Source organism: Nocardia sp. NPDC003693, from assembly GCF_053981095.1.
Genome location: NZ_JBSFNO010000043.1, coordinates 1 through 56,560, shown reverse-complemented (window position 1 = coordinate 56,560; position 56,560 = coordinate 1). Strand labels below are relative to the sequence as shown.

Sequence of the window (56,560 nt, the reverse complement as noted above, 5' to 3'; positions counted from 1 at the left end):
CTGCTCGGCCAGCAGGGTGACCGACGGATGGCGGGCGAAGTCGGCGGGGTCGAGCCCACTGCGGCCACTCGCTATCAGGTTGTAGGTCAGCACGATTCGGAATCCGTCCGTGACCGGCAGCACCTCGTGCTCGCAGTCGCTGTAGAACGCGGTGAAACACATCTGCTCCGGCGAACCCGCGTCGACCACCCGCGTCCCCTGCTGCTCGATCACCAGCTCGCCGCCGGTGAACGCCGACGGCAGCGTCACCACCAGGGTGCCGATCATGCCGGCGGCCTTCTCCGAATCCTGGTGGCGCTGAAAGAACTGACCGGCCTCATAGACGAGCATCGAATGGAGTTCGGCGGACAACTCGCATTCCGGCGCCAGACCCAGTTCCGTCCGCACCCTGTCCAGCACGGGCCCGAGCGTCCCGTGCCACCGGGTTTCGTCCACGGTGATTCGCTCCCGTGGAATCTCCCACGTGTGCCGCACACTCGCGTCCAGCAGCGTCTGCTCGCGCAACCCGTAGCGCGCCGGCCGCGCGATCTCACACAGCCGCCGCGCCTGCTCCGACGGCACCGGCATCGAGAGCCGGCCCATCCCCTCCACCTCGATCACGAGATCCTCCCCCGAACCGCTGTGCCGCGCGGCGAATGACCCCGCCGTCGGCGCGGCGGCCATGAGCTCCCCGATCGCCCGCAATGCGCTGTCCGACATGCCATCTCCCTCGTTCGTCGACGTTCCCGGGCATCTTGCCCGCGCTCACCGACAACCCCATGCCGCGGCGATGCGAACCGTACTGCTGATCAGGGCCACCGACTCCCCGCTCGGCGGGGCGGCCGTCGTCGCGGGCGCCCCGATCCTCGCCGCGCTCGCCCGGATACGCCGCTGACCGGCGCGCATCGAAGCGGCCGGTCAGCGGGGTGCGGGCGGGGACGGTCGGCGGTCAGGCGTCGCGGCCGGCGAAGTCGAAGGAGCCGCCGTCTATGCCCCAGGAGATCACGCGGTCGGGGTGGATCCGGATGATCGCGCGTTCCTGGTGGGGGAAGGGCGGCTCCTGATCGTCGAGGGCCTCGGCGGTGCCGCGGACCTCGATGCCGCGAATCACGTAGGGCTCCCAGGACACCTGCTGGTCGATGACGAACGAAACCCGGCTGCCCGCTTCGACATTGCGGTACTTGCGGCTGGGGCGCATCCGCATCCCGCCGATGTCGATGGTGCCGTCGGCGTTGACCCGGTAGCCGGTCGGATTGTTCTGCACGGTGCCGTCGGGGGCGACCGTGGCCAAGCGGCCGATGCCGGCCTCGGCGAGGAACTGCTGCTCGTTGCTGGTGAAGGTCATGACGGTTACTCCTTGGTGCGCGGGGTGGCGGATCGAAAACAGAAGGGGCGGTAAGTGATCGGCGTGCGGGATCAGAGCAGGATCAGGGTGGCGCAGAGGCCGGCGACGGCCAGGAACTGCAGGGAGACGCGGTACTTCAACATGCTGTCCCAACGGTCCTGCAGCGCACGGGCATCGGCGGGGATGACACCGCTGAGCGCGGCGGCGGTCTGCCGGGCGTTGATCGGCTTGGCGACCCGGACGTAGATGGTGAGCCAGAGCGCCAGCGCGGCCACCGCGATGCCGGCCGCGATCGCCGCCCCCGGCTGTCCGGCCGCGATGGCGATCACCAGGGTGAGGACCGCGGCGATCACGCCGCCGGCCCCGACGATCGGCATGCGCCGATCCCCGTAGTAGTGCCCCCAGCCGGCGCTCAGGGTGACGGTCGCGTCGTCGAGCTTGCGGTAGACGGCCCGGGTGATCACGGCCCCGCACACGTCGGTGCCGTAGACGACGGCATTGGCGAGAACGGCGGCGACGGCGACCAGTTGTCCGGTGACGATGAGCATTTCGAATTCCTTCTCCCGATTCCTAGCGTCGCTAGGTGTTGAAGCAACGGTAGCATTGGGTTGCTAGCTTGTCTAGCGTCGCTAGGAGATCGATGCCGACCACCCCCGCGGCAGGGGATGGACCTGCCGCTATCGTCGAAACGACCATCGGAGGTACCGAGGCGTCGGGGCGCGCGGAATGGAAATCGGATGACCGAAGCGAGTTCGACCATGCAGTCCGCGGCGGGCACCCGGCTCAATCGCAAGGGGCGCGAGACCCGCCAGCGCCTGCTCGACATCGCCATCGACTGCCTGGCGCAGGGTGGCGGCGAACCGCTGTCGGCGAATCGGGTCGCCCGGGCAGCCGGGGTCAGCTGGGGGACGCTCAAGCACCAGTTCGGCGACATCGACGGACTCTGGGCCGCCGTGCTCGCCGAACTGACCGATCGCACCGGCGCGAACAGTCCCGAGACCTGGCCCCGGGCAACGGGTTCGGTGCGCGAGCGGGTGTGGGAGATGGTCGACGCGATGTGGGCCATCCTCGATACCCCCGGCGGCCGGGCGGTCGAGGCGCTGCGCGGCGGGCTGCCGACCGGCGCCCGCGAGCGCGCCGAGACGTTTCCGCTGACCGTCGCCGCCCTGGCCGACTACGAGAACGCCTGGCTGCGCGCCTTCGAATACTTCCTCGCGGACCTGCCCCTGGACCCCGCCCGGGTGCATCGGGTGCAGGCGCTGATCCCCATGGCCATGCGCGGCATCAATAACGAACGCGAGCTGTCCTCGGCCGCCGAACTGACCGAAGCCCGGCACTGCCTGGTCGACGGGATGGCCTTCTACCTGGGGTGACGCCCATTCTTTGAGAACCCTCGTTGACAATTGCGAAGGGGAGGTCCACTGTTACCCCCAGCTTTCGCGATCCCGTCAGGAGTGATCCATGTCTCCGTCTTCCGATGAACAGGGCATGCGCCTGCAGCGCAGCAGCCGCGACACCGCGGCCCTGATTCCCAGCCTCACCGCCTGGCTGGCGACGCAACTACCCGAGGATTCCGGCCCCGTGCTCACCCTCGGCTCCGGCATCGACAGCAACGGTATGTCGGCGGAGACGCTGACCCTCACGCTCGAATGGCGCGCCGGCGGTGCGACCCGGACGGCGGAGTTGATCGCGCGAATCGCGCCCGCCCCCGGCGACTTTCCCGTCTACGAGCACTACGACCTGCCCGGCCAGGCCGAAGTCATGCGCATCGTCGCCACCGCGACCGACGTCCGGGTGCCGCGGGTGCGCTTCGTCGAGCCGACCGGCACCGTGCTCGGTTCGCCGTTCCTGCTGATGGATCGCGTCGAGGGCTCGGTGCCGCCGGATGTCATGCCGTACACCTTCGGGGGCAACTGGCTCTTCGACGCCGATCCCGAACAGCGGCGGCGGGTGCAGGAGAGCACCGTCGAAACTCTGGTGAAATTGCACGCGATCCCGGACGCGGCAACGACTTTCGCGTTCCTGGACCCGCCGTACGCCGGCGACCACGTGCTCGAGCGCATCCTGAACCGCGCCCGCGCGTGGTACGAGTTCTCCGTGCGCGACACCGGCCCCGCGCCGCTGGTGGAGCGAATCCTGAAGTGGCTCGGGGAGAATCTGCCCGCCCCCGGCTCCTACGAGACCGTGCTGTCCTGGGGCGACGCGCGACTCGGCAACTGCATGTACCGCGACTTCGAACCCGTCGCGGTCCTGGACTGGGAGATGGCGACCATCGGCCCCCGCGAACTCGACGTCGCCTGGATCACCTTCGGGCACCGCGTCTTCCACGGCATCGCCGTCAACTTCGGGTTCCCGGGCATGCCGGACTTCCTGCGCGAGGACGAGGTGCGCGCGAGCTACGCGCGCCACGCGGGCGTCGAACTCGCCGACCTCACCTGGTACACGATGTTCGCCGCCCTGAACTATGCCGTGGTCTTCCTGCGCGCCGGCGGGCGGCAGATCCACTTCGGCGAGATGGAACGCCCCGCCGATATCGAGGTGCTGCTGCACCACCGCGCCATCGTCGAAGCGCTGCTCGCCGAACTCGGCGCCTGACTCGCACCCTGTCCGACAACTACCGGGGAAGAACCACTCTCGTGAGCGATCAACTGAACGAACTGGCCTACTACTGCATCACCCGCCATCCCGCCGACGCCCGGGTCCTGCTGCCCGAGGCGCGCGACGCGGAACGACTCGGCCTGGGGTCGTGCATGATCGGCGAGCGGATGACCGTCAAGGACTCCGCCGTGCTGTCCGGCGGCCTGGCCGGGTGCACCACCGACCTCGGCATCGCCGCGGCCGCCACCAACCACCACACCCGGCATCCGATGGTGACCGCGACCATGGGCTCGACCATGCAGGCCATGACCGAGGGCCGGTACGCCATGGCCTTCGGGCGCGGTATGGCCGCGAACTGGAAGGCGATCGGCCTGCCCGCGGTCACCGAGGCCGCCCTGCGCGACTTCGTGGGCATCCTGCGCAGGCTCTGGAACGGCGAGACGATCCTGAACCACGACGGTCCGGCCGGGGCGTGGCCCGTGCTCTACCACCAGAACGGGCTCGACGAGGCGCCGCCGATCGGCTTCGTCGCGGTCGGCCCCAAGACCCTCGAACTCGCCGGGGAGATAGGCGATTTCGTCGTCCTGCACACCTTCTTCTCCGACGAGGCCACCGCGAAGTCCGTCGCGGCCGTGCGGCGCGGCGCCGAACGCGCGGGCAAGGATCCGGACAGCGTCCGCATCTGGTCCTGCCTGGCGACCGCGAGCGACGCCCTCACCCCGGAGGATCAGCTGCGCCGGCGGACCGGCCGGCTGGTCACCTACCTGCAGGCGTACGCCGACATCTTGATCAGCGCCAACGGCTGGGATCCGCAGGTGTGGGCGCGAATTCGCGCCACCCGGCTGTTCCAGGACGCCGCGGCCGCGGGGCCCATCGACGCCTCCGCCTCGGTCGACGTGCTGGAACAGTTCGACGCCCTGATCCCCGACGAATGGCTGGCCTCGGCCGCCTACGGCACCCCGGAACAATGCGTGCGCAAGATCTCCCGGGAATACGACCTCGGCTGCCACTCGGTGATCATGCACGGCGCGAGCCCGCACGAGCTGGCCTCGGTCGTCGACGCGTACCGGGCCGATCGGCCCACCCTGCGGCGGGCCGTCGCGGCGAATCCGGGAAAGTTCGCGTGAGCGCACGACTCTCGCGGGGCCGGAGCGGCGCGGGATCCCGGCCCTTGACCTCGACCGTACTCGAGGTTCTACGGTCGTATCCATGATCGCAACGTTCTCGCCCGCCCAGCTCGACTACCTCGCCGGTCAGCGGCTCGGCCGCCTCGCCACCGTGCGCCCGGACGGGCAGCCGCAGAACAACCCGGTGGGATTCCGGTACAACGACGCCCTCGGCACCATCGACATCGCGGGATACAACATGGGCGCGTCCCAGAAGTTCCGCAATCTCGCCAAGGAGGAACGGGTGTCGTTCGTGGTGGACGACGTGCCGTCGGTGAATCCGTGGACGGTGCGGTGCCTCGAGATCCGGGGCGTGGCACAGGCGCTGCGGGATGTGGACACCTACATCGGCGGGACGAACCGCGAACTCATTCGCATCACCCCCGAGCGGGTCATCGCCTTCGGCATCGAGTAGCCGCGCGTGGGCCCGGGCTTCCCCGATGAGCGCCGAACGACACCGCGCCCCTTGCGAATCCGATTCGCAAGGGGCGCGGGCGGTTGTGCGGCACGGCTTCTCGCCGCGCGGGATCAGTCGTTCGCGTGCAGGGCCGCGTTCAGCTCGACGCCGGTGCCCTTCTTGGCCACCACCTCGACCGCGCCGGAGACCGAATTGCGGCGGAACAGCAGATTGGACTTGCCGCTCAGCTCGGCGGCCTTGATGACCGCGCCGTCCGGCAGGGTGACCTTGGTGCCCGCGGTGACGTACAGGCCGGCCTCGACCACGCAGTCGTCGCCGAGCGAGATGCCCAGACCGGAGTTCGCGCCGAGCAAGCAGCGCTCGCCGAGCGAGATGACCTGCTTGCCGCCGCCGGACAGGGTGCCCATGATGGACGCGCCGCCGCCGACGTCGGAGCCGTCGCCGACCACGACACCGGCCGAGATACGGCCCTCCACCATCGAATTGCCGAGGGTTCCGGCGTTGAAGTTCACGAAGCCCTCGTGCATGACCGTGGTGCCCGAGGCCAGGTGTGCGCCGAGGCGGACCCGATCGGCGTCGGCGATGCGCACGCCCGAGGGGACCACGTAGTCCACCAGGCGCGGGAACTTGTCCACGCTGTACACGGTGACCGGGCCGCGAGCGCGCAGCTTCAGGCGGGTCAGCTCCAGCTCCTCGAGCGAGCACGGGCCGTGGTTGGTCCAGGCCACGTTCGCGAGCAGGCCGAAGATGCCGTCCAGGCTCAGCCCGTGCGGGCGGACCAGGCGGTGCGAGAGCAGGTGCAGGCGCAGGAACGCGTCGTGCGTGTCGACGGGCGCGGCGTCGAGATCGGCGATGGTGGTGCGCACCACCACGACCTCGACCCGGCGGGCCTCGTCGGGACCGACGACATCGGCGAACTTGGCGTACTCGACATCGGAGGCATCCAGGCGGACCGAACCGGTCTCGGCGAATTCGCCCAACTCCGGGTACGGGTACCAGGTGTCGAGTACCGTGCCGTTGACGGTGATGGTGGCGAGGCCGACTGCTTGTGCTCCCTGAGTGCTCACGGCTGTTCAGGTTACCGGCCGGCATTTCGCTTGTCCGACCCTCCTCCGCTGCGCGGACACCGAAACAGTGAGACAAAACAGACACAGTCCTTTTGTGCCAGGGCCGTGGCGATGAAGAGAACGGGCGATAACGCTCGCTTAGGGTGGGCGGGTGACCATCGATCTCAGCGCTGACCCCATCGCCCTGACCGCCGCTCTGGTGGATATCCCGAGCGTGTCCAAGGACGAGGCGCTCATCGCCGACATCGTCGAGAAGGCCCTGCGCGAACAGACCACCGGGTTCGAGATCCTGCGGCACGGCAACACCGTCCTCGCGCGCACACGGCGCGGGCTGCCGACGCGGGTCATCCTCGCCGGGCACCTGGACACCGTGCCCATCGCCGACAACGTGCCCAGTCGCTTCGAACTCGGCCCGGGCGGACAGCGCCTGCTGTACGGCTGCGGCACGGTCGACATGAAATCCGGCGACGCGGTCTTCCTGCACCTGGCGGCCACCGTCGCCGAGCCGGTGCACGACCTGACGCTGATCTTCTACGACGCCGAGGAGATCGCCGCCGAGTTCAACGGGCTCGGCAGGATCGAACGCGAACTGCCCGAATGGCTCGAGGGCGACCTCGCCATTCTCGGCGAACCCTCCGGCGGCTGGATCGAAGCCGGCTGCCAGGGCACCCTGCGGGTCCGGCTCACCACCTCCGGCGTGCGCGCGCACACCGCGCGAGCCTGGCTGGGCGACAACGCCATTCACCGCCTCGCGCCGATCCTGGAACGGCTCTCCACCTACACCGCGCGCGAAGTGGAGATCGACGGCTGCGTCTACCGCGAGGGCCTGTCCGCGGTGCGCGTCTCCGGCGGCGTCGCGGGCAACGTGGTGCCCGACGTGGCCGAGGTCGACGTCAACTTCCGGTTCGCGCCGGACCGCACCCTGGACCAGGCCACCGAGCACGTCCGCGAGGTCTTCGCGGGCCTGGACCTGGACTTCGAGCGCACCGACGGCGCCCCCGGCGCCCTGCCCGGCCTGGCCGCGCCCGCCGCCAAGGACCTCATCGACATCGTGCACGCGCACGGCAGCGGCGGCGTGCGCGCCAAGTACGGCTGGACCGACGTCTCGCGCTTCGCCGCCCGCGGGATGCCCGCGGTCAACTTCGGGCCCGGCGACCCGAACCTCGCGCACAAGCGCGACGAGCACCTGCCGGTCGAGCAGATCACCCAGGTCGCGTCCATGCTGCGCAGCTACCTGCTGGGCGAGCAGGACTGACCGGGACCCGGGGCGCGTGCGGGCGCGCGTGCGGCGGATCTGCGAACGCGCGGTCGTATCGGCGTGTCGTAGACCCCCGGGAGTGCCGTGCGCATCCGCGCCGTGACCCGTCCGGATAACCTTGGCCGCATGTCTGCTGAGGGTGCCAAGACGCCGCGGTATCGCGGGCCGATAATGCTGCGACGTGACCGGAAGAAGGGCATCGGGACCACCGATCAGCATTTGCTGGACGAGCGGGGACCGTGCGACTGGGTGCACACCGACCCGTGGCGCGTGCTGCGCATCCAGGCCGAATTCGTCGAGGGCTTCGGCGCGCTGGCGGAGGTGCCGCGCGCGGTCTCGGTCTTCGGATCCGCGCGCACCCCGGCCGATTCCGCGGAGTACCAGGCGGGCGTCGCCATCGGCGGTGCGCTGGCGCGCGCCGGGTTCGCGGTGATCACCGGCGGCGGGCCGGGCGCGATGGAGGCGGCCAACCGCGGCGCGTCGGAGGCCGGCGGTTACTCGATCGGACTCGGCATCGAGCTGCCGTTCGAGCAGGGCCTCAACGAATGGGTCGATCTCGGCATCAACTTCCGGTACTTCTTCGCGCGCAAGACCATGTTCGTGAAGTACTCGCAGGCCTTCGTCTGCCTGCCCGGCGGTTTCGGCACCCTCGACGAGCTCTTCGAAGCGCTCACCCTGGTGCAGACCCGCAAGGTCAACCAGTTCCCGATCATCCTGTTCGGCACCAAATACTGGGCGGGACTGGTGGATTGGCTGCGGGACTCGCTGCTCGGCTCGGCCAAGATCGCCCCCGGTGACATGCGCCTGCTGCACGTCACCGACAGCGTGGACGAGGTGGTGGCCATCGTGACCGCGGCCGCGCGCGAGCGCGCCGAACTCGACGCCGAGGGGGAGGAGGCCGACGATGAGTTCGAACGCTGAGTCCGGCGCCGAGTCGACCGCGTCGTCCTACGCCGTCTGCGTCTACTGCTCGGCCAGCGTCACCGATGCCGCCGCGCTCGAGCTGGCGCGCGCGGTGGGCGCCGAAATCGGCCGCCGCGGCTGGCAATTGGTCTCCGGCGGCGGACACGTCTCGATGATGGGCGCGGTCGCCACCGCCGCCCGCGCGGCCGGCGCGCGCACGATCGGGGTCATTCCCAAGCGCCTGGTGCACCGGGAGATGGCCGACGTGGAATCGGACGAGCTGATCGTCACCGACACCATGCGCGAGCGCAAACAGGTGATGGACGAACGCGCCGACGCCTTCCTCACCCTGCCCGGCGGCATCGGCACCCTCGAGGAGCTCTTCGAGACCTGGACCGGCGGCTACCTCGGCATGCACGACAAACCGGTCGTGGTGCTGGACCCGGACGGTCACTACGCCGGATTGTTCGCCTGGATGGAAGAACTGCGCACCCGGGGGTTCGCCGGGGACGAGGCGATCAACCGCGTCACCGTCACCGCGGATTTCGATCTGGCCTTCACCGCGCTCGAACCCTGAGCTCCGGGCGCGTGGCTGCCGGCGGACCACGGGTCGGCCGGTGTGCCAACGGTTCTCGCGGCACCCGCCACCGCCGTCTCGGCCGGGTGCTCACGTCGCCGGTGGCGGTCGTGCCTCGGACCGCTCACGCGGACCGGGCCGGTTGACCGATCGCGCCAGACCGCCGCGTTCTCGCGCGGGTGGTGCCGTGCGCCCTCGACAACTACTTACCCATCGGTAGGGTGGGCGCGGAGGTGTGTCGCGGCGCACACCGACCGAGTTGCGCGGGTGAAGGAGCGGGCCACGTGAGTACCGATGTCCGATCGACGGTGGGGCTGCTGGAACTGGCACGGCGGTTGCCGGGCATGGCGTTCGAGGCGCCCGGGATGCTGCGCACCGCGCGGCACATGCTGGTGAACTCGGCGTCCGAGGCGTCCATCGGATTGTTCTTCCAGCGGGCCGCGGCCAAACATCCGGAGCGGCCGTTCCTGCGCTTCGAGGGCCGCGAATACCTGTGGGGCGAAGCCAATGCCGAGGTGAACCGGTACGCCGCCGTGCTCGCCGCCCGGGGCGTGCGCCGGGGCGACGTGGTCGGCGTGCTCATGACGAACCGGCCCGAGACGCTGTTCACCACGCTGGCCGTCGTGAAACTCGGCGCCACGGCGGGACTGCTCAATCACAATCAGCGAGATCACGTGCTGCAGCACAGTTTCGGGCTGCTGAACTCGGTACTCGATGTGGTGGGTGAGGAGTGCGCCGAGGCGCTGGACAGTTTGGCCGAACCGCGGCCCGGGGTGCTGTGGTCGAACGAGCTGGCCGCTGCCGCGCACACCGCCGACGATCGCGATCCCGCTGTGTGCGAACGGATCACGGCGGGCGAGCGGGCCTACCTGATCTTCACCTCCGGCACCACCGGCCTGCCCAAGGCCAGCGTCATGACCCACCTGCGCTGGACCAAGGGCATGGCCGGACTCGGCGGCTTCGGCGTCCGGCTGCGCGGGGACGACGCGCTCTACTGCTGCCTGCCGCTCTATCACAACAACGCGCTCACCGTCGCGCTGTCCGCGGTCGTCGCGGGCGGCTCGACTTTCGCTCTGGGACGCAAGTTCTCGGCCTCGCGCTTCTGGGACGAGGTCGTCGACACCCGCTCCACCGCGGTGATCTACATCGGTGAACTGTGCCGGTACCTGCTCAACCAGCCCGCCCGCAGCGTCGATCGCGCGCATCGGGTCCGGCTCGCGGTCGGCAACGGACTGCGCCCGGAGATCTGGGACGAATTCCGGAAACGGTTCGGCATCAAGCGAATCGTGGAGTTCTACGGCGCGAGCGAGGGCAACGTCGCCTTCATCAACGCCTTCGGCATCGACAAGACCGCGGGCTTCACCCCGCTGCCCTTCGCCATCGTGGAATACGACGAGGCGACCGGAAAAGCGTTGCGCGGCACCGACGGAAAGCTGCGGCGCGTACGCGCGGGCGGCGTCGGGCTGCTGCTGGCCAAGGTCACCGACCGGTCCCCGTTCGACGGCTACACCGACGGCGCCGCCACCGAATCCAAGCTGGTGCGTGACGGATTCGCCACGGGGGACTGCTGGTTCGACACCGGCGACCTGGTCCGCGATCAGCGCTGGGGCCACATCGCGTTCGTGGACCGGCTCGGCGACACCTTCCGCTGGAAGGGTGAGAACGTGGCCACCACGCAGGTCGAGGGCGGCTTCACCGGCATCGAGGCCATCACCCAGGCCGTGGTGTACGGCGTGGACGTCCCCGGTGCGGACGGCAAGGCCGGCATGGCGGCGGTGACCCTCGCCGAGGGCGCGACCCTGGACGGCCGGGCCGTGGCCGCGGCGCTCTACGACCGCCTCCCCGCCTACGCCGTCCCGCTGTTCCTGCGCGTGGTGCCCGAACTCGAGCAGACCTCCACGTTCAAGAGTCGCAAGGTCGAACTGCGCAAACAGGGTTACGCGCCCGACGGCGACAGCACCCTGTACGTCCTGGCCGGCCGGTCCGACGGCTATGTCCCGGCGTACGAGGACTACGCCGCCGAGGTGGCCGCGGGGCGCGCGCCGGGCAACTGAGCGCGCCGGGCGGGCGGACCCGGCCCGCGGCCGGTGGAGTCGAGCAGAGCCAGACAAATCAGGCGGCACAGGGGTCGGTACATTGGAGGCCATGTGTGCGCCGTTGCCGACATTGTGCGGGAAGCCGGTGGCGACGGATCGGGCGCTGGTGATGGCGATCGTGAACCGGACGCCGGACTCGTTCTATGACCGGGGCGCGACGTTCACCGACGAGGCCGCCATGGGCGCCGTCGAGCGCGCGGTCACCGAGGGCGCGGACCTCGTCGACATCGGCGGGGTCAAGGCCGGGCCGGGCAGCACCGTCGACGCCGCCGAGGAAGCGCGGCGCGTCGTGCCGTTCGTCGCCGCCATCCGCGAGCGCTATCCCGACCTGCTGATCAGCGTCGACACCTGGCGCGCCGAGGTCGCCCGCGCGGCCGTCGCCGAGGGCGCGAACCTGATCAACGACACCTGGTCGGGGGCGGATCCGGACCTGGTCGGCGTCGCCGCCGAACTCGGCGTGGGGATCGTGTGCAGCCACACCGGCGGCGCGATCCCGCGCACCCGCCCGCACCGGGTGCGGTACGCCGACGTGGTGGCCGAGGTCACCGAGACCGTGGTCGCCGCGGCGGAGAACGCGGTGGCGGCGGGGGTTGCCAAGGACTCGATCCTCATCGACCCGACCCATGATTTCGGCAAGAACACCTATCACGGGCTCGAATTGTTGCGGGCCGTGGACGTTCTTGTGAATACCGGGTGGCCGGTCTTGATGGCGCTGAGCAATAAGGATTTCATCGGAGAGACTCTTGGTGTCGGCTTGTCCGAGCGATTGGAGGGCACATTGGCAGCGACCGCATGGTCCGCCGCGGCGGGCGCCCGCGTCTTCCGAGTGCACGAGGTCGGGGCAACCCGGCGGGTCGTGGACATGATCGCCGCGATCCAGGGCAACCGCCCGCCCGCGAGAACGCTGCGGGGACTCGCGTGAGCGGGGCGAAGCGGGACACCGCACACCACGCGCACACCACCGCCGAGGCGCAGCACGCGATGCCCGCGCCGCCGGCGCCGGCCGACTGGGCGGCCGGCAACACCTGGGACCAGCCCGGCTGGACCGTCGACGAACTCGTGGCCGCCAAGGGCGACCGCACGGTCTCGGTGGTGCTGCCCGCGCTGAACGAGGAAGAGACGGTCGCCGCCGTGGTGGCCAGCATTCGGCCCCTGCTCGGCACGCTCGTGGACGAACTCGTGGTTCTGGACTCCGGCTCCACCGACGCCACCGCCGAACGCGCAGCGGCCGCCGGAGCCCGCGTCGTCACCCGCGAGCAGGCCGTCCCCGAACTCGATCCCGTCCCGGGCAAGGGCGAGGTGCTCTGGCGCTCGCTCGCGGTGACGACCGGCGACCTGATCGCCTTCGTCGACTCGGACCTGATCGACCCGGATCCGATGTTCGTGCCCAAACTGCTCGGGCCGCTGCTCACCGTCGACGGCATGCACCTGGTCAAGGCGTACTACCGCCGCCCGCTGCGCCAGGGCACGAGCATCGACGACAACGGCGGCGGGCGCGTCACCGAACTGGTGGCCAGGCCGCTGCTCGCGGCGCTGCGCCCCGCGCTCTCGAATGTGCTGCAGCCCTTGGGCGGTGAGTACGCGGGCACCCGCGAACTGCTCACCGCGGTGCCGTTCGCGCCCGGCTACGGCGTGGAGATCGGACTGCTGCTGGACACCCACGACCTGCTCGGGCTCGCGGCCATCGGACAGGTGAATCTCGGTGTGCGCCAGCACCGCAACCGCCCGCTGTCCGAACTCGGCGTGATGAGCCGGCAGATCCTGGGCACCGTGCTGGGCCGGGCGGGAGTCTCGGACTCGGGCGCCGCGCTCACCCAGTTCCCGCTCGTGGACGGCGAATTCACCGCGCGGGCCACCGAGGTCTCCCTCGCGGATCGCCCGCCGATGAACACCCTGCGCCCGGAGTCGGCCGCGGCCTGACCACTCAGCGATCGTGGCGGTAGATCGGGGTCAGGAGATCGGCCTCGATCGGCTCGCCCGTCGAGCGGTCGTAGCGCACGCCGACCACGGCCGAGAACGGGTGGGTGGCGGCGCGTTCGTGGAGGGTGGCCAGGCGCGTGGCCAGCAGGCGGATCGCGCCCAGGGAGGCGGGCGGATGCAGGCCGTCTATCACCAGGACGGTGCCCTTGCCGTCGGGGCGGGGCAGGCGGGCCAGATAGGCGATGTCGTACGGTTCGGTGCCGCCGGGGCGGTACACGCGGCGGGCCGCGCGATCCTCGATGCCGCGGCGGATGCGCCCGGCGCGGGCCACGGTGCGGCGCAGGCGCGGGTCGGCGGCCACCAGGTAACGCAGGCTCGGCGACAACTCCGGCCCGCCGAGCACGATCAGGCCGTCACGATCCAGATCCAGGGGTCTGCCGGGTAGGAAGCGCTGCACCGCGGCGGTGAACCCCAGCTCGCGTAGTAGCTCGACCAGGCGGTGCGGGGCGGCCGCGTCGGGCGCCCCGACCAGGGCGAGCGAGCGGGTGTTGCTGCGCACGTCCGGGGTGAGGATGGTGAGCGGCCCGTGCCCGAAGAACAGACCTTCCGGTACCGGCCCCTGGGTGCTGACCTGATGGATGCGGGCGCGGGAAAGTCCGGCGGCCGCACCGATTCTGGCGAACGTCCAACCCTCGGCGTGTAGTTCGCGGATCACGGCGCGGCGTATGCGCGTCAACTCGTTTATCTGCTGCTGCGCGGCCGCGACTCCGTCGGTGGCGGCTTTGAGTCGCTCGACCTTGTCTTCGATCGCGAACACCCGTGCCACCTCGTCGGCTGACATGTGCGCAGTCTAGATACCTGAACAGCCAACGGTGTCTAGTCCGGTTGACGCCGGAGATCTCAGGTGGCGTCCGGATCGAGGGGCGGACGTTCGTTGCGTTCGAGCGGTTTCTGCTGCTTCGGCATGCCGTACTCGCCGAAACCGCTGCTCGGAGCGCTGGACGGTTTCTCGAAGGACGGCGGCTCGAACGCTTTGGTCAAGAATGAATCATCGCCGTCGAGAAGATGTTTCGTGACCATCGACCGTGGATTCATACCGCGCAGTTCGTTGAGCTGCTCGAGCGGCTTGCGGATCTCGTCGAACTCCGGACCGAGCTCCTGCTTCAACTGCGCGGTCGCGCCGGTGGCGTAATCGCGCACCTGCCGCAGCGACTTCGTGGTCCAGCGCACGGCCCCGGGCAGTCGCTCCGGGCCGAGAATCACGAGTGCGGCGACGAGCAACACGAGCATCTCGCCCCAGCTGACATTGCTGAACACGGGTTCAGGCTACCTGTGCCCGAATGCGCGCGCCCCGCCGCCGCACGTGCGCTGAACCACTTCGCGCATCAGTCCGATTCCAGGGTGACCGGAACATCGACCTCGCGCCCGTCACGGATCAGGCGCACGTTCACCGTCTGCCCGATCTCGTGCGACTGCACGGCCACGGTCAGCTCCTCCGGACCGGTCACATCGCGGTCGCCGACCTTGACGATGACGTCGCCCTCGACGATGCCCGCCTTGGCCGCGGGACCGCCGGCCTGCACGTCGGCCACGGCCGCACCGCTCATCACGTCATTGGCGACGATCTTGGTCTTGGCGCTCACGCCCAGCCGCGGATGATTCACCTTGCCGGTCTGGATGAGCGCCTGCGAGATGCGCTTCACCTGATCCACGGGGATCGCGAAACCCAGGCCGACCGAACCGCCGCTCTCGGACTTGATGGCGGTATTGATGCCGATCAACCGGCCCTGCATGTCCACCAGCGCGCCACCGGAGTTGCCGTGGTTGATGGCCGCGTCGGTCTGCACCGCATCGAGGGTGGCGTTCGTGTCGGTGCCCTCACCGCCGACCTTCACCGGCCGATGCAGCGCCGACACGATGCCCGAGGTGACCGTCTTCTCCAGGCCCAGCGGCGAACCCAGCGCCAGCACGTCGTCACCGACCTGCACGTCCGCGGAATTGCCGAGCTGAATCACCGACAGGTTCTTCACGTCGACCTTGAGCACCGCCAGATCGGACTTGGTGTCGCGACCCACGATCGAGGTCGGCACGCGGGTGCCGTCGGAGAACACCACCTGCAGCTGTGCCTTGCCGCTCTTGTCGTTGGCGGCCAGGGACACGACGTGGTTGTTGGTGACGATGTAGCCCTCGCCGCTGATCACGACGCCCGAGCCCGAGGAACCGCTGTCGCCGACCCAGGCGCGCACGGTCACCACCGACGGCATGACCGCGTCGACGACCTTGGTGATCTGCCCGTGCGGCTCGTCATTGCCGGGCGCGGACTGCAATTCGACCTTGCGCGAGGTCAGCGCCGAGGTGGAGTCGGAGGTGAACGCGCCGATCGCGCCGCCCGCCAGACCGATCACCAGGGCGATGGCGGCCAGCGTCGCCAGCGCGCGGCCCGACGCCTGCCCGCCGAACAGCACATCGCGGGCGCTGAGCCTGCTGCCCGGCGGCAGCGGCTCCGGCCGCGGGGTGGCCACGGCAGGGGAGCCGAGCCGGGCGGCGGACGCGGGATCGCGCCACGGATTCGCCGGCGCGGCGGGCGCGGCGCTGTCCCGGTTCGCCTCCGGATCGCGCTGCAGCAGTTCATCAGAACCCGCCGGGCGGCCGAAGGCCTCGGCCAGCACCGCGTCCGGCGGGCGGTTGGTCACCTGCGGGCCGTCCGTGGCGGCCCCGGCCACCGCGGCGGCGGCCGAGCGCGGCGCGAAGGACCCGTTCTGCCCGCTCGGGCGGCGGAAGGCGTGTGCGGTGTGATTGTCGACGTGCGGCCGATAGACCGGCCGCGGCCCCAGGACCGGTGCGTCCGACGGCCTCAGGTTCCCCCGATCGGCCGCCGAATCCGAAGCCTGCGCAGATCGCGACAGGTTGTCCGCCGCGGGCCCCTCACCCGGAACCGGGCCCGTGTTCTTCGATTCGGTGGTCACCCGATGAACTCTACTTGCGCCACCAGCTTGTCCACCGTCTGCTGTCGAACGAATCTTGGCGCAGCCCGAAGGAACTCGCGCCGGGAGCGAGCATATTGCGGTCCGTGATCGGCGGGTGTTCCGCGCCGGGCAGTTCGGACAAAGGGATCCGGCTCAGAGTGTCGTGCAACCGCAGGGGCGCGGAGATCTGCGTCGACTGCTGCAGGGCGCTGCGCGCCTGCTGCTGTGACTCGACCTCGACGGCGCATTCCCGGCACACGGAAAGATGATGAGCGGCACGCAGATACGCGTTCATCCGCAGTTCGCCGTCCACATAGGCGGCGATGGCCTCCGTAGCCAGATGCTCGGTGGGGGCGAAACGAGGTGGACGACGCGGAGTTCTGTCCGGCCCACTCATAAGCTGCACACCTTTCGGAAAGGACCACCTGCGCTGCACGCGAAAAGCCGGCGCGCGAGGTGCTGGAACCGCGCCTTACCCGACCTTCTCGGTGGCGGCGTTCCGCCGCTCCACCCCATTATGCTCGAGGTGCTCGCGCAGTGCCTGACGTCCTCGGTGGATGCGGCTGCGCACGGTACCCAGTTTGACGCCGAGCGTCGCGCCGATCTCCTCGTAGGACAGGCCTTCGATGTCACAGAGCACGACCGCCGCGCGGAATTCCGGCGCCAGCGAGTCGAGCGCCGCCTGGAGGTCGGGATCGAGATTGGCGTCGTGGTAGAGCTGCTCGGGACCCGGGCCCTCGGAGGGGACGCGGTCGTAGTCCTCGGGCAGCGCTTCCATGCGGATGCGGTTGCGTCTGCGCACCATGTCCAGGAACAGGTTCGTGGTGATGCGGTGCAGCCAGCCCTCGAAGGTGCCGGGCTGGTAGTTGGACAGCGACCGGAAGACGCGGATGAACGTCTCCTGGGTCAGGTCCTCGGCGTCCTGTGGGTCACCGGTGAGGCGATAGGCCAGCCGGTACACGCGGTCGGCGTGTTCCCGGACCAGTTCGTCCCAGGTCGGCATCTTGTGGCGATCACCGGTGGCGTCGAAAGCGGCCGTTCCGGACAGCAGTGCGATATCGGGCTCGCCGTCCTGCGGCAGCTCGGTCTTCGGCTCGAAGGATTGCGGGAGCAGTCCGGCGGAGTCACGCGCCTCGTCGACCATGTGGATGGGAGTACCTCCTACTCGGGACCGGGGCTTCGTCCCCTGTGCAACCGACCTGGTGGGTCACGTTGTTCCCGGGGCCGGGCCGCCGGTCGCTGGCCTGGCGTAGGCAATACTCTTGCCGGTCCTGATGTGGCAGCCGTATGCGCAGGCTGAGGGACACCTGAGAAAAATCGCCACACCGGCCGGTCACCGCCACGCGATACCGCCCCCGCGCCGTTAGCCTCATACCCGTGAGTCAGACTCCGGCGGCATCGAACCTGCAGCGCAACCTCGCCTACGTGGAGGAATCCGTCGCAGAGGACGAGATTCTCGTGTCCGCGCGCGAACGCGCCCTCGAACTGGGGGCCGCGCCCGTGCCCCCGTCGGTGGGGGCACTGCTCAGCATGTACGCACAGCTGCTCGGCGCGCGCGCCGTCGTCGAGGTCGGCACCGGCGCCGGCGTCAGCGGGCTGTGGCTGCTGGACGGCATGCGCGAGGACGGCACGCTCACCACCATCGACTCCGAACCCGAACACCAGCGCGCCGCGCGCGAGGCGTTCAAATCCGCGGACATCACCCCGGCGCGCACGCGGCTGATCAACGGCCGCGCGCTGGATGTGCTGCCGCGCCTGGCCGACGGGGCCTACGACCTGGTGTTCATCGACGCGGCGCCGCTGGAGCATCCGCAGTACGTGGACCAGGCGGTGCGATTACTCCGCGAGGGCGGGGCGATCCTGCTGCACAACGCGCTGCTCGGCGGGCGCGTGCCCGATCCGGCGCAGCGCGATCCGCAGACCCAGGCGGTGCGGGCGGCCACGCGGGCCATCGCGGAGGATCCGCTGCTGACGAGCGTGCTGATTCCGGTGGGGGACGGTCTGCTCTGCGCGTCGCGCGGGTAAGGCTGCTGCGCGTCGTGCGGGTAAGGCTGCTGCGCGTCGCGCGGGTAGTGCCGGTGTAGCCCGGCGCGGGTAGCGCTGCTGAGCTGGGATTTCGTAAATTTGCGAACTTTGCGGGGTAGAGGTCTTGCCACGCGATTGAACACGTGTTTAATCTATTGAACGTGCGTTCAGTCGATGATTTGAGCACCCGGGCCCGGATTCGCGATGCCGCGATCACCGTGTTCGGGGAAGAGGGGTTCGGGGTGGGGGTCCGCGCCATCGCCGCCGCGGCCGGTGTCTCACCCGGGCTGGTGAATCATCACTTCGGGTCCAAGGACGGACTGCGGGAGGCGTGCGACGACCGGGTGCGCGAGGTGATCCGGGCGGCCAAGCTCGAATCGCTCGAGCGGCCCTCGCCCAACGGGCTGCTCGCGCAGATGGCCGAGATCGAGGATTTCGCACCGTATCTGGCGTATCTGCTGCGCAGTTTGCAGGCGGGCGGATCGCTCATGACGGTGTTCTTCGACCACATGGTCGAGGACATCCAGGGCTACCTCGCGGCGGGCATCGCGGCCGGAACACTCCGCGCGCCAAGGGATCTGCCCGCGATGGCCAAGTATTTCGCCATCACCAACGGCGGCGGGATCATCATGTTCCTGCAGCTGTACGCCGCCACCCACGAGGGCCCCGTCGACTATCGGAAAGCCCTGCGCGAGTACGCGGATCAGATGATGCTCCCCGCGCTGGAAATCCTCACCAACGGTCTGCTGACCGACTCGATGATGCTGGACACGCTGACCCAGCAGCACGACAACCCATAAATCGTTTTCCGCCTAGGAGATTCGATGAACAGTCCCGCACAACCGGCCATCACCGTCCGGGACCTGCACAAGCACTTCGGACGGGTACACGCCCTGGACGGCCTCGACCTCGAGGTCGAAACCGGTGAGGTGCACGGCTTCCTGGGACCCAACGGGGCCGGGAAATCCACCACCATTCGCGTGCTGCTCGGCATCCTCGCCCGCACCTCCGGCACCGCCGAGGTGCTCGGGCGCGACCCCTGGACCGACGCGGTCGCCCTGCATCGCGACATCGCCTATGTGCCCGGGGATGTCACGCTCTGGCCCTCGCTCTCGGGCGGGGAGACCATCGACCTGCTCGCCCGCATGCGCGGCGGGCTGGATCAGGCGCGGCGCGCCGAACTGATCGAGCGGTTCGAACTCGATCCGAAGAAGAAGGCGCGCACCTACTCCAAGGGCAATCGGCAGAAGGTGGCGCTGGTCTCGGCGTTCTCCTCGCACGCGAAACTGCTGCTGCTGGACGAACCCACCTCCGGGCTGGACCCGCTGATGGAACAGACCTTCCGCGAATGCGTGCGGGAGGCGTCCGAGCGCGGCTGCACGGTGCTGCTGTCCAGCCACATCCTGTCCGAGGTCGAGGCGCTGTGCCGGCGGGTCACCATCATCCGGGCCGGCAAGACCGTCGAATCCGGCACCCTCGCGCAGCTGCGCCACCTGAGCCGGACCTCCATCACGGCCGAGATGACCGGGGACCCGGGCGATCTCGGCCGCCTGCCCGGCGTCGCCGACGTCACGGTCGAGGATCACACGGTGCACCTGCAGGTCGACAGCGAGCACCTGGGCGAAGTGATCCGCGTGCTCGGCGACGCCGGGGTGCGGAGCCTGGTCAGCCAGCCGCCGACGCTGGAAGAGCTGTTCCTGCGCCACTATTCGCTGAACGGCGACGAAGGCGGCACCGCCGCCGGTAACGGGCACGCCGCCCACGATGGGCCGGTCGAGACCGCCGCTGCCACGAAGCAGGTGGCGAAATGACCGCCGCGGTGCGTACTTGCCGGGCAGCGGTCGCGGTGCGCGGTGCTGCCGATTCCCGCGCGGCCATCGCTCGGAGTGGAAAGCGGGTGGCGAAATGACCGCCGCGATAACCCATCCCGGCCATCATCGGGCCGAAACCGCTTCTCGCGCAGGTAAATTCACCGGAACCGGGCAGCTGCTGCGGCTGTACCTGCGCCGGGACCGGGTCGTGCTGCCGCTGTGGGTGCTGCTGCTGTCGCTGCCGCTGGGCAGCGTGTACATCGACAGCATCTCCTCGGTGTATCCGAGCGAGCAGGATCGCGCCGGATTCGCGGACTCCATTCTCGCCAGTCCCGCCCAATTGGCCATGTACGGGCCGATTTACAACACGAGCCTGGGTGCGGTCGGGGTGTGGAAGGCGGGGATGTTCTACAGCCTCATCGCCATCGCCACGATCCTCACCGTCATCCGGCACACCCGCGCGGAGGAGGAGACCGGGCGCGGGGAACTGGTCGCCGCGACCAGGGTCGGGCGGTTCGCCGGGCTCACCGCGACGCTCGTGATCGCCTACGGCGGAGCGCTGGCGACCGGGCTCATCGGGTTCGCGAGCCTGGCGGGCAGCGACCTGCGCGGCACCGACGGCGACCTGGCCGGATCGCTGGCCTTCGGGCTGGCGCTGGCCGGTTCGGGCGCGGTCTTCGCGGCGGTGGCCGCGGTCTGCGCGCAGCTGACCACCGGTGCGCGACTCGCGCGCGGGATCGCCCTCGGCATTCTCGGTGCGACCTTCACCCTGCGCGGCATCGGGGACGCGCAGGCCGGGGACGGGCCCGCCGGGCCGCTCACCTGGCTCGCCCCGCAGGGCTGGTCGCTGCAGGTGCGGCCGTTCGCCGGCGACCACTTCGCGGTGCTCGGGCTGCACGTGGCCGCCGTGCTGATCCTGACCGGGATCGCGTATCAGCTACTGCGGCACCGGGATCTGGGTGCGGGACTGATCGCCGAACGGCCCGGCGCGGCCGCGGCCGGCCCCGGCCTGAGCGGTCCGTTCGGACTGGCCTGGCGGCTGCAGCGCGGCACGCTCGTGGCCTGGACCGCAGGACTCGGCCTGTACGGGCTGATCATCGGCAGCGTGGTGCACGGCATCGGCGACGAACTGGGCAGCAGCCAGGCGATTCGCGACCTGATCACCCGCATGGGCGGTTCGGACTCGCTGGAGAATTCGATGATCACCTACGCCTTCACCATGATCGGCGTGGCGGCCGCGGCGTACTCGATCTCGGCGGCGCTGCGCCTGCACAGCGAGGAGAGCAGCCAGCACACCGAGACCCTGCTGACCGGCGCGGTGTCCCGAACCCGCTGGGCCGCATCGCATCTGCTGTTCGCGCTCGGCGGCCCCGCGGTCGCGCTGCTGGTGGCCGGGCTGCTCGGCGGCCTGGTCTACGGTCGCGCGGCCGGTGACATCGGCGCGAAACTCCCCGGCGTCCTGGCCGCGGCCCTGATCCAGCTGCCCGCCGTCTGGATCTTCGCCGCGATCACCGTGGCCCTGTTCGGCCTGGCCCCGCGCTGGACCCCCGTCGCCTGGGGCGTGCTGACCGCCGCCGTCGCGGTCTTCCTGCTCGGCGCGATTTCCGGTGCCCCCCAATGGCTCCGGGACCTGGAACCCTTCGAGCACCTCCCGAAGGTCCCCGGCGCGCCTTTCACTCTCGCCCCGGTCCTGATCCTGCTGGCGGTCGTGGCGGTGCTGATCACGGTGGGCCTGCTCGCCTTCCGCCGCCGCGACCTGCGCTGACCCGCGCCGGTCACGGTTCCGCTCGATGCGCACTCGGCCCCGGCCGGGTGCGCATCGCCGTATCGGGGTGATCCGGCGCTTCGCCCACGGTGCCTCTCATGTATCCGGATCCGCCTAAGACGTTGTGGCCGAGTTTATCCCGGCAGCGTGCCCATTCCACATGTGTGACGGATGGAGGGCCTACAGGCCTACTCGTCCTGGTACGCGCGAGTGACGCTGACCGCTGGCATGACCGGTGGGTGCGGTATCCGGATGCAGATCTGTCGAGGCGGATACCCGAGAGTGGCCCGGATCTCAACACACACCGCGCTTCTCAGAACGGCCGCGCCCACCACCTGTCGTGCGAGGAGGCGGTCGAAGTCGTGACGGCACAGTGTCGTTCGCGGGCGGCGCACAGGGAGTGGCGGCGGATCGGGCAGTGGGCGGGCAGGGGGCGGGGGTGGATTAGTTCGGCGAAATGGTGGTAGATGAAAGGGGAACCGATTAGGAGGTGGGGGATGTACGAGGGACTGATACTCGGCGCGCATCTGCCGTCCGGATGGCTGTGGCCCGCGCTGATCTTGTTCGGGCTGATCCTGTTTGCGGCACTGGTGGTGTTGCTGCTGGTCAGCGGGGCGCGCTTCGACGACATGTCACACGTGGTGCCGGCGACGCCGGGGCCCTGTGAGCCCTTCTGCTACACGCGCTGACGCCCGCCGGGGGCGGTGGATCGCGGAAAGGGTTACCGCGCCTCGGCCGGGGCTACTCCATGAACAGGTTCGACGAATGAGGTTTCTCATGGGGCAACGGGTTCCGGCCGTGGTGGGGTTGTACCTCCGCGTGTCCGGGCAGTGGCGGCGGATCGCCGAGTTCCGGCTGGCCGCCGACGGGCGCGCCACCTTCCGGGCGGTGGATCCGATCGAGGGGCTGGTGGCGCGGGTCTGGTACCACCAGGGCGTGGACGTTCCGGGCGAGGATCGCCGGGTGCTGCCGGAGGACGGGGCCGAGTTCCTGCGAGCGCTGCTGCAGCCGTTCGGTTTCCGGGACTACCGCTTCCGCGACGACAGTCCGGCGTCGGCCACGCACGCGGGAGCCTCCACCGGCCGGGGCGAGCACGGGCTCGGTCGTACCGGGCGGGCGGCCACCGGGACCGGCGGCGCGGTGCTCTGTCACCGGCACGCCGCGGTTCGCGGCAAAGGCGGCGACAAGTCGAGGGCGGCAGCGGATTCCGACTGCGCGCAGTGCGCGGAGACCGAGCCCGTCGTGCCGCGTGCCCCGGAGCCCGGGCGTCCCGCCGCCTGGCGGGCGCTCGACGCGGATACCCTGCGCTTCTGATCAGGCGAGGGAATCCGCCGAATCCGCGGCGCTACAGGCTGTTCGCCAGCAGCGCGTACTGCGCCGCCGCCATGCGGTGCACCTCGTCCGCCGTCTGCGCGTTCACCACGCCCACGTACCGCTTGTAGATCACGTAGCACCGGAACGCCGCCGTGCCGGACTTGCGATGCACGCACTTGGTGTCCGGCACGTTCTCCGGGCCCGGCCCGGTCGACCCCGACTCGCCCAGACTGCTGATCAGCCCGGCCACCAGATCCGCGCCCGACTTGGAATCGCGGGTGCGGAACAGATAGTTGTCGTCGACACCCGCCATGGCGTCCATACCGGTGTCGGCGACCAGCCGGGACCGCAGCGCCTGATCCCCGGCCGGATGAACGAGCATGGCGGGACCGAAGACCGCGAACGTGTCCGGATCCGGGCTGCGGCCGTCGCGATCGGTGGTCAGCACGCGCGCCAGCAGCCGCTCCGGATCGACCGGCAGCGTGTCGATCTGGTCGGCGGGCGTGGCGGCGAATGCGTCCACCGCGGGCACCTCCGCGTCCAGCGTCTTCTTCAGCCAGGACAGTAGATCGGCCTGATCGGCGCTCGGGCGGGAGATGAACACCGAGATGACGAATTCCTTGCGCGGCATGGTCATACCGATGTTGGCGACGCCGGGCCGCCAGTGCGACATGGCGTCGGGATAGTCCGGCAGGGTGAGTTTGCGGTTCTGGTCGAGGGCGACGTTGAAGTCCGCGTCCGAGAGCTCGCGCGCGGCCAGTTTCGCGCTGTCTCCGCTCGGGAACCGCAGCAGCCGGATCGTGACCGTGGTGCTCTTGGGATCCGGCGCGTTGGAACCGGCGGGATCGGGCAGATCCGAACTGCTGGTGGCGAATCCGGCGATGAAACCGCGGTTCTGCAGTACCGGCCGCGCCGAGGACGACAGGTGACTCACCGTCACCACGTCATCGACCGAGGTGAGCACGATGCCGCCGCGCCCGACCCGCAGACTGGAATCGACCTTGATCGCGGGCACCACGGCATCGGCCATCCGCATGCCCTCCAGCACCGGGCCCTTACCGCTCGAATCCCGGCCGTACGTATAGCGATCCACCGGATACGAGCCCGTGTCGAGCGTGCGGACATCGAGCTCGGCGGGTGTGGGTGTGCCCTCGACCGCGCACGCCGCCGTCGCTGCGAGCAGCGCGGTGCAGGCGAAGGCGGTGACGATCCGAAGTGCGCGGCTCATGGTCCGGTCCCTCCCGCGCGGCCTCGCGGCGGCGCTCCACCCCATGATTTTCGTCAACCGGGGCGGCCGCGTCCACCGTTATCCGCCGGATCACCCGGGCGGCCGGGGTGTCATCACACCCAGATGCCTTTGCCGACGGTCACCACACCGCCCTTGCTGACCGCGAAACGCTCGCGGTCGCGGTCCCGGTCGACCCCGATGATCTCGCCCTCCGAGACCACCACGTTCTTGTCCAGAATGGCGTGCCGCACCACCGCGCCGCGCCCGATCCGGACTCCCGGCATGATCACGCTGCCCTCCACCGTCGCGCCGTCCTCGACCCGGACATTGGAGAACAGCACCGAATTGCGCACGGTCGCCGCCGACAGGATGCTGCCCGCGCCGACGATCGACTCCTGCGCCAGGCCGCCGCGCCCGAACTTGGCGGGCGGCAGGTTCTCGGCCGCGCCGCGGATGGGCCAGTGCCGGTTGTAGAGATCGAAGACCGGGTCCACCGACACCAGATCCATGTGCGCCTCATAGAAGGCGTCCAGGGTTCCCACGTCGCGCCAGTAGCCGCGACTGCGATCGGTCGAGCCGGGCACGATGTTGCTGCCGAAGTCGTACACCGCGGCCTGGCCCGCGCGCACCAGGCCCGGAATGATGTCCCCGCCCATGTCGTGGTCCGAGTCGTTGTCGTCCGCGTCCGCGCGGATCGCGTCGACCAGGACCTTGGTGGTGAAGACGTAGTTGCCCATCGAGGCGAAGGTGACGTTCGGATCGTCCGGGGTGCCCGGCGGATGCGCGGGCTTCTCCAGGAAGTTCACGATGCGGCCGGACTCGTCGGAATCTATGCAGCCGAACGCGCTCGCGGTGCTGCGCGGCACCCGGATGCCCGCCACCGTCACGCCCGCGCCGGCCTCGATGTGCGCGGTCACCATCTGCTCGGGGTCCATGCGGTACACGTGATCGGCGCCGAAGACGACGATGTACTCCGGGTCCTCGTCGTAAATGAGATTGAGCGACTGCATGATCGCGTCGGCACTGCCGGTGTACCAGCGCGGGCCCAGCCGCTGTTGCGCGGGCACCGGGGTGATGTACTCCCCGCCGAAGCCGGAGAGCCGCCAGGTCTGGGAGATGTGCCGATCCAGGGAATGCGACTTGTACTGCGTGAGTACGCAGATCCGCAGATACCCGGCGTTCACCATGTTCGAGAGCACGAAGTCGATGAGGCGGTACGCGCCGCCGAACGGCACGGCGGGCTTGGCACGGTCCTTGGTGAGCGGAAAGAGTCGCTTGCCCTCGCCACCGGCGAGCACGATCCCGAGTACGTGCGGCTGGCTCCTCACACTCGCCAAGTTACCTGTCTTCGGTGGCCGGGCCTGCGGCGGCGCGAGTTCGAAACCGGGAGAACCCGGTTGTTCGATTCGTCGTCGCCTGACGGATGCTTGGGCTCGGACGTGGCGGCGAACGGCCGGGCCGGTGCCGGGACGACCGGTCGCGGACATCGATGCGGGTGGGACGGCGGCGCGCCGGTGCGGGGGCAGGGCGGCTCGATCGCATCCGGGGGTGCGAACTTGCGAGGACGGGTGGTTGGTCGCGGGTTGGACGAGAGACTAGGTTGGACCGGTGAGTTCTGGCGCGGATGGCGGCCGCGAACACGGCGTTCCCGGGCGCGGTGTTCATGACCTGCGTGTCGCCATGATGACCCGCGAGTACCCGCCCGAGGTGTACGGCGGGGCGGGGGTGCACGTCACCGAACTGGTGCCGCGGCTGCGGGAACTGTGCGACGTCTCGGTGCACTGCATGGGCGTGCCGCGGCTCGATGCCGTGGTGCACCAGCCCGATCCGACGCTCTACGCCGCCAACTCGGCGCTGCAGATGATGTCCGCGCAACTGCGGATGGCCGACGCCGCCGAAGGCTCGGACGTCGTGCACTCGCACACCTGGTACACCGGGCTGGCCGGGCACCTCGCGGCCGAGCTGTACGCGATTCCGCATGTGCTGACCGCGCATTCGCTGGAACCGCGCCGGCCCTGGAAGGCCGAACAACTCGGCGGCGGCTACCGGCTCTCGTCCTGGTCCGAGCACAACGCCATGACCTACGCCGACGCCGTGATCGCGGTGAGCGCGGGCATGCGCACCGATGTGCTGGCCGCGTACCCGGACATCGATCCGGCGAAAGTCCATGTGGTGCACAACGGTATCGACGCGAGCGTGTGGCATCCGGGCGGACCCGCGCCCGAGGTGCGCGACATTCTCGGCGAACTCGGCGTGCGGCGGGACCGCCCGGTCGCGGCGTTCGTCGGGCGCATCACGCGGCAGAAGGGCGTCCCGCACCTGCTGGCCGCGGCCCGATACCTGGACCCCGACATCCAGCTGGTGCTGCTGGCCGGGGCCGCCGACACCCCCGCCATGGAGTCGGAGGTGCGCGCCGCGGTGCGCGAACTCGGCGCGACCCGCGACGGGGTGTACTGGGTCCGCGAGATGCTCCCCACCGAGCTGGTCCGCCAGGTCCTGGCCGCCGCAACGGTTTTCATCTGCCCCTCGGTCTACGAGCCCCTGGGCATCGTGAACCTCGAGGCCATGGCCTGCGGCACCGCCGTCGTGGCCTCCGACGTCGGCGGGATTCCCGAGGTGGTGGTCGAGGGCGAGACCGGCCGCCTCGTCCACTACGACGAGACCCGCCCCGACCTGTACGAGCGGGCCCTGGCCCACGCGGTCAACGTGGTGGCCGCCGACCAGTCCGCCGCCGCCGCGATGGGCGCGGCCGGCCGCGCCCGCGCGATCGCCGAGTTCGACTGGAATCAGATAGCCGCCCGCACCGCGAAGGTCTACGACCTGGTTCGCAAGAACTGAAGGCGCCGGGTCGCGCTTCGTCAGGTGCGGGGGCGATAGGCCGCGATCGTGACCGACGCCGTGACGGGCAGGGGGTTCGGGAGGGCGGCGACGCGGGCGGGGCGATGGTCGGCCGCGTGGAAGGCCGAGGGGCCCATCGCGACCACCGCGGCGATGTCGGGGTGGGACAGGGACATCGTGTACTCCACGGCGGTGCGGTCGAGGAGTTCGAAACGGGCGTCCAGGGATTCGGCCAGGCGGTCCTGTTTGGTCGCGTCCACGCGGACCATGTCGAGGGGCTCGATCAGCTCGGTCAGGTGGCGGGGGGTGGGCGTCACGACGAGGAAGCGGCCGCCGGGGGCGAGGATTCGGGCCACCTCGTCGGCGTTGCGGGGGGCGAAGACCGACAGGACCGCGGCGAGGGAGTGGTCGCGGACGGGGAGGCCGCGCCAGGCGTCGGCCAGGATCGCGGCCGCGCGGGGGTGGGCGCGGGCGGCGCGGCGGGCGGCGGGCTTGGCCACGTCGAGGGCGATGCCGCGTAGTTCGGGCAGGGCATCGAGGACGGCGGACGTGTAGTAGCCGGTGCCCGCGCCGATCTCCAGTACCGCGGGCCCGCCGGTGGTCGGTGAGCCCGGTCCGGAGACCATGCCGGGAACCGCGGAAACGTGTGGGGCGGCCGGGGGGATCGCGTCGGCTCGCGGGGTCCTATGAGCACGTGCGGCTTCGCTCAGCAGGGTCGAGGCGAGGCGGGTCGCGGACGAGCCGGTGAGCGTCGCGCCCGGGCGGAGCGGGCGATCGGCAGCGTTGGGCTCGGGGGCCGGGAGCGGGCCACCGGCGAGAGCGTCGGCCAGGGCCGCGGCGATGGGTGCGAAATGACCGGCGGCCTGAAAAGTGGCTCTTGCATCGAGCATGTCGGGCGTGTCGCCGGACATTTTCGTGGAGGCGCCGGTGAGCAGGCTGACGTAGCCCTGGCGGGCGATGTCGAAGGTGTGGCCGGTGGCGCAGCGCAGGGCGCGCGCGTGCGGCGCGAGGTCCCGGCCGCATTCCGGACAGGACAGTAGATCGGCGCAGGCGATCAGGGGATCGACCGAGCCGAGGGGTGGTGGGCCGGCAGACACCGATATGCCGGTGAGCCGGTCCGCCCGGGGGCTGTGGCTCACCGGCACAGGTAGGTCTGGCTACTAGCTGGTGACACTCTTGAGTTCGTCACCCAGTGCCGCAGCTTCCTCCGGCGTGAGCTCGACGACCAAACGCCCGCCACCCTCGAGTGGAACCCGCATCACGATTCCACGCCCTTCCTTGGTTGCCTCGAGGGGACCGTCCCCGGTGCGGGGCTTCATGGCCGCCATCCTCTGCTCCCTCCAGATCTGCGCGGATTACTGCGCACTTTCATGGAACTCCAGTTGTTACCAACCAGGCAGCCCGCCGGTATGTGGCGGGCCGCACCAAGCCCATTCTTCCCTATCGCGGATCGGGGCGGGTACCTGAGTTCCAAAAACCGACCGACGTGGCGTTCAGGGAGTCGCCGGATTCACCCAGCAATCGGCGATGTGATCGTCTACCATCCCGGTCGCCTGCATGAGTGCGTACGCAGTAGTGGGACCCACGAACTTGAACCCACGGCGCTTCAGTTCTTTTGCGAGAGCAGCGGATTCGGGAGTGATGGCGGGCACATCGGCGAGGGTCGCGGGCCGCGGTCGCGGGTCCGGAGCGAAGCTCCAGAGCAGCTTTTCGAGGCCATCCGGGAGCTCCAGAGCGACCCGGGCATTGTGGATACTCGCATCGATTTTGGCCCGATTGCGAACTATGCCGGGGTCCGTCATGAGGCGTTCCACATCCGCCGGGCCGAACGCGGCGACCCGTTCCATGACGAACCCGTCGAAGGCCGCGCGGAAGGCCGGGCGCTTGCGCAGAATCGTGATCCACGCGAGGCCCGATTGAAACGCCTCGAGGCAGACGCGTTCGAACAACGCGTCGTCGCCGTGCAGGGGGCGGCCCCATTCGGTGTCGTGATAGTCCCGGTAGAGCTCGGAGGACTCGGACCAGCCGCACCGAATCCGGCCGTCCGTGGCCGGGGACGCGGCGGTCATCGGCGGCCCGGGGTGCCATCGGCGCCCGGCTCGTCGCCGGGTTCGGCGGCCGCGGGCTCGGCCGGCAACACTTCGGGCAACGGGTTGCCCGACTCGGCGGCGCGTACCGGGGGATCGGTGGGAAGCGGCGGCGCGGCGGCGGTTTCCGGCGTGGCGCCGGAACCGTCCGAGGCGGCCGAATCGGAAGATATTCGGCGCGGGCCGGGCGTGTCGGTGGTCTTGCCGAGCGCGACGGATCCGGTGTTCGCGGCCTCGGCCCCGACCATCACCTCGGAGCGCTCGTCCTGGGCGCCGCGCGCCTGGGCGAGCTGCCATTCCAGATCGTCGATGCGGGCGGCCAGCCGGGTCAGCGCCCAGTCCACCTCGCCCGCCTTGTAGCCGCGCAGCACCTGCTGGAAGCGCAGCGCGCGCACGTCGCTGCCGCCGATGTTCTCCGCCGGGAGCACCGTCACCGTCGTCCCCTCCGGCAGCGGGCCCAGTTCCTCGGAGCGTCCGAAGACCGCACTGGCGACCAGGAACAGCAGCGCGGCGACCAGACCGACGATCAGCACGTACAGCAGCAGCGTGAGCATGTGTCCGAGCTTAGGGGGACGGGCCGACGCGGAAATAGTTAGGCCCGGCGGAAATCGGTCGTCGAACTCTCAGTGCGAGGACCGATTTCGCGCCGGGCCCGAAGGGTCTCGGCCGTGCGCCGTGCCTACAGGTGGCGCGTGGTGTCGATGTTCAGCGACATGCCCGCCAGGCCGCGGCGGCGCACGGCCAGCTTGTCGGCGATCTCGAGCAGGGCCTTGCCCGAGGCGCTCTCGGGGGCGCGCAGCACGATCGGGGTGCCCTCGTCGCCGGCCTCGCGCAGCTCCTGCTCGATCGGGATCTGGCCCAGCAGCGGCACGTTCGCGCCCACCGCGCGGGTGAGGTTCTCGGCCACGGTCTGCCCGCCGCCCGAACCGTAGAGCTCCATGCGCGAGCCGTCGGGCAGATCCAGCCACGACATGTTCTCGATGACGCCCGCGATGCGCTGGCGGGTCTGCAGCGCGATGGATCCGGCGCGCTCGGCGACCTCCGCCGCGGCGAGCTGCGGGGTGGTCACGACCAGGATCTCGGCGTTGGGGATCAGCTGGGCCAGCGAGATGGCCACGTCGCCGGTGCCCGGTGGCAGATCCAGCAGCAGGATGTCCAGATCGCCCCAGAACACGTCGGCCAGGAACTGCTGCAGCGCGCGGTGCAGCATCGGGCCGCGCCACACCACGGGGGTGTTGCCCTGGGTGAACATGGAGATCGAGATGAGCTTCACGTCGTGCGCGATGGGCGGCATGATCATGCGCTCGACCTGCGTCGGGCGCTGGTCGGTGCCGAGCATGCGCGGCACCGAGTGGCCGTAGATGTCGGCGTCGAGCACGCCGACGGACAGGCCCTTGGCGGCCATGGCGGCCGCGAGATTGACCGTGACGCTGGACTTTCCGACGCCGCCCTTACCGGAGGCGACCGCGTACACGCGGGTCAGCGATCCGGGCTGGGCGAACGGGATGACCGGTTCGGCATTGTCGCCGCGCAGCTTCTTGCGCAGTTCGGTGCGCTGCTCGTCGTTCATGACGTCGAGGGTCACGTCGATCGTCCCGACACCCGGCACGTCGTTGACGGCTTTGGTGACGCGTTCGGTGATGGCGCCCTTCATCGGGCAGGCCGATGTCGTCAGATAGACCACGACCTGGACACTGCCGTCGTCGCCGACCACGACGCTCTTCACCATGCCCAGCTCGGTGATCGGTTTCCGGATCTCCGGGTCGTTCACCTTCGCGAGCGCGCCCCGCACATCCGATTCCGTTACCACTGGCATGCGTCCAACAATAGGAGGACGAGCGGCGGCACGAACGGTCAGGGCTCGGAACGGGGCCGGTTCCGGCGGCGCCCGGTGCACGTTCTCAGCGGGCCGCCGCCGCCACTTCGGCGGGGGCAGGGTGGCCGGGCGACTCGGGAGCGCCCGGGGTGGGGCGCGTCGCGCCGCGCAGCAGAACGGCCCAGTACCCCACGAGGATCGCGCAGTAGAGCGACTGCGACAGCGCCGAGGTGATGCCGCGCGGCGGCATCTCCGTGTTCAGCGACAGCGGGATCGCCGACAGCGCGAGCGCCGCGGTGGTGATCACGCCGCGACCCAGCACGATCAACATGAGCAGACCGGGCCACAGCAGCATCAGGTAGTTGTGCCACGCGATCGGGGAGAACAGCAGACCGGCGGCCAGCACCGCCCACGGCGCCACGCCGCCCGGGTCGGCGCGATGCCGCCCGCACCACCACAGCGTGCCGGTCAGCACGGCGAGTCCCAGGGCGGTGCCGACACCGGCGGGCAGGCCGAACCGCACGGCGAGGCCCGGCAGCGAGGCGTTGTCCACCCAGCCGGACACCGGCTCGGAGAACGCGATTCGCAGCCAGCCCGCTGCGCTGGACGGTCCGGCGGCGAGCACGCCGACGAGCGACGCGATCGCCGCGGCCGCGATCCCGGCACGGAAGGGCGCCCACGCCCGATGCACGGCGGCGAGCAGCAGCAGCGGCGCCAGCGAGGGTTTGAGCGCCACGGTGACGCCGTACAGGACGGCCGCGAGCACCGGTCGTCCCCGGCGCTGTGCGATCCATCCGGCGACGAGTCCGGCCAGCAGCATCGGATAGACCTGGCCGAGCAGCAGCGTCCCGTACAGCGGCGCCGAGGCGAGGACGGCCGCGACGACCGCCGCCGTGACCGCGGCCCGCAGTCGCAGTTCCCGGCACACCGCGAGCACCGCGCCGAGGACCACGAGCAGCATCACCACGATGAAGACCCGGTGGGCCGTGACGGCGTCCAGCGCGGCGAACGGCGCGAGCAGCAGCGAGACGAGCGGCGGGTTGAGATTGCGCAATTCGGCCGGGGTGTCGTAGATGTCGTTCCCGTGCACGAGCGCGACGGCCGAGTGCCAGAAGGTGTCGAAGTCGACGTGCACCCCACCCATGTCCGCCGACCACAGCGGCCCGACCATCCCCCCGAGGTCGGCCACCCGCAGGACCGTGACCCCCACCGCGACGACCACGAGCGGCAGGACCGCCACCCACCCGGCAACACCCGCGCGATCGTTCCGCGCAACTCCCCGCAACACGGCTCCCGACGTTATAGCTACCGACCGGTTCCCGCCGAATCGCCACGAATGTTGTGCCGGATCGACCTGGCTCGGGCTGTATACGCAAGGGCGGTGGGTGGATTCACCGCGACCGAGCACGCCCCGTCGTCGGGACCGTCGCGCCGGGCCGAGTGGGCCGTCCGGTCCTGCGGGGGAGTGGGGCGGCTTTGCGGGCCGGCCCGGGTGCCGCACGGTCGCTCAGGCCATCGCCACCGGCCCCGGGTGGGCCGGTGGGTTGCTGGGCCGCTCCGGGTCAGATGCGGGGGAGTTGGGCGGGCTGGGGGGCTACGCCGGAGGCGTAGGCCGTTTCCCAGGCCATCACGTTCGCCACGTAGGCCATGGAGTTGTTGTAGCGCAGGATCGCGCGGGTCTGCTGGGCGGCGTCGCGCATGTTCAGGCCGCCCGCGCAGAGGTATTTGCCCGCGGTCAGGGTGGCGTCGAAGATGTTCTGCGGATCGGAGATTCCGTCGCCGTTGCCGTCGGCCGCGTAGCGCGTCCAGGTCTCGGGCAGGAACTGCATCGAGCCCACGGCGCGGTCGTAGCCGGAAATCCCGTCCAGCACACCGTTGTCCGAGTCGTGGATGACGTTGTTGCCCGCGAGGCTGCCGTCCAGGACGGGGCCGTACACCGGGTCGAGGTTGTTGCCGTTCGCGTCGACCTTGCCGCCGAACGAGTGCACCGACTCCACGCGGCCGATGCCGGCGAGCATCTGCCACGGCATGCCGCACACCGGGTTGTCCGCCGCCAGTAGACGTTCCGCGTTCTGATACGCGTTCACGGAGATGCCGGGAATGCCGAGCGGGCCGGCGGGGAGGGCGGCGGGGACACGCCCGTCGGGCTGGGCCACCGTCTTCACGATCGGAGGTGGCGGGGGGAGAAGCTGTTTGGCCTCGCGATGCAGAGGCTGTTCGGCCGCGGCCGGCAGGGCCGCCTCGGGTCTCGATAGCTCCTGACCCCCGGCGACCGTCAGCTTCTGTTGCTGGATGGTCGAGGTGATCTTGTCGGTGATCGATCCGTCGGCCGCGCCGGTGACCGTTGCGATTCCGGCGGGCAGGAGGCCGGTGAATGCCAGAACCGATCCGCGCCGCATCGTCGGGACCGGGGGCTTGCGATGACGTCCCACAGTGTGGTGACCCTCCATTACCGTCGGGAAGAGACCGGGGGTGGTGGACGCCACACTACCGCATTCGAGACCTTTTCGTTACTACTCCGTGACCATCTGAAATTTTTGCGCAGATCAGCCGGTAGAAAACCGGTTTTCCGGGCCGTGCGGCGCGTCCCGCCCCGCACGGCCGGGAAAATTACGGCGCGGGCGCGGGCGCCGGCAGCGGAATCGTGATGCCGAACGGGAGGGTGATGCCGGGCGCGGCGGGCGCCGGCTCGACCGGTGCGGCGGGCACCTCGGCGGGCTCGGCGACGCCGGGCTCGGGGGTCTTCTCCGGCGCCTGCGCCTGCGGGGCGACCGGTTGCTGACCCTGCTCCTGCGGCTTCTCCTCGGTGGCGGCCTGGCACGAGACGGTGGCCTGTTCCGGCGGCAGCGCGCGGCCGTCCGGCCCGTAGGTCACGTTCGCCTGTCCGGGCTGTGCGCCGTCCTCGGGCTTGGCGTCGACCGGCAGCGCGTCCGGCTGCACCGGAACCTCGGCCTGCACGCAGTTTTCCGGCGCCGGGGCGGCGGGCGCGGCGGGGCAGAAGATCCCGCACGGAATCGGCGGCAGCCCCGGGATGGTGATCATCACCTGGGTCGCGGGCGCCTGCGTGGTGCCGACCGGCTTCTCCTCGGCCGTCGTGGTCGGCAGCGTCGAGGAGGCCAGCGACATGTCCGGCGCGCTCTGCAGCGAGCCCGGCGGAACCAGCGTCGAGGAGATCTCCACCGGCGCGGGCGCGCCGCCGGTCTTGTACGCGTTCGACCAGCTCAGCACGCTCGCCGCGTAGGACATCGAATTGTTGTAGCGCAGTACGGCTTTGAGCTGCTGCTGCGCGTCGCGCAGGTCCAGCCCGCCCGAGCACAGGTACTTGCCCGCGGCCAGCGCGGCGTCGAAGACGTTGTGCGGATCGGAGACGCCGTCGCCGTTGCCGTCGGCCGCGTACAGCGACCAGGTGCCCGGCAGGAACTGCATGGGGCCCAGCGCCCGCACGTAACCGCCGTCCGCGGCCTTGATGACCTCGTTGCCCGGCAGCGTGCCGTCCAGGGCCGGGCCGTAGATGGGCTGCACCGTGGTGCCGGCGGCGTCGGTGCGGCCGCTGCCGGCGTGCCCGGATTCGATGCGGCCGATACCGGCCAGCAGATTCCAGGGCAATCCGCAGCCCGGCGTGGAGGATTCCATGGCCAGTTCCGCGTTGCGGTAGGCCGCGAGCACGATCTCCGGAATGCCGAGCGCGCCGGTGCCGCCGGGCAGGGCGATGTTCTGCAGTGGCACGTTGCCGAGGCGGGAGCCGTCGGCGGGCGGGGTCATGGCGCTGAGTCTGCGCGGGGCCTCGGGTGCGGCCGGGACCAGGCCGACGAGCTGATCGGACGCGGGTTCGGCGCCGGCGGGTGCGCTGTCGCTGGCCGCCGCTGCCAGCAACGCTTCCGGGGCGGCCTGCGGGGCCGCCTGGGGATGCGTCGTGACATTGGTGGCCGAACCGGCGGTGACCAGGCCCGCGATCAGCAGGGCAGACGCTGTCACCGGTGCAGATATTCTCTTCGCCACCACACAATCCCCTCGGTCGTGCGGCCGAAGCCCTGTGATGACAGCCGCAGTGCGGTGGTGTCTGGGTCGGTCGCTCGGAACAACGTGATCCAGGTTACCCATCCGTAAGCTTGTTGTGTACTCCTTCTGCGGTCAGTCGCCATCTTTCTGCGCCAAATTTGCGACCCCAGGCCTCTTTCGATCGGTACCCTTCTTGGTTTTGCGCTCGGGTACCGCCTCGCCGTCGGTCGCCAGTTTCTCCAGCCTGAGCAGGGCTTCCTTCACATCGTCGAGTTCGCGGCGGACGTAATCGCGGGTCGCGACCTCGCCGACCGCCAGGCGCAGGGCGGCCAGTTCGCGGGCCAGGAACTCGGTGTCGGCTTTTGTCTGGGCTGCCCGCGTCCGGTCCTCTTCCAGGGCCACCCGGTCACGATTGTCCTGCCGGTTCTGCGCCAGCAGGATCAGCGGCGCGGCGTAGGCGGCCTGGGTGGAGAACGCCAGATTCAACAGGATGAACGGGTACGGATCCCAGCGCAGCCGAACGGCGAAGACGTTGAGCAGAATCCAGATGATGACGATCGCGCTCTGGATCACCAGGTAGCGGCCGGTGCCCAGGAACCGGGCGACCCGCTCGCTGGAGCGCGCCAAAGCCTCTGCGTCCCAGTCGAATCCGCGGAATCTGCTCTCGACCGGGGTACCGAGGCGCTCGCGAGCGCTCAGTTTGTCCATTCGATCGGTCATGCCCGCCCTCCGGTGCCGTCGATCAGCGGCATGCCGTGCACGTCGTGATTGTCGTCCTGCTCGCGCCAGTCCTCGGGAAGCAGGTGATCGAGGACGTCGTCGACGGTCACCGCGCCGAGTAGATGGTTCTCCGCGTCCACGACCGGCCCGCACACCAGGTTATACGTTGCGAAATACCTGGTCACGGCTGTGAGCGGCGCGTCGGCGCGCAATTGCACCAGATCCGCGTCCAGGATGCCGCCGACGAGGTTCGCCGGTGGTTCGCGCAGGAGTTGCTGAAAGTGCACGCACCCCATATATCTACCGGTGGGCGTCGCCGTCGGCGGGCGCACGACGAAGGCCATGCTGGCCAGCGCCGGGGTGAGCTCGGGATCGCGGATACGGGCCAGCGCCTCGGCGACCGTGGTGGACGGGGTGATCACCACCGGTTCGGGGGTCATCAGGCCGCCCGCGGTGTAAGGCGCGTGCTCGAGGAGTCGGCGGACCGGTTCGGAATCCTCCGGATCCATCAGTGCCAGAAGCGATTCGGCTTCGTTCACGGGCAGCTCGCCGAGCAGGTCCGCCGCGTCGTCGGGGTCCATGGCCTCGAGCAGGTCGGCCGCGCGCTCGACGCCGAGCTGTTCGAGCACCTCCACCTGATCTGTCTCGGGCAGTTCCTGCACCACGTCCGCGAGGCGTTCGTCGTCGAATGCCGAGGCGACTTCGATCCGGCGCTTGCGCGGCAGCTCACGCAGCAGATGCGCCACGTCTGCCGGGCGCATGCCCTCGAATTGCTCGAGCAGCTGGGTGACGTCCTGCCCGGGCAGATTCAGCTCTGTCTGAGTGAGTCCGCGCACCTGCGCCCAATCCACCACGTGCACCGCGCCACGCCGCCCGAACCCGATGCCGAGCCGGCGGCGTTCGCGCACCGCGACCCGCGTCACCACCCAGTCCCGGGTCCGGGACTGCTCGACGCCCAGGTCGACCACCACGACCTCGACGTCGGCCAGCTGCGGCAGTTCCGGATCGGCGACGCGCACCGTGGAGTCGAGCAGCTGCGCGATGGCGAGCACCTCGCCCGGGCGCAACTCGAAACGCCGGACCGAGATGTTTCCGGTGGTCAGCGTGACCGACCCGGGGTCGACGGCCTGCACGCGCAGCATCGGGACGAAAATCCGCTTCCGGGTGGGCAGTTCGACGAGGATGCCGAGCACGCGCGGTTGCTGCCGGTCGTACCGGATCGAGAGCACGATGTCGCGAATGCGACCGATAGACTCCCCGTCCGGTCCCAGCACCACCAAGCCCGCGAGCCGAGCGGCGAAAACTTTGGTCGCTGCCATGAGAGCCAAGGCTAGTGCGTGGGGGCCGCCCGAAATGTCACGCCACGAGCGTGCCTTTCGCCACTGGACAAGGAGTGACCCATGACAGCGCGCCGTTCGGTGCTCGCCGTGCCCGGCAGCAACCCCCGCATGATCGACAAGGCCAAGGGCCTGGCGGCGGACGAGATCTTCCTCGATCTGGAGGACGCGGTGGCCCCGGCGGCCAAGGCGCAGTCCCGGGCGAACATCGTCGCCGCGCTGAACGCCGAGGACTGGAACGGCCAGATTCGCGTTGTGCGCGTGAACGATTGGACCACCCAGCACACCTACGCCGACGTCATCGCCGTGGTCGAGGGCGCGGGCGCGAACCTCGACGCCATCCTGCTGCCCAAGGTCACCGACGGCGGCCAGGTCCGGGCGCTGGACCTGCTGCTGACCCAGCTCGAGAAGGCCGGCGGGCTGCCCGTGGGCCGCATCGGCATCGAACCGCAGATCGAGAACGCGCTCGGGCTGCGCAACATCGACGAGATCGCCACGGCGAGTCCCCGGGTGCGGACGCTGGTGTTCGGCCCCGCCGATTTCATGGCCTCCATCAATATGCGCACCCTCGTGGTCGGCGAACAGCCCGAGGGCTACACCCCCGGCGACGCCTACCACCACATCTATATGACCATCCTGCTCGCGGCCCGCGCCCACGGATTGCAAGCCATCGACGGCCCGTACCTGGCCGTTCGCGACATCGAGGGCTTCCGGCGCAACGCCGCGCGCACCGCGGCGCTCGGTTTCGACGGCAAATGGGTGCTGCACCCGGACCAGATCGCGGCGTGCAACGAGATCTTCAGTCCGCGCCAGGCCGATTACGACCGCGCCGAGGAGATTCTGGACGCCTACGCCTTCCACACCTCCGCCGCGGGCGGTGCGCGCGGCGCCGTCATGCTGGGTGACGAGATGATCGACGAGGCCAGCGCCAAGATGGCCCAGGTCATCGCCGAGAAAGGACGTGCGGCCGGAATGATGCGCAGCACGTCCGCGGTGTGAAACCGGCGCTGCGATACCCCGGGTGACCCGGACGAATAGCATGATGGAGATATGACGAATCCCCTGGGGAACTCGAACCGGAACCGACCGGGCCTGCCGACGCCTCCGTCGGGCTGGCCGGTCGCGTCGTACCCGACCTACGCCGAGGCACAGCGGGCGGTCGACTACCTGGCCGACAACCAGTTCCCGGTGGAGAACGTGACCATCGTGGGTGTCGACCTCATGCAGGTCGAGCGGGTGCTGTACCGCCTCACCTGGGGCAAGGTCATCGGCACCGGCGTGGTGTCCGGCGCCTGGCTGGGCCTGTTCGTCGGCCTGCTGCTGAGCCTGTTCAACAGCGGCGGCGCGATCATCATCGGCCTGATCGGCGGCATCATCTTCGGCGTGATCTCCACGACGATCCCGTACGCGGCCAGCCGCGGGCAGCGCGACTTCGCCTCCAGCATGCAGCTGGTGGCCGGGCGGTACGACGTGCTGTGCGACCCGAAGGCCGCCGAGCAGGCGCGCGACATGCTCGCCAGGCTGGCGCTGTAGCCGATGGACGTGATCGACACGGTCCGGGCAGGCGTGCTCGGGCATTTCGGCGTGCAGACCGCGGACGCGGCCTCGGTGACCTTCCTGGGTCTCGAGCCCATCGACATCCTGCGGATCCCGGACGCGGATCTGGTGCACTACGTGACCCTCGGCGGTTCCCGCCATCCGATGACCGATCCGAGTGCGGCCCTGGCCGATCCGGTGCGCGGTCCGCGCGCGGAACTGGCGCTGACCCTGCTCGGCAACGTCGGCGCCGGCTCCGGGCTGACCCGGGCGCTGGCGGTGCTGGTGGCCTCGCCGTCGGTGGAGGGCATCGTGCTGCAGCCGGACGCGCTGCTGGACTTCGGTGAACCGCTGTGGGGCGGCGCCATTTTCACCGCGGTGCTGCTGGGCGAGAGCGAGATCCCGGACGTGCCGCTGCCCGACCCCGCGGACCCGGTGCGGTTCCTGACCGCGACGCCCATCACCGCGACCGAGGCCGCCTGGGTGCGGATCCGGGGCGCGGCGGCGCTGCGCGAGGCCTGGACCGAGGCGAAAATCGATGTGCGGGACCCGGATCGGGGTTCGGCCAGCCTGTAGCCCGGACCGAGCCCGGGCCGATCCCGCGGATCAGAGCCAGTCGTTGCGGTGGAACGTCTTGTACAGCACGGCGCAGACCAGCACCATGAGCCCGATGATCAGCGGATAGCCGTAGGTCCACTTCAGTTCCGGCATGTGATCGAAATTCATGCCGTACACGCCCGCGATCATGGTCGGCACGGCCGCCATGGCCGCGTACGCGGAGATCTTGCGCATGTCGGTGTTCTGCTGCACGCTCACCTTGGCCAGCGCGGCGTTGATGAGCGCGCTGAGCGATTCGTTGAAGTCGGTGATCTGTTCCGCGGCCGCGGTGTGATGGTCGAGCACGTCCCGCATGTAGCGCCGAATCTCCACCGGCAGCGGCAGTTTCGGGTCGTGCGTGAGCAGTTGCAGCGGGAGCGCCAGCGGTTTGACCGCGCGCCGCAGTTCCACCACCTCGCGCTTGAGCTGATAGATCGCCTCGATGACGATGCGGCTCGCCGGGGTGAACACCGCCTCCTCCATGGCGTCGACGTCCTCCTCGATCGACGCGGTCACCTCCACGTACGAGTCGACGACGTGATCGGCCACCCCGTGCAGCACCGCGCCGGGACCGAGTCCCAACTGCTGCGGATCGGCCTCCAATTGCTTACGGACACCGGCCAATCCGGTGTGGTCGCCGTCGCGCACGGTGATCACGAAGTCGGGCCCGGTGAAGATCATGATCTGGCCGGTGTCGACGATCTCGCTGACCGTGTTCAGCTCGTGCACGTGGTACTGCACGGTCCGCAGCACCAGCACCAGAATGTCGTCGTAGCGTTCGAGTTTGGGGCGCTGGTGGGCGTGCACCGCGTCCTCGACCGCGAGCTGATGCAGGCCGAACGCCTGTGCCACGTCGAGCATGAGGGTGTGGCTCGGCTCCAGCAGGCCCAGCCAGACGAAGCCCTCGCCGCGGTCGCGCACCTCCGCCAGCGCCTGTTCGTAGGTGCACTGATCCAGCAGCCGCCGCCCGTCCACGTAGACCGCGCAGTCGACGACCACGTTCGCCCCGTCCTCGCGGCCGGTCGATGTCGGTGGGTGGTCCTCCGGCCGGTTCGATCGGTGCAGGGACGGCAGCGGCGGAATCGACACGGTCGAAGTCTAGTTGTCACCGGGCCCGCCGCCGGGGCACCCGCGTGCGGCGTGCGCGGGCCACGTCCGATCGTTACCGGCGCGCGCGGGCAAGATGGGGGTGTGCGCATCGATCTTCACACTCATTCCAATGCCTCCGACGGCACCGACACCCCGGCCGAGCTGATCGCCAACGCCGCGGCCGCCGGGCTCGACGTGGTCGCCCTGACCGATCACGACACCACCTCGGGGTGGGCCGAGGCGGTCGCGGCGCTGCCGCCGGGCCTGACGCTGGTGCGGGGCATGGAGATGTCGTGCGTGGGCAACGGCGCGGACGGCTGGCCGGTGGCGGTGCACCTGCTGGCCTACCTGTTCGATCCGGCCGACGCGTGCTTCGCCCAGGAGCGGGAGCGGTTGCGGGCCGAGCGCATCGTGCGGTTGCGGTCCATGGCCGAGCAGATGCGGGCCGACGGCCTGCCGGTGGACCCGGACGCGGTGATGGCGTCGGCGGGGCCGTCGGCGGGCCGGCCGCATCTGGCCCGGGCGCTGGTGGAGGCCGGCGTGGTGCCGACGGTGGACGCGGCCTTCCAGGATCTGCTGTCCTCCGACGGCCGCTACTACGTGGAGAAGGCCGACACGCCGTTGGAGCGCGCGGTGGAGATGGTGGCCACGGCGGGCGGGGTGAGCGTGATCGCGCACGCGCGGGCCCGCAAACGCGGCCGGTTGCTGGCGCTGGATCACATCCGGGAGTTGAGCGAGCAGGGTCTCGGCGGGCTGGAGCTGGACCATCCCGATCACAGTGCCGCCGATCGCGCGGTGCTGGCGGACCTGGCCGCCGAACTCGGTCTGCTCACCACCGGGTCCTCGGATTACCACGGTCGCAACAAAACCATCCGGCTCGGTGAATTCACCACGGATCCAGAACAATTCGAGCGGCTCGTGGAGAAGGCGAGCGGGGTTCCGGTGATCACGGGATGAAGGTGCTGCGCGGGCTGAGCGGCATCGTCGCGGGCGGCACGGTGGTGCTGGCGGCGACGGTCGTCGGCGCCGAGATCGTGGGCGCGCGGCGCGGGTTTCCGGGTCCGGGAGCCGCCGATGTCGCGTGGCACGTGGTCGCGGCGATAGCGGTGGTCGCCGCGCAAATTTATTCGGATAGGCGTTCGGGTTCGGCGGCTTTTTTCGGGTCCGTGGTTGTTTTTCTACTGGCCGGATATCTGTTGTGGGCCCAGTGGTGGAATTGATACACGCATAACAGTTGCGAGCAGTTGAACTCTGGTCGAACATTTGTCGATATGACCGAATTCGACGCCGATGTGCTCGTGCTGGGCGGTGGCCCGGCCGGGGCCTGGGCGGCGCTCGCGGCGGCCGCCACCGGCGCCCGGGTATTGCTGGTCGACAAGGCGCACTGCGGAACCAGCGGGCCCACCGCGCACGGCGGCGCGACACTGTGGAACATCGCGCCGGGCCCCGCGCGCGACGAAGCGGTGGCGCGGAGTTTCGCGCACGGCGGCGGACTCGCCGATCCCGAATGGATGTACCGCGTCCTGGACGAGACGCACCGGCGTGTCGGCCAACTGGTCGGGGGGAGCGCGCGGTCCGCGGAACCGCACGGGCTGCCCAGCCGAATTCACCTGGACGGCCCGGCGTACCTGGGCCGCATGCGGCGCAGCATGATCGTCGCCGGTGTGCGAATCCTGGACCACCACCCGGCATTACAGCTGCTCACCGACGCCGACGGCGTGGTGTCGGGCGCGGCGGGGGTGGCCCTGCGGGGTGAGGCGCACGCCTGGATCGTGCGGGCGCGCGCGGTGGTGCTCGCCACCGGCGGCTGCGCGTTCCTGTCCGGCGGCGCGGGCACCGACGTGGCGACCGGTGACGGCCTGCTGATGGGCGCCGAGGCCGGCGCCGAACTCTCGGGGATGGAATTCTCCAACGCGTATTCGCTGGTGCCCGCCGGTGATTCGCGACGGACCGGCGCCGGCGCGTCGCTCGTCGTGCCCGATCGGCTCATCGACGCCGCCACGCTCTACGACGAGTCGCGCGCGGTGCTGTGCGAGCACGGCGCCGAATCCCGGGTGCGGGCGTTCACCGCCATCGCCGACGGCCGCCGGGTCTACGCGGCCCTCGACGACCTCCCCGAATCGGTCCGCGAACGATTGCGCGGGGACGCGAGCACACCCGATCACGTGGCACTGCGGCCGGTGTTCGAGGGCACGGTGCGCGGGACCGGCGGCCTGCGGCTGGCCGGAGCCGACTGCGCCACCACGGTTCCCGGGCTCTACGCCGCGGGCGATGTGACCACCCGCGAGCCGGTGACCGGCGCGGTCTCCGGCTTCGGCGGGCAGAACGGCGCGTGGGCGATCTCCTCCGGGGTCTGGGCGGGCGCGGGCGCGGCCCGCTACGCGAGCACCCGGCGGCGGGCGGGCAAGACCCGGGCGGTCCCGGGCGCGGGGCTCGGCGCGAAGGCGCGCATCGATCCGCGCGCGGTCATCGGACTGGTCCAGGAGCACACGCTGCCGTTGCGCCGCAGCTACTGGCGCAGCGACGGCAGCCTGCGGGACAGCATCGGCGAGCTGGACGGCATGTGGCCGGGCGCCGAATTCGACCTCGGCGGCGCGGGCGCGCACCGGCTGCGGGCCAGACAGGCGGCGGCGCTGCTGGCGGTGGCGCGCTGGACCAAGTACAGCGCGCTGGCGCGCACCGAGACGCGCGGGATGCATCGCCGCACCGATCACCCCGGTGCGGCCGGTGATTGGCGCGTACGGTTGCTCTCGGGCGGGCTCGACAGCGTGTGGGTGCGCCCGGAACGCTCGGCCGCGCCGCGGTCCATGCGCGGGCCGGTCCCGCCGCTGGTGCTCCCCGACGACGCGCCGCTGCCCGACGCGGCGGGCAAGCACAGCCGGACCCGGTCCGCGGCCCTGGTGCACGAGCCGGCGCTGACGGAGATCGAATTGCTCTGATCCGCTGGTCCGGTGGTGGCGCCGCGGGCTCACAGGTGAGCCTGCCAACCAGGCATGACAGCTCACCGCGGTGGTCGTCGCCGCGTTGTGACAGTTCTCCACGGTCGCGGCCGGACGTGCGAGTTTCCCTTTACCTGGGGGTGATTCGCCTCGCCTAGGCTTCGTTGATGGTGAACGCGCGCGATGGGCCCGGACCCGATTTGGCGCGTCGTCGCAGCTACTGGCAGAATGTTGCGATCCCCGGTTGGAGCCGACCGCCCGGCCCGGGACACTCGGTGATCACGATCCGCTGACTCGCGGATTCACCCACGATCACCCCGGCGACATCGCCCGGACCCACCCGTCCGGTTCCCGCTCGACGATCTGTGCCGCGACACGCTGCCTCGGCTTCGTGAACCGATACTCGTAATGCTTTGTGACACTTGCTCGATAGACCGGCGCAGTTCCGAAGTAACGGTATCGGTGAAGCAGTGCGGCGCGCCCGATATAGAGCAAGAAACCTGAAATAGCTATTACCGAACGGTAACCGTCAAACGGTTGAGTCCGCACCGAGATGGAGTGAAATCGTGTCACCCGTGACTGAAGCAGTGAATGCCCCCGCGAGCAACGCGAACCTGGCCGACATCACCACGGAAGAAATTTTCGCGGGCCACCTGGGCGGCAAGCTCTCGGTCGAACTCACCGCGCCGCTGGAGACCCAGCGCGATCTCTCCATCGCCTACACCCCGGGTGTAGCGCAGGTGTGCCGCGGCATTCACGCGGACGAATCGCTCGCCAAGACCTACACCTGGGCCGAGCGCCTGGTCGTGGTCGTGTCCGACGGCACCGCGGTGCTGGGCCTGGGCGACATCGGCCCGCGCGCCTCGCTGCCGGTGATGGAGGGCAAGGCGGCGCTGTTCAAGAAGTTCGCCGGACTGGACTCGATCCCGATCGTGCTCGACACCAAGGATGTCGACAAGATCGTCGAAACGCTGATCCTGCTGCGTCCGAGCTTCGGCGCGGTCAACCTCGAGGACATCTCCGCGCCGCGCTGCTTCGAGATCGAGAAGCGCGTCATCGAGGCCCTGGACTGCCCGGTCATGCACGACGACCAGCACGGCACCGCGATCGTGGTGCTGGCCGCGCTCAAGGGCGCCGCCGCCGTGCAGGGCCGCGACATGTCCGAGATGAAGGTCGTGGTCTCGGGTGCGGGCGCCGCCGGCGTGGCGTGCACCGACATCCTGCTGGCCGCGGGCGTCAAGGACGCGATCGTGCTCGACTCCAAGGGCATCGTGAGCCGGGACCGCGGCGATCTGAACGACGTCAAGGTGGATCTGGCCGCGCGCACCAACCCGCGCGACGTGACCGGCGGTGCGGCCGAGGCGCTCGCGGGCGCGGACGTGTTCCTGGGTCTGTCGGCGGGCACCATCGCCGAGGAGCTCATTGCGTCCATGGCTCCCGAATCCATCGTGTTCGCCATGTCGAACCCGGATCCGGAGATCCACCCCGACGTGGCCGCCAAGTACGCCGCGATCGTGGCCACCGGCCGGTCGGACTTCCCGAACCAGATCAACAACGTGCTCGCCTTCCCCGGCGTGTTCAAGGGCGCGCTCGACGTGGGCGCGCGCCGCATCACCGAGGGCATGAAGGTCGCCGCAGCGGACGCCATCTTCGCGGTGGTCAAGGACGAACTGGCCGTGGACAAGATCATCCCCAGCCCGCTGGACCCGCGCGTGGCCCCGGCCGTCGCCGCGGCCGTGGGCGCGGCGGCGATCGCCGAAGGCGTCGCGTAGTCGCACATCGCTGAAAGTCCCGGCCCCCGCACAGAAACTGTGCGGGGGCCGGGTCATTTGAGGGGAAGCGACGGTCAGCGGCGCTCGGTGGTCCGCTGCATTCTCGGGGAGGCGGTCACCGCGGCCACGAACTCGGCCAGCTGCTTGTCCGAGACGTTGCGGGCCAGATCGGACTCGCAGATCATGCCGATCAGGCGTTTGCCGTTCGCCATGTCGACCACGGGCAGGCGCTTGATCTGGTTCTGTTCCATGATCTCGAGGACCTCGGAGACGTCGGTGTCGGCGTCGACCCAGCGCGGGGTGCCCGTCGCGAGGTCGCCGGCGCGGACGCGGGCGGGGTCGTGGCCTTCGGCGATACATCGGACCACGATGTCGCGGTCGGTGAGCATGCCGATCATGCGCTCGTTGTTGCAGATGGGGAGCGCGCCGACGTCCATGTTGCGCATCAGTTGCGCGGCGCGGTCCAGGGTCTCGTCCGCCGGTATGCACTCCACGCTGTCGTGCATGATGTCGCGGGCTTTCATGGCTTTCACGCAAAACCTCCTCGGAAGTGGATGGTGCTGTAGCCACTGCCCATCGTGTCCCGGATCACAGTCGAGGTCAATGCGTTCTTTGCTGAGGGGTAGCCGATCGCTGGTCGGGGGGTGGCGCGGGGTCCGCGATGGTCCGGCGCAGGCGGCCCGAGCCCGGGGCCGCGGCCCACACCGCGGCCGCCAGCAGCGCGTCCAGGATCAGCGCCAGCGCGGCGACCAGGATCGCGCCGACGAGCACGCGGTCGTAGCGGTAGAGGCCGATGCCGTCGAAGATGTAGCGGCCCAGCCCGCCCAGATTGACGTAGGCGGCGATGGTCGCGGTCGCGACCACCTGCAGCGTGGCCGCCCGCAGCCCGGTGAGCAGCACCGGGAGCGCGTTGGGCAGTTCCACGCGGAACAGCACCTGGCGTTCGGTCATGCCCATGGCCCGCGAGGCGTCCACCACCGTGTGGTCGACGTTCGCGATCCCGGCGTACGCGCCGGCCAGCAGCGGCGGGATGCCGACGGTCAGCAGGGCCAGAATCGGCGGCACCAGGCCCAGGCCCAGGCCGAGCACCGCGAAGGTGAGCAGGCCCAGGGTCGGCAGGGCGCGCATGGCGTTGGCGAAGCCGACGATCAGCGCCGAACCCCGCCGGGTGTGCCCGATCACGAGGCCGAGGGGCACCGCGATCAGCGCCGAAAGTCCCACGGCCAGCACGGTGTACCAGAGGTGCTGGAGTACGCGAACCCCGATGCCGGTGGGCCCGGACCAGTTCGCGCCGTCGGCGAGGAAGGCCCAGGCATCCGCGAAAAGACTCATGCCGCGGGCCCTTTCGCGGTACGGCTGTCGCGCAGCCACGGGGTGGCCAGCCTGCCGAGCAGGAACAGCGCGCGGTCCACGATGAGCGCCAGGACGAGCACCACGATGATGCCCGCGACGATCTCGTCCGGATAGTCGCGCTGATACCCCTGGGTGAAGAGTTTGCCGAGCCCGCCGACGCCGATGAGCGCGCCGACGGTCACCATCGAGATGTTGGTGACGGCCACGACCCGCAGGTTGGCGACGAATACCGGGAGGGCGAGCGGGAAGTCGACGGTCAGCACCCGTCGCAGCCGGGTGTAGCCGATGGCGTCGGCGGCGTCGAGCACGGCCGCGGGCACCGAGTCCAGGGCGGCGGGCACCGCGGTCACCAGCAGCGCCACCGAATAGATGGTCAGGGCGATCACCACGTTGAGCGGATCGATGACCGCGATGCCCAGCAGCGGGGGAATGATCACGAACAGCGCGAGCGAGGGAATCGTGTAGGCGATGCTCGCGACGGTGGTCGTGATGCGCCGCGGCCAGCGGGTGCGGTGCACGAGCGCGCCGATCGGCACCGCGATGGCCAGCGCGAGCAGCAGCGGCAGCAGCGCCAGATACAGGTGCGTGCGGGTGAATCCGGCGATCTCACCGAGATTGCCGAGCAGGTAGTTCACCGCGGTTCTCCGGTGAAGAACGCGCGATTGCGTGCGGCGTCCTCGTCCGCGCGCTGGCGGGTGAGCTGTTCCAGCACGTCCGCCGCGCGGATGCCGCCGACGGCGGCCCCCGAATCATCGACCGCCACACCGATTTCCGAGGGCGAGGAGATGGCGCTGTCCAGGGCCTGGCGCAGATCGCCGCCGGGCGGGAACAGCGAGCCGCCCGCGGCGACGCACTCGGTCAGCGCGCGCCCGGCGCGCACCCCTTCCACGCCGGTGGTGTCGATCCAGCCGATGGGATGGCGCGCGGCGTCGACCACGAGCCGCCATTCGTTCCGGCCCAGGCGGACGCCGGGCACGTCGGCGGGGGACAGGGTCGCGAGGTCGAGCAGCGTGACCCCCGCCGCGCTGCGGAAAGATAGCTCCCGGTAGCCGCGATCGCGGCCGACGAATCCGGCGACGAAATCCGTTGCGGGCTGCGAGAGTACGCGCTGGGGCCGGTCGTACTGCTGGAGCCGGCCGCCGGGCCCGAAGACGGCGATGCGCTCGCCGAGCTTGATGGCTTCGTCGATGTCGTGGGTGACGAAGACGATGGTCTTGCGCAGTTCGGCCTGCAGGCGCCGCATCTCGGCCTGGAGTTCGGTGCGCACCACCGGGTCGACGGCGCTGAAGGGTTCGTCCATGAGCAGGATCGGGGGATCGGCGGCCAGCGCCCGCGCCACCCCGACGCGCTGCTGCTGGCCGCCCGAGAGCTGCGCCGGATAGCGCCGGGCCAGTGTGCGATCGAGCCCGACGCGGTCGAGCAGTTCCAGCGCGCTCGCCCGGGCGGAGCGGCGCGAGACACCGCGCAGCACCGGCACGGTGGCGACGTTGTCGAGCACCGTGCGATGCGGCAGCAGTCCGCCGCTCTGGATGACGTAGCCGATGCCGAGCCGCAGCTGCACCGGGTTGCGCGTCGAAATATCCTGCCCGTCAACGGTTATGGTGCCGCTGGTGGGCGTGATCATCCGGTTGATCATGCGCATGGAGGTGGTCTTGCCGCAGCCGGAGGGGCCGACGAACACGGTGAACGAGCCGGACTCGATGCGCAGGTCGAGATCGTGGACGGCGACCGTGCCGTCCGGATAGGTCTTGCTGACGCCGCTGAATTCGATGTCGGACACCGTGTTCCCCTACCGCCGTTGTTCTCGTCCGTCCCGCGCTACGCGACCGGCTTGTCGAGCCCCTGGGCCGCGATCCAGGTCTTGGCGGCGGCCGCCGGTTCGGTCTTGGCGTCGCCGGAGACCGCGGTGTTCAGCGAAATCAGTTCGGCGGTGGTCAATTTCGCGGAGACGGCGTTGAGCACCGCGATCATCTTGTCGCTCTTGCTCGCGGTGTTGAACAGCGGCACCACGTTCTGCGCGGCGAAGTTGTGCAGCGGATCGGCCAGTACCACCAGGCCGTTGGCGGCGATGGCGGGCGAGGTGGTGAAGATGTCGGCGGCGGTGACCTGGTCCTCGACCAGCGCGCGCACCGTGGCCGGACCGCCGCCGTCGGCGATGGGCACGAAATTGGCGGGCGCGATGTCGAGGTTGTAGAACTTCTTCAAACCGGGCAGACCGCCCGGGCGCTCGGCGAATTCGGCGGGCGCGGCGAACTTCACCTCGGCCGAATGCGCGGCCAGATCGGCGATGCTGCGCAGATTCCAGCGCTGCGCGGTGGCGGCGGTGACCACCACGGCGTCGGAATCCTCGGCGGGCGCGGGTTTGCCGATGCCGAGGTCGGTGCCGAGCGCGGTGATCAGCGCGGCGTTCACGTCGACCGCCGCGGTCGCGGTGGCGTTCTTGTCCAGGTACTGCAGCAGGTTGCCGGTGTAGTCGGGCACCAGGTCGATCGCGCACTGGCGCAGCGCCGGGACATAGGCTTCGCGGCTGCCGATGTTCAGCTTGGTGTCGATGGTGAAACCGTTGGCGCGCAGGGCTTCCGCGTACACGTTGGCTACGGTCTCGGACTCGGGGAAGTTGGCGGATCCGACCGTGAGGTGGTTCGTGTCGCCGCCGCAGTCGCCGGAGGCGCCGAGCGGATCGGAGTCCCCGCCGCAGGCCGAGGCGACCATCGCGGCCGCGAGGGCCACCGCGGCGGCGAGAATACGCAGGGCGGTCCGAGCGTTTCGCCGGCCATTGGCCCGCGTGGTGAGTAGGGGGTGCACAGGCTTCCTTCCACCAAGAAAACAGACTTGACTGTTTATATTGCCCGCTTACCCACGCCGACGCCGCCTACGCCGGGTCGGTTTTGAATTCGCCTGGCACGACACCGTATTTCGGAGTGTTGAGGCCCCGATCCGCTTTCCCGGAACCCGGGGGAGCAGACTGTTGCGGGTGTTCGGCAGAACGGATTACCTCACCCGGGCCCGGCGTGCCCGGCGGCGATCGGCGCGGGCACCGCGCGTGACACGGCGCGTCGCCGTGCTCGCGACGCTGGCGGTCCTCGGTGCGAGTTGCGGTTCCGAGTCCGGGCCCGTGCTCACCATCGGCGCGGGCGAGTCCGCGCAATCGCAGGTGCTGGCCGCGGTCTACGCGGGCGCGCTGGCGCGCACCGGCGCGCGCACCGCCGTCCGGGACGGACTCGGCGACCGGCGGGCCGCGATCGCCGCGCTGGACGCGGACGAGGTCGTCGCGGTCGGCGAGGTCAGCGGTGATCTGCTCACCGACCTCGATTCCGGCTCCGCCGCACGCAAACCCGACGCCGTGACCGCGGCGCTCAACGCGGCGCTGCCCGCGGGCCTGATCGTCGGCGACGCCGCGGACGGCACCGACCTGCGGCCGGTGGTCGTGGCGGCGGCCACCCGGGTCGCCGAATTCCCGCCCACGCTGCGGGATCTCGGCCCGCGCTGCGCGGGGCTGGTGGTGGGCGTCGCCACCGGGCCGGCGCTGGATCCGCAGCGGACCCCGCTCGATCCGCATCGGGACGTGGTCGAGCCGCTGCGCGCGGTGTACGGCTGCGAACTCGCGGAACCGGTGCCCTTCACCGATCTGGGTGAGCTGCGGAAAGCGCTCGCCGAGGGCCGGATCGGGCTGGGTGTGCTGTCCGGCCCGCCGGCCTACCTGCCGGACGGCGGCAGGGATCTGGTGGCGCTGGCCGATCCGGAGTACGCGTTCCGGGCCGCGATGGTGTTGCCGCTGGTGCGCAAGGGTGAGCTGAACGAGATTCGGCTGCGCAAACTGAATTACGTGGCCGGCGAGCTGACCACCGGGGACCTGGCGGACCTGATTCGCCAGGTGCGCGAGGACGGGGTGCGCCCGGACGAGGCGGCGCGCGCCTGGCTGGACGCGCACGCGCTGTAGGCGATTTGGGGGTTGCCCGCGCGGGACGCCTTGCCGCCGTGCGGGTGTGGGCGGGCCGGGCGCGGGGTCAGTCCAGCAGGGCCGCGGCGAGTCTAGGGGTGAGCGCCAGCGACGGCAGTGATTCCACCAGCAGTTCGATGAGTTCGTCGCGGGTGATGGGTTCCTCGCGCAGCCAGATGAGGGTGGTCTCCTCGAGGAAGGCGATCCAGCCGCGGACGGCCAGGGTGAGCCCGGGGCGTTCGGCGTCCTCGATGGGCAGCGGCGAGTTGGCCAGGATGCGCTCGACCTGGGCGGCGCGGTGCGCGTCGACCATGGCGATGAGTTCGGGGATGGCGCTGGCCGGTCCGCGCAGCAGGGCGCGGTAGGAGGTGCGGTTCTCGCTGACGTAGTCGACGTAGCGCTGGATCGAGTCGCGCAGCATGTCGAGCATGTTCAGGTCCGGGTCCGGCGCGGTGCGGGCCAGTAGTTCGGCGTTGGCGTGCGCGACGACCGCCAGGTAGAAGTCCTGTTTGGTGGGGAAGTAGTGGAACAGCAGGGCGCGCGAGATGCCGGCCTGTTTCGCGATCTCGCTGACGGAGATGTCCTCCAGTTCCCGTTCGCGCAGCATGCGGGTGCCCAGGGTGATCAGCTGCTGACGGCGTTCCTCGGGGCTGAGGCGCACGCGTTTGGTTCCGGTGGCCGGTCTGCTCACGCCTACTCCTTCGGTCACCCGGGAAATCCTACTGAACGCGAGTCAACACTGTTGACTCGGACTCAATAAGACCTTACGCTCGATTTCATGAGTCGCAAGGTTACAGACAAAGCTGTCGATAATCGGCCGGTCCGGCATTCGCACATCATCATCGTCGGCAGCGGGTTCTCGGGCCTGGGCATGGCGATCCGCCTCAGCCAGCAGGGTCAGCGGGACTACCTGGTGCTCGAGCGTGGCGATGACGTCGGCGGCACCTGGCGCGACAACACCTACCCCGGCGCGGCCTGCGACGTGCCCTCGCACCTGTACTCGTACTCCTTCGCGCTGAACCCGGAGTGGACGCGCTCGTTCTCCAAGCAGCCGGAGATCCAGAAGTACATCCAGGGCGTCGCCGACAAGTACGGGGTGCGCGACAAGCACATCTTCGGCTGCGACATGACCGGTGCGCAGTTCAACAACGAGACCGCGCGCTGGGAGATCCAGACCTCGCAGGGTCCCTTCACCGCCGACATCCTGATCTCCGCCGTCGGCGCGCTGTGCGAGCCGAACCTGCCGGACATCAAGGGCATCAACGACTTCCAGGGCGAGATCTTCCACTCCGCCCGCTGGAACCACGATTCGGACCTGACCGGCAAGCGCGTCGCGGTCATCGGCACCGGCGCCTCGGCCATCCAGATCGTGCCGAGCATCGCCAAGCAGGTCGCCCACCTGGACGTGTACCAGCGCACCGCGCCGTGGCTGCTGCCGCGCGGCGACCGGCCGTACCTGCTGCCCGAACGCCTTGCCTTCAAGTACATTCCGGGCGCGCAGGCGCTCTCGCGCGCGGCCATCTACGCGGTCCGCGAGAGCCAGGTCGTCGGCCTGGCCAAGTTCCCGCCCGCCATGAAGATCCTGGAGACCGTGGCCCGGGCCAAGCTGCGCGTGGAGGTCCGCGATCCCGAACTGCGCGCCAAGGTCACCCCGAACTTCCGCATCGGGTGCAAGCGCATGCTCATCTCCAACGAGTACTACCCGGCCCTGGGCCGCGACAACGTCGAGCTGGTGACCGACGGCATCAAGGAGATTCGCGGTAACTCCGTCGTCACCAAGGACGGCGTCGAGCGCGAGGTGGACGCGATCATCGTGGCCACCGGCTTCCACGTCACCGATTCCCCGGCCTACGAGACCATTTCCGGTCGCGACGGCCGCACCCTCGCCGGCGTCTTCGAAGAGGGCGGTCAGCAGGGGTACAAGGGCTCGGCCATCAACAACTTCCCGAACATGTTCTTCATGCTCGGCCCGAACGTCGGCCTGGGCCACACCTCGATGGTGTACATGATCGAATCGCAGATCAACTACATCTCCGACGCCGTGGCCACCATCGACCGGCTCGGCCTGCGGACCATCGAGGTGCGCAAGGACGTGCAGGACGCGTACAACGTCGAGCTGCAGGGCAAGCTCGAGGGCGCGGTCTGGAGCACCGGCGGGTGCGCCTCCTGGTACATGGACAAGCACGGCAACAACACCACGCTGTGGCCGGACTTCACCTTCCGGTTCCGTAGTCTGCTCGAGAAGTTCGATGTATCCGCCTACGAGACTTCCGAATCCACCGCGCGGGTTTCCGCGTAATACTCGCCGTAATCGGCTCAATCGAAAGTGGTAAACGTGAGCAACGATGCTTACTTCAAGGACAAAGTCTGTGTGATCACCGGCGCCGGTTCCGGCATCGGCCGCGCCCTGGCGGAGAACCTGGCCCGCCGCGGCGCGAAGCTCGCGCTGTCCGACATCGACACCGACGGCCTGGCCGAGACGGTCGAGCGCTGTGAGCGGTACGGCGTGGACATCAAGTCCGATCGCCTGAACGTCGCCGAGCGCGAAGCGGTGCTGCTGTACGCCGACGAGGTCGCCAAGCACTTCGGCAGGGTCAACCAGATCTACAACAACGCCGGCATCGCGCATCACGGCGATGTGGTCAGCACCGCGTTCAAGGACATCGAACGCATCATGGACGTCGACTTCTACGGAGTCGTCAACGGCACCAAGGCATTCCTGCCGTACCTCATCGAATCCGGCGCGGGCCACGTGGTGAACGTGTCCAGCCTCTTCGGCCTCATCGCGGTGCCCGGCCAGAGCGCCTACAACGCGGCGAAGTTCGCGGTGCGCGGCTTCACCGAGGCGCTGCGCCAGGAAATGATCATGAGCGGCAAGCCGGTCAAGGTGACCTGCGTGCACCCCGGCGGCATCAAGACCGCCGTCGCGCGCAACGCCACCGTCGCCGAGGGCCTCGATCAGAAGAACCTGGCCACGATGTTCGACAAGCAGCTCGCGCTGCACACCCCGGAAATGGCCGCGCAGGTCATCACCGAGGGCGTGGCCAAGGGGCACGGCCGCGTGCTGATCGGCTGGGAGGCCAAGCTGCTCGACCTCTTCGTGCGCAGCACCGGCTCGTACTACCAGCGCATCTCCGCGGTGGTGCAGAAGCGCTTCCTGCCCTAGGGAATTGGATATGTTGGACGTGAAACTGCCACTGCCCGTGGCACGTGCGGTGCTGCGCCCGGTCTTCCGGGTCATGCTGAACGCCCGGCTGCCCTTCACCGTGCAGCGCAAGCTCATGGAGATCGGCGCGCCGGCGCAGCGCCCGCCGCGCGGCACCCACGTGGAGCGCGTCCGCCTCGGCGGGCGTCCGGCCGAACGGGTCACCGTCGGCCCGGTCAGCGACCAGGCCACCGTGCTGTACCTGCACGGCGGCGGCTATACGGTCGGTTCGCCCGTCACCCACCGCGCGCTGGCGGGCTATCTGGCCCGCGAAACGGGGTGCGCGGTCCATGTTCTGGACTACCGCCTGGCGCCCGAGCACCCGTTCCCGGCCGGACTCGACGACGCCGAGATGGCCTTCCTGGAACTGGTCGCCACGGGGTACCGGCCCGAACGCATCGCGCTCGGCGGTGACTCGGCCGGCGGCGGGCTCTCCCTCGCGCTCGCGTTGCGGCTGCGGGACAAGCACGGCTACGTGCCGGCCGCGCTCGGGTTGATCGCGCCGTGGACCGACCCCAACGAACTGCCCGCGCGGGACGAGGATCTGGTGCTGACCCGGCCGTGGTCGCGGTCGTGCGCCGACGCGTACCTCGGCGACGGCGACAACCAGGACATCGGCTACGCGCCGCTGCTGGCCGAACTGCACGGGCTGCCGCCCACCTACGTGCAGGCCGATCGTGACGAACTGCTGCATCCGCAGTGCGTGCGACTGGTCGACAAGCTCACCGCGGCCGGTGTTCGCACCGAGTTCTCCGAGACCGACGGACTCTGGCACGTCGCGCAGCTGCAGGCGTCGCTGGTGGCCCCGGCCGCGGCGATCACGATCGAACTCGGCGACTTCCTGCGTCAAGCGCTGCGCCCCGCGCCTACCAGGTCCATAGGATAGGCAGCAGAACGCGTGTGACCGCCCGGACCGGCGAACGAGAACATGTTCGGGCGGTCCGTGGGGTGTGACCTGGAAGCGTGGCGTAAATTACTCGCCAGTATTACTCAATGTGGAGGGCAGCGATGCGAGAGTTCGAAGTCCCGGCTACCTACACCATCCCGGAAACCGCGAACATGTCGGACGGCGCGTTCCGGCACGCGAAGGAAACGCCAGGTCTGGTCGTTTTCAACACCCCGGATGGCAACGGCGGCTGGAACGATGTCACCGCGGCGGAGTTCGCCGCGACCGTGACGGGAGTGGCCAAGGGTCTCGTCGCCTCCGGCATCGAACTCGGTGACCGCGTCGCCATCATGGCGGCGACCAGCTACGAGTGGGTCGTGCTGGACTTCGCCATCTGGGCGGCCGGCGGCTGCGGCGTCGCCATCTTCGACAGCTCCTCCGCCGAGCAGGTGCGCTGGATCCTCGAGGACTCCGCCACCAAGATCACCATCGTGCAGAACGACAAGCTGCGCGCCACCGTCGCCGAGGTCGAGGGCGGACTGCCCGACCTGCGCGAGGTGCTGATCCTCGATTCCGGCGTCATCGCCGAGCTCACCCGGCGTGGCGCGGAGCTGGACGACACCGTCGTGCACGAGCGTCGCGCCCAGGTGAAGGCCGCCTCCCCGGCGACCCTCATCTACACCTCGGGCACCACCGGTAAGCCCAAGGGCGTCATGCTCTCGCACGCGAACCTGTACGCCGAGTCGGCAGCGGACCGCTCCTCGATGAGCGAGTTCCTGCAGCCGGGCCGCAAGTCGCTGCTGTTCCTGCCGCTGGCCCACGTCTTCGCCCGCGCGGTGGCCCTGGCCGCCTTCGACGCCGGCGTCACCGTGGCGCACACCGCGGACTGGACCACGCTGGTCGAGCAGTTCGGCAAGTACAAGCCGGACTTCATCCTCTCGGTGCCGCGCGTGTTCGAGAAGGTGTTCAACGGCGCCAAGCAGAAGGCGCACGACGGCGGCAAGGGCAAGATCTTCGACTACGCCACCGAGGTGGCCATCGCCTACAGCGAGTCGCTGCAGAACGGCGGCCCCGGCCTGGGTCTGAAGATCAAGCACGCGGTGCTGGACAAGCTGGTCTTCAGCAAGCTGCGCGAGGCCATGGGCGGGCGCTGTGAGTCGGCCGTCTCCGGCGGCGGGCCCCTGGGCGCGCGCCTGGGCCATTACTTCCGCGGCGCCGGCGTCACCATCTACGAGGGCTACGGCCTGACCGAGTCCACCGCGGCCGTCAGCGTCAACACCCCCAAGTTCATCAAGGTCGGCTCGGTCGGCCGCCCGCTGCCCGGCCACGGCGCCAAGGTCGCCGAGGACGGCGAGCTGCTGATCCGCGGTCCGGTGGTCTTCAGCGGCTACTGGAAGAACGAGCAGGCCACCGCCGACGCGTTCGACGGCGAGGGCTGGTTCAAGACCGGCGACCTGGGCGCGATCGACGATCAGGGCTTCATCTCGATCACCGGCCGCAAGAAGGAAATCCTGGTCACCGCGGGCGGCAAGAACGTCTCCCCGGCGATGCTCGAGGATTCCCTGCGCCAGCACCCGCTGATCAGCCAGGTCATGGTCGTCGGCGACGGCCAGCCGTTCATCGGCGCGCTGATCACCATCGATCAGGAGGCGCTGCCGGGCTGGAAGGAACGCAACGGCATCGCCGCCGGCATCTCGATGGAAGAGCTGATCGAGAACGCCACCCTGAAGTCGGAGATCGACGCCGCGGTGGCCGCGACCAACAAGCTGGTCTCGCACGCCGAGGCGATCAAGAAGATCCGGATCCTGCCGGTCGACTGGACCCAGGAGGGCGGCGAGCTGACCCCGAAGATGTCGCTCAAGCGCAACGTGGTGATGAAGCAGTACGCGGCCGACGTGGACGCGATCTACGCCTAGCCCACGGCTGTCGAACGAGGCGCCGCCCGCGGACATGTCCGCGCCACCCCAAGATCGCGCAGGTCATCTACCCCGGCCTGGCCGAGCACCCGAG

Annotated in this window: 56 protein-coding genes and 1 pseudogene (1 of these 57 cut by a window edge); 29 read left to right on the top strand and 28 right to left on the bottom strand. The window is 69.8% G+C overall.

From position 1 onward, the window contains the following. The 3 genes from ACWDOP_RS32925 to ACWDOP_RS32915 all read right to left on the bottom strand — a co-directional run. A protein-coding gene (locus ACWDOP_RS32925; protein ID WP_456348163.1) for a 2OG-Fe(II) oxygenase crosses the window boundary here: on the bottom strand, window positions 1-699 show its 5' portion. 645 nt of this gene lie to the left of the window's left edge; the window shows 699 of its 1,344 coding nt (coding positions 1-699); its start codon is at window positions 697-699; the stop codon falls past the left edge of the window. 229 nt (window positions 700-928) lie between these two features. Next, window positions 929-1,324 carry a PPOX class F420-dependent oxidoreductase gene (locus tag ACWDOP_RS32920; RefSeq protein ID WP_456348162.1) on the bottom strand — a complete coding sequence of 132 codons (396 nt, stop codon included), beginning with the start codon at window positions 1,322-1,324 and terminating at the stop codon, window positions 929-931. 71 nt (window positions 1,325-1,395) lie between these two features. Further along, window positions 1,396-1,872, bottom strand: a complete 477-nt coding sequence (locus tag ACWDOP_RS32915) for a DUF1772 domain-containing protein (protein WP_456348161.1) — start codon at window positions 1,870-1,872, stop codon at window positions 1,396-1,398. A 189-nt stretch (window positions 1,873-2,061) separates the two neighbouring features. Between ACWDOP_RS32915 and ACWDOP_RS32910 the strand changes: the two genes are divergently transcribed. From ACWDOP_RS32910 to ACWDOP_RS32895, 4 genes are all read left to right on the top strand, one after another. Continuing rightward, entirely contained in the window at window positions 2,062-2,697 is a 636-nt protein-coding gene (locus ACWDOP_RS32910; RefSeq protein ID WP_456348160.1) for a TetR/AcrR family transcriptional regulator, read from the top strand. Between the two features lie 88 nt (window positions 2,698-2,785). Further along, window positions 2,786-3,919, top strand: a complete 1,134-nt coding sequence (locus ACWDOP_RS32905; protein ID WP_456348159.1) for a phosphotransferase family protein — start codon at window positions 2,786-2,788, stop codon at window positions 3,917-3,919. Window positions 3,920-3,960: 41 nt separating this feature from the next. Then, window positions 3,961-5,049 (top strand): TIGR03857 family LLM class F420-dependent oxidoreductase, encoded by a 1,089-nt coding sequence (locus ACWDOP_RS32900; protein WP_456348158.1) that lies wholly within the window; start codon window positions 3,961-3,963, stop codon window positions 5,047-5,049. Window positions 5,050-5,131: 82 nt separating this feature from the next. Further along, window positions 5,132-5,503 (top strand): PPOX class F420-dependent oxidoreductase, encoded by a 372-nt coding sequence (locus tag ACWDOP_RS32895; protein WP_456348157.1) that lies wholly within the window; start codon window positions 5,132-5,134, stop codon window positions 5,501-5,503. Window positions 5,504-5,616: 113 nt separating this feature from the next. Here ACWDOP_RS32895 and dapD read toward each other — a convergent pair whose 3' ends face one another. Then, window positions 5,617-6,573, bottom strand: coding sequence for a 2,3,4,5-tetrahydropyridine-2,6-dicarboxylate N-succinyltransferase (dapD, locus tag ACWDOP_RS32890; protein ID WP_454202785.1), 957 nt, complete (start codon window positions 6,571-6,573; stop codon window positions 5,617-5,619). Window positions 6,574-6,724: 151 nt separating this feature from the next. On the opposite strand from dapD, the gene dapE reads away from it, so the two are divergent. The 6 genes from dapE (at window position 6,725) to ACWDOP_RS32860 (ending at window position 13,327) form a co-directional block, all read left to right on the top strand. Beyond that, window positions 6,725-7,828 carry a succinyl-diaminopimelate desuccinylase gene (gene dapE, locus ACWDOP_RS32885; RefSeq protein ID WP_456348156.1) on the top strand — a complete coding sequence of 368 codons (1,104 nt, stop codon included), beginning with the start codon at window positions 6,725-6,727 and terminating at the stop codon, window positions 7,826-7,828. A 129-nt stretch (window positions 7,829-7,957) separates the two neighbouring features. Beyond that, the gene (locus tag ACWDOP_RS32880; RefSeq protein WP_454202787.1) at window positions 7,958-8,752 is read left to right on the top strand and encodes an LOG family protein; all 795 of its coding nucleotides are present in this window, start codon (window positions 7,958-7,960) and stop codon (window positions 8,750-8,752) included. Then, complete coding sequence (locus ACWDOP_RS32875; RefSeq protein ID WP_454202788.1) at window positions 8,736-9,311, top strand: LOG family protein; 576 nt, start codon at window positions 8,736-8,738, stop codon at window positions 9,309-9,311. The genes ACWDOP_RS32880 and ACWDOP_RS32875 overlap by 17 nt, the downstream gene beginning before the upstream one ends. A gap of 284 nt (window positions 9,312-9,595) precedes the next feature. Then, a complete protein-coding gene (locus ACWDOP_RS32870) occupies window positions 9,596-11,365 on the top strand; it encodes a long-chain-acyl-CoA synthetase (RefSeq protein WP_456348155.1) in 1,770 nt (589 codons plus the stop codon). Between the two features lie 91 nt (window positions 11,366-11,456). Continuing rightward, window positions 11,457-12,329 (top strand): dihydropteroate synthase, encoded by an 873-nt coding sequence (gene folP, locus ACWDOP_RS32865; protein WP_454202790.1) that lies wholly within the window; start codon window positions 11,457-11,459, stop codon window positions 12,327-12,329. A 59-nt stretch (window positions 12,330-12,388) separates the two neighbouring features. Continuing rightward, entirely contained in the window at window positions 12,389-13,327 is a 939-nt protein-coding gene (locus tag ACWDOP_RS32860) for a glucosyl-3-phosphoglycerate synthase (protein ID WP_456348174.1), read from the top strand. A 4-nt stretch (window positions 13,328-13,331) separates the two neighbouring features. Here the strand turns inward: ACWDOP_RS32860 and ACWDOP_RS32855 are convergent, their stop codons facing one another. The 5 genes from ACWDOP_RS32855 to sigE form a co-directional block, all read right to left on the bottom strand. Continuing rightward, a complete protein-coding gene (locus tag ACWDOP_RS32855; protein ID WP_354989517.1) occupies window positions 13,332-14,168 on the bottom strand; it encodes a hypothetical protein in 837 nt (278 codons plus the stop codon). A gap of 59 nt (window positions 14,169-14,227) precedes the next feature. Continuing rightward, a complete protein-coding gene (tatB, locus tag ACWDOP_RS32850) occupies window positions 14,228-14,644 on the bottom strand; it encodes a Sec-independent protein translocase protein TatB (protein ID WP_454202791.1) in 417 nt (138 codons plus the stop codon). A 68-nt stretch (window positions 14,645-14,712) separates the two neighbouring features. Continuing rightward, window positions 14,713-16,293: a S1C family serine protease gene (locus tag ACWDOP_RS32845; RefSeq protein ID WP_456348154.1), complete on the bottom strand. Its 1,581-nt coding sequence runs from the start codon at window positions 16,291-16,293 to the stop codon at window positions 14,713-14,715. A gap of 10 nt (window positions 16,294-16,303) precedes the next feature. Then, on the bottom strand, window positions 16,304-16,690 hold the full coding sequence (locus tag ACWDOP_RS32840; RefSeq protein WP_456348153.1) for a hypothetical protein: 387 nt from the start codon (window positions 16,688-16,690) through the stop codon (window positions 16,304-16,306). Between the two features lie 75 nt (window positions 16,691-16,765). Further along, window positions 16,766-17,437 carry an RNA polymerase sigma factor SigE gene (sigE, locus tag ACWDOP_RS32835; RefSeq protein WP_456348152.1) on the bottom strand — a complete coding sequence of 224 codons (672 nt, stop codon included), beginning with the start codon at window positions 17,435-17,437 and terminating at the stop codon, window positions 16,766-16,768. A gap of 233 nt (window positions 17,438-17,670) precedes the next feature. Here sigE and ACWDOP_RS32830 point away from each other — a divergent pair, with 233 nt between their 5' ends. The 6 genes from ACWDOP_RS32830 (at window position 17,671) to ACWDOP_RS32805 (ending at window position 23,208) form a co-directional block, all read left to right on the top strand. Beyond that, window positions 17,671-18,318: an O-methyltransferase gene (locus ACWDOP_RS32830; protein ID WP_454202795.1), complete on the top strand. Its 648-nt coding sequence runs from the start codon at window positions 17,671-17,673 to the stop codon at window positions 18,316-18,318. A 161-nt stretch (window positions 18,319-18,479) separates the two neighbouring features. Further along, window positions 18,480-19,118: a TetR family transcriptional regulator gene (locus ACWDOP_RS32825; RefSeq protein ID WP_456348151.1), complete on the top strand. Its 639-nt coding sequence runs from the start codon at window positions 18,480-18,482 to the stop codon at window positions 19,116-19,118. A gap of 24 nt (window positions 19,119-19,142) precedes the next feature. Continuing rightward, window positions 19,143-20,129, top strand: coding sequence for an ABC transporter ATP-binding protein (locus tag ACWDOP_RS32820; protein ID WP_456348150.1), 987 nt, complete (start codon window positions 19,143-19,145; stop codon window positions 20,127-20,129). A gap of 94 nt (window positions 20,130-20,223) precedes the next feature. Next, the gene (locus ACWDOP_RS32815) at window positions 20,224-21,894 is read left to right on the top strand and encodes an ABC transporter permease (protein WP_456348149.1); all 1,671 of its coding nucleotides are present in this window, start codon (window positions 20,224-20,226) and stop codon (window positions 21,892-21,894) included. Between the two features lie 497 nt (window positions 21,895-22,391). Next, on the top strand, window positions 22,392-22,583 hold the full coding sequence (locus ACWDOP_RS32810; RefSeq protein WP_454202799.1) for a hypothetical protein: 192 nt from the start codon (window positions 22,392-22,394) through the stop codon (window positions 22,581-22,583). A 76-nt stretch (window positions 22,584-22,659) separates the two neighbouring features. Next, window positions 22,660-23,208, top strand: coding sequence for a hypothetical protein (locus ACWDOP_RS32805; protein ID WP_456348148.1), 549 nt, complete (start codon window positions 22,660-22,662; stop codon window positions 23,206-23,208). A 31-nt stretch (window positions 23,209-23,239) separates the two neighbouring features. Here ACWDOP_RS32805 and ACWDOP_RS32800 read toward each other — a convergent pair whose 3' ends face one another. Beyond that, window positions 23,240-24,436 (bottom strand): DUF7373 family lipoprotein, encoded by a 1,197-nt coding sequence (locus ACWDOP_RS32800; protein WP_454202801.1) that lies wholly within the window; start codon window positions 24,434-24,436, stop codon window positions 23,240-23,242. A gap of 113 nt (window positions 24,437-24,549) precedes the next feature. Further along, the gene (gene glgC / locus ACWDOP_RS32795) at window positions 24,550-25,764 is read right to left on the bottom strand and encodes a glucose-1-phosphate adenylyltransferase (RefSeq protein ID WP_454202802.1); all 1,215 of its coding nucleotides are present in this window, start codon (window positions 25,762-25,764) and stop codon (window positions 24,550-24,552) included. 340 nt (window positions 25,765-26,104) lie between these two features. Here glgC and glgA point away from each other — a divergent pair, with 340 nt between their 5' ends. Further along, complete coding sequence (gene glgA, locus ACWDOP_RS32790) at window positions 26,105-27,274, top strand: glycogen synthase (RefSeq protein WP_456348173.1); 1,170 nt, start codon at window positions 26,105-26,107, stop codon at window positions 27,272-27,274. A 20-nt stretch (window positions 27,275-27,294) separates the two neighbouring features. On the opposite strand, the gene ACWDOP_RS32785 is transcribed toward glgA, so the two are convergent. The 10 genes and pseudogenes from ACWDOP_RS32785 to ACWDOP_RS32740 form a co-directional block, all read right to left on the bottom strand. After that, entirely contained in the window at window positions 27,295-28,413 is a 1,119-nt protein-coding gene (locus tag ACWDOP_RS32785) for a putative RNA methyltransferase (protein ID WP_456348147.1), read from the bottom strand. 21 nt (window positions 28,414-28,434) lie between these two features. Beyond that, the gene (locus ACWDOP_RS32780) at window positions 28,435-28,602 is read right to left on the bottom strand and encodes a DUF3117 domain-containing protein (protein WP_006554284.1); all 168 of its coding nucleotides are present in this window, start codon (window positions 28,600-28,602) and stop codon (window positions 28,435-28,437) included. Window positions 28,603-28,767: 165 nt separating this feature from the next. Then, on the bottom strand, window positions 28,768-29,343 hold the full coding sequence (locus ACWDOP_RS32775; RefSeq protein ID WP_456348146.1) for a DNA-3-methyladenine glycosylase I: 576 nt from the start codon (window positions 29,341-29,343) through the stop codon (window positions 28,768-28,770). 284 nt (window positions 29,344-29,627) lie between these two features. Further along, a pseudogene (locus ACWDOP_RS32770) lies at window positions 29,628-29,915 on the bottom strand (DivIVA domain-containing protein); the annotation flags it as partial. A 125-nt stretch (window positions 29,916-30,040) separates the two neighbouring features. Then, window positions 30,041-31,177, bottom strand: coding sequence for an Mrp/NBP35 family ATP-binding protein (locus ACWDOP_RS32765; protein WP_456348145.1), 1,137 nt, complete (start codon window positions 31,175-31,177; stop codon window positions 30,041-30,043). Window positions 31,178-31,262: 85 nt separating this feature from the next. Beyond that, on the bottom strand, window positions 31,263-32,465 hold the full coding sequence (locus ACWDOP_RS32760) for a glycosyltransferase family 87 protein (RefSeq protein WP_456348144.1): 1,203 nt from the start codon (window positions 32,463-32,465) through the stop codon (window positions 31,263-31,265). Between the two features lie 274 nt (window positions 32,466-32,739). Next, on the bottom strand, window positions 32,740-33,609 hold the full coding sequence (locus ACWDOP_RS32755) for a lytic transglycosylase domain-containing protein (RefSeq protein ID WP_456348143.1): 870 nt from the start codon (window positions 33,607-33,609) through the stop codon (window positions 32,740-32,742). A gap of 178 nt (window positions 33,610-33,787) precedes the next feature. Then, complete coding sequence (locus ACWDOP_RS32750) at window positions 33,788-35,152, bottom strand: lytic transglycosylase domain-containing protein (RefSeq protein WP_456348142.1); 1,365 nt, start codon at window positions 35,150-35,152, stop codon at window positions 33,788-33,790. A 156-nt stretch (window positions 35,153-35,308) separates the two neighbouring features. After that, complete coding sequence (locus tag ACWDOP_RS32745; protein WP_454202809.1) at window positions 35,309-35,896, bottom strand: DUF1003 domain-containing protein; 588 nt, start codon at window positions 35,894-35,896, stop codon at window positions 35,309-35,311. After that, window positions 35,893-37,215 carry a magnesium transporter MgtE N-terminal domain-containing protein gene (locus ACWDOP_RS32740; protein ID WP_456348141.1) on the bottom strand — a complete coding sequence of 441 codons (1,323 nt, stop codon included), beginning with the start codon at window positions 37,213-37,215 and terminating at the stop codon, window positions 35,893-35,895. The genes ACWDOP_RS32745 and ACWDOP_RS32740 overlap by 4 nt, the downstream gene beginning before the upstream one ends. 81 nt (window positions 37,216-37,296) lie before the next feature. Between ACWDOP_RS32740 and ACWDOP_RS32735 the strand changes: the two genes are divergently transcribed. From ACWDOP_RS32735 to ACWDOP_RS32725, 3 genes are read left to right on the top strand one after another with little or no spacing between them, the layout of a single operon-like run. Next, a complete protein-coding gene (locus ACWDOP_RS32735; RefSeq protein WP_456348140.1) occupies window positions 37,297-38,232 on the top strand; it encodes an HpcH/HpaI aldolase/citrate lyase family protein in 936 nt (311 codons plus the stop codon). A gap of 51 nt (window positions 38,233-38,283) precedes the next feature. After that, entirely contained in the window at window positions 38,284-38,766 is a 483-nt protein-coding gene (locus ACWDOP_RS32730; RefSeq protein WP_454202812.1) for a general stress protein, read from the top strand. Window positions 38,767-38,769: 3 nt separating this feature from the next. Continuing rightward, on the top strand, window positions 38,770-39,345 hold the full coding sequence (locus tag ACWDOP_RS32725) for a suppressor of fused domain protein (protein WP_454202813.1): 576 nt from the start codon (window positions 38,770-38,772) through the stop codon (window positions 39,343-39,345). Between the two features lie 30 nt (window positions 39,346-39,375). On the opposite strand, the gene corA is transcribed toward ACWDOP_RS32725, so the two are convergent. Continuing rightward, window positions 39,376-40,449 (bottom strand): magnesium/cobalt transporter CorA, encoded by a 1,074-nt coding sequence (gene corA, locus ACWDOP_RS32720; protein WP_456348172.1) that lies wholly within the window; start codon window positions 40,447-40,449, stop codon window positions 39,376-39,378. 108 nt (window positions 40,450-40,557) lie between these two features. Between corA and ACWDOP_RS32715 the strand changes: the two genes are divergently transcribed. The 4 genes from ACWDOP_RS32715 to ACWDOP_RS32700 all read left to right on the top strand — a co-directional run bounded on the left by ACWDOP_RS32715 (window position 40,558) and on the right by ACWDOP_RS32700 (window position 45,166). Further along, entirely contained in the window at window positions 40,558-41,412 is an 855-nt protein-coding gene (locus ACWDOP_RS32715; RefSeq protein ID WP_454202814.1) for a PHP domain-containing protein, read from the top strand. Further along, window positions 41,409-41,675 carry a hypothetical protein gene (locus ACWDOP_RS32710; RefSeq protein WP_456348139.1) on the top strand — a complete coding sequence of 89 codons (267 nt, stop codon included), beginning with the start codon at window positions 41,409-41,411 and terminating at the stop codon, window positions 41,673-41,675. Before ACWDOP_RS32715 ends, ACWDOP_RS32710 begins: the two co-directional genes overlap by 4 nt. 51 nt (window positions 41,676-41,726) lie before the next feature. Further along, on the top strand, window positions 41,727-43,394 hold the full coding sequence (locus ACWDOP_RS32705) for an FAD-binding protein (protein WP_456348138.1): 1,668 nt from the start codon (window positions 41,727-41,729) through the stop codon (window positions 43,392-43,394). A 566-nt stretch (window positions 43,395-43,960) separates the two neighbouring features. Next, window positions 43,961-45,166, top strand: coding sequence for an NAD(P)-dependent malic enzyme (locus ACWDOP_RS32700; RefSeq protein ID WP_456348137.1), 1,206 nt, complete (start codon window positions 43,961-43,963; stop codon window positions 45,164-45,166). Window positions 45,167-45,240: 74 nt separating this feature from the next. On the opposite strand, the gene ACWDOP_RS32695 is transcribed toward ACWDOP_RS32700, so the two are convergent. From ACWDOP_RS32695 to ACWDOP_RS32675, 5 genes are all read right to left on the bottom strand, one after another. After that, window positions 45,241-45,690, bottom strand: a complete 450-nt coding sequence (locus ACWDOP_RS32695) for a CBS domain-containing protein (RefSeq protein ID WP_454202860.1) — start codon at window positions 45,688-45,690, stop codon at window positions 45,241-45,243. Between the two features lie 76 nt (window positions 45,691-45,766). After that, window positions 45,767-46,498, bottom strand: coding sequence for an ABC transporter permease (locus ACWDOP_RS32690; protein WP_456348136.1), 732 nt, complete (start codon window positions 46,496-46,498; stop codon window positions 45,767-45,769). Then, window positions 46,495-47,154, bottom strand: coding sequence for an ABC transporter permease (locus ACWDOP_RS32685; RefSeq protein ID WP_456348135.1), 660 nt, complete (start codon window positions 47,152-47,154; stop codon window positions 46,495-46,497). The genes ACWDOP_RS32690 and ACWDOP_RS32685 overlap by 4 nt, the downstream gene beginning before the upstream one ends. Next, the gene (locus ACWDOP_RS32680) at window positions 47,151-48,299 is read right to left on the bottom strand and encodes an ABC transporter ATP-binding protein (RefSeq protein ID WP_456348134.1); all 1,149 of its coding nucleotides are present in this window, start codon (window positions 48,297-48,299) and stop codon (window positions 47,151-47,153) included. The genes ACWDOP_RS32685 and ACWDOP_RS32680 overlap by 4 nt, the downstream gene beginning before the upstream one ends. 38 nt (window positions 48,300-48,337) lie before the next feature. Next, complete coding sequence (locus tag ACWDOP_RS32675) at window positions 48,338-49,231, bottom strand: ABC transporter substrate-binding protein (RefSeq protein ID WP_456348171.1); 894 nt, start codon at window positions 49,229-49,231, stop codon at window positions 48,338-48,340. 331 nt (window positions 49,232-49,562) lie between these two features. Here ACWDOP_RS32675 and ACWDOP_RS32670 point away from each other — a divergent pair, with 331 nt between their 5' ends. Continuing rightward, complete coding sequence (locus ACWDOP_RS32670; RefSeq protein WP_456348133.1) at window positions 49,563-50,459, top strand: glycine betaine ABC transporter substrate-binding protein; 897 nt, start codon at window positions 49,563-49,565, stop codon at window positions 50,457-50,459. A gap of 67 nt (window positions 50,460-50,526) precedes the next feature. Here ACWDOP_RS32670 and ACWDOP_RS32665 read toward each other — a convergent pair whose 3' ends face one another. Continuing rightward, complete coding sequence (locus ACWDOP_RS32665) at window positions 50,527-51,150, bottom strand: TetR/AcrR family transcriptional regulator (RefSeq protein ID WP_456348132.1); 624 nt, start codon at window positions 51,148-51,150, stop codon at window positions 50,527-50,529. An 87-nt stretch (window positions 51,151-51,237) separates the two neighbouring features. On the opposite strand from ACWDOP_RS32665, the gene ACWDOP_RS32660 reads away from it, so the two are divergent. The 4 genes from ACWDOP_RS32660 (at window position 51,238) to ACWDOP_RS32645 (ending at window position 56,466) form a co-directional block, all read left to right on the top strand. After that, entirely contained in the window at window positions 51,238-52,758 is a 1,521-nt protein-coding gene (locus ACWDOP_RS32660) for a flavin-containing monooxygenase (protein ID WP_456348131.1), read from the top strand. A 36-nt stretch (window positions 52,759-52,794) separates the two neighbouring features. Beyond that, window positions 52,795-53,625: an SDR family NAD(P)-dependent oxidoreductase gene (locus ACWDOP_RS32655; protein ID WP_456348130.1), complete on the top strand. Its 831-nt coding sequence runs from the start codon at window positions 52,795-52,797 to the stop codon at window positions 53,623-53,625. 10 nt (window positions 53,626-53,635) lie between these two features. Beyond that, entirely contained in the window at window positions 53,636-54,550 is a 915-nt protein-coding gene (locus ACWDOP_RS32650; RefSeq protein WP_454202825.1) for an alpha/beta hydrolase, read from the top strand. Between the two features lie 122 nt (window positions 54,551-54,672). Further along, window positions 54,673-56,466 carry an AMP-dependent synthetase/ligase gene (locus ACWDOP_RS32645; protein WP_456348129.1) on the top strand — a complete coding sequence of 598 codons (1,794 nt, stop codon included), beginning with the start codon at window positions 54,673-54,675 and terminating at the stop codon, window positions 56,464-56,466. Window positions 56,467-56,560: the final 94 nt, after the last annotated feature.

Excerpts from the sequence above, each read along its gene's own strand:
- ACWDOP_RS32920 (WP_456348162.1), bottom strand. The coding sequence starts at position 1,324 with ATGACCTTCACCAGCAACGAGCAGCAGTTCCTCGCCGAGGCCGGCATC.
- ACWDOP_RS32780 (WP_006554284.1), bottom strand. The coding sequence starts at position 28,602 with ATGGCGGCCATGAAGCCCCGCACCGGGGACGGTCCCCTCGAGGCAACC.
- ACWDOP_RS32690 (WP_456348136.1), bottom strand. The coding sequence starts at position 46,498 with ATGAGTCTTTTCGCGGATGCCTGGGCCTTCCTCGCCGACGGCGCGAAC.
- ACWDOP_RS32765 (WP_456348145.1), bottom strand. The coding sequence starts at position 31,177 with ATGCCAGTGGTAACGGAATCGGATGTGCGGGGCGCGCTCGCGAAGGTG.
- ACWDOP_RS32745 (WP_454202809.1), bottom strand. The coding sequence starts at position 35,896 with ATGACCGATCGAATGGACAAACTGAGCGCTCGCGAGCGCCTCGGTACC.
- ACWDOP_RS32895 (WP_456348157.1), top strand. The coding sequence starts at position 5,132 with ATGATCGCAACGTTCTCGCCCGCCCAGCTCGACTACCTCGCCGGTCAG.
- ACWDOP_RS32660 (WP_456348131.1), top strand. The coding sequence starts at position 51,238 with ATGAGTCGCAAGGTTACAGACAAAGCTGTCGATAATCGGCCGGTCCGG.
- ACWDOP_RS32725 (WP_454202813.1), top strand. The coding sequence starts at position 38,770 with ATGGACGTGATCGACACGGTCCGGGCAGGCGTGCTCGGGCATTTCGGC.
- ACWDOP_RS32905 (WP_456348159.1), top strand. The coding sequence starts at position 2,786 with ATGTCTCCGTCTTCCGATGAACAGGGCATGCGCCTGCAGCGCAGCAGC.
- ACWDOP_RS32815 (WP_456348149.1), top strand. The coding sequence starts at position 20,224 with ATGACCGCCGCGATAACCCATCCCGGCCATCATCGGGCCGAAACCGCT.
- ACWDOP_RS32775 (WP_456348146.1), bottom strand. The coding sequence starts at position 29,343 with ATGACCGCCGCGTCCCCGGCCACGGACGGCCGGATTCGGTGCGGCTGG.
- ACWDOP_RS32880 (WP_454202787.1), top strand. The coding sequence starts at position 7,958 with ATGTCTGCTGAGGGTGCCAAGACGCCGCGGTATCGCGGGCCGATAATG.
- sigE (WP_456348152.1), bottom strand. The coding sequence starts at position 17,437 with ATGGTCGACGAGGCGCGTGACTCCGCCGGACTGCTCCCGCAATCCTTC.
- ACWDOP_RS32740 (WP_456348141.1), bottom strand. The coding sequence starts at position 37,215 with ATGGCAGCGACCAAAGTTTTCGCCGCTCGGCTCGCGGGCTTGGTGGTG.
- ACWDOP_RS32860 (WP_456348174.1), top strand. The coding sequence starts at position 12,389 with ATGCCCGCGCCGCCGGCGCCGGCCGACTGGGCGGCCGGCAACACCTGG.
- folP (WP_454202790.1), top strand. The coding sequence starts at position 11,457 with ATGTGTGCGCCGTTGCCGACATTGTGCGGGAAGCCGGTGGCGACGGAT.
- ACWDOP_RS32875 (WP_454202788.1), top strand. The coding sequence starts at position 8,736 with ATGAGTTCGAACGCTGAGTCCGGCGCCGAGTCGACCGCGTCGTCCTAC.
- ACWDOP_RS32855 (WP_354989517.1), bottom strand. The coding sequence starts at position 14,168 with ATGTCAGCCGACGAGGTGGCACGGGTGTTCGCGATCGAAGACAAGGTC.
- ACWDOP_RS32705 (WP_456348138.1), top strand. The coding sequence starts at position 41,727 with ATGACCGAATTCGACGCCGATGTGCTCGTGCTGGGCGGTGGCCCGGCC.
- ACWDOP_RS32820 (WP_456348150.1), top strand. The coding sequence starts at position 19,143 with ATGAACAGTCCCGCACAACCGGCCATCACCGTCCGGGACCTGCACAAG.
- ACWDOP_RS32675 (WP_456348171.1), bottom strand. The coding sequence starts at position 49,231 with ATGGTCGCCTCGGCCTGCGGCGGGGACTCCGATCCGCTCGGCGCCTCC.
- ACWDOP_RS32840 (WP_456348153.1), bottom strand. The coding sequence starts at position 16,690 with ATGAGTGGGCCGGACAGAACTCCGCGTCGTCCACCTCGTTTCGCCCCC.
- ACWDOP_RS32805 (WP_456348148.1), top strand. The coding sequence starts at position 22,660 with ATGAGGTTTCTCATGGGGCAACGGGTTCCGGCCGTGGTGGGGTTGTAC.
- ACWDOP_RS32800 (WP_454202801.1), bottom strand. The coding sequence starts at position 24,436 with ATGAGCCGCGCACTTCGGATCGTCACCGCCTTCGCCTGCACCGCGCTG.
- ACWDOP_RS32710 (WP_456348139.1), top strand. The coding sequence starts at position 41,409 with ATGAAGGTGCTGCGCGGGCTGAGCGGCATCGTCGCGGGCGGCACGGTG.
- ACWDOP_RS32645 (WP_456348129.1), top strand. The coding sequence starts at position 54,673 with ATGCGAGAGTTCGAAGTCCCGGCTACCTACACCATCCCGGAAACCGCG.
- ACWDOP_RS32650 (WP_454202825.1), top strand. The coding sequence starts at position 53,636 with ATGTTGGACGTGAAACTGCCACTGCCCGTGGCACGTGCGGTGCTGCGC.
- ACWDOP_RS32730 (WP_454202812.1), top strand. The coding sequence starts at position 38,284 with ATGACGAATCCCCTGGGGAACTCGAACCGGAACCGACCGGGCCTGCCG.
- ACWDOP_RS32810 (WP_454202799.1), top strand. The coding sequence starts at position 22,392 with ATGTACGAGGGACTGATACTCGGCGCGCATCTGCCGTCCGGATGGCTG.
- ACWDOP_RS32735 (WP_456348140.1), top strand. The coding sequence starts at position 37,297 with ATGACAGCGCGCCGTTCGGTGCTCGCCGTGCCCGGCAGCAACCCCCGC.
- ACWDOP_RS32695 (WP_454202860.1), bottom strand. The coding sequence starts at position 45,690 with ATGAAAGCCCGCGACATCATGCACGACAGCGTGGAGTGCATACCGGCG.
- ACWDOP_RS32910 (WP_456348160.1), top strand. The coding sequence starts at position 2,062 with ATGACCGAAGCGAGTTCGACCATGCAGTCCGCGGCGGGCACCCGGCTC.
- ACWDOP_RS32915 (WP_456348161.1), bottom strand. The coding sequence starts at position 1,872 with ATGCTCATCGTCACCGGACAACTGGTCGCCGTCGCCGCCGTTCTCGCC.